This window comes from Halobacillus dabanensis (genome assembly GCF_900114165.1).
Classification (GTDB): Bacteria; Bacillota; Bacilli; order Bacillales; family Halobacillaceae; genus Halobacillus; species Halobacillus dabanensis.
The window spans coordinates 230,687-288,357 of the sequence record NZ_FOSB01000002.1; the positions used below are offsets into that span (position 1 = coordinate 230,687).

Here is a 57,671-nt window from a genome sequence, read left to right on the forward strand (position 1 = left end):
TAAGCATTGCCGCCCTGACCGTGCTGTGCTTTCCGAGCTTCAAGAATCACTTGCTTCCACGTATTACGAAACTCTTCCGCAAGTCCCTGTACCTCATCAAGAATCTCAACATCATTTTTCGTGTTCGCTTCTATCAAACGACGGTTCATATAATCATACAATGGCATAATCTGCTGAGTCACTGCATATTGCTGATTCATTGTGACCATAAGCTCCTGGATGATTTTCTGTGCTTTTTGGATGTTCGTATTTTTCTTTTCGATTTCCTTATTCTCGATTGATTTTCTAGCGATTTTAATGAATTTAATACACCCATTATAAAGCATTAAAGTCAGTTCCCCAGGGGAAGCTGTTTCTACTGAGTTATTTTGATAGGCTTGAATAGACATCTAGCCAGCACTCCTTTTATTGTTACATTCCACCGCCGAAGTTTTGCATCAGATAGGCAGATTGCGAATTCATTTTTTGTATAGCTTTCTCCATAGCACCAAACTCACGCCAGTAACGATTTTCAATAGCTGTCAAACGATCTTGAAATGAACTCATATCATCGTTAATACTTTCAATTTGCCGGCCCAACATGAAGTTGTTATCTAAACTGGTCGGCTTACCTGCTTTCCTCTCGATGGACTGAGTCGCATTTTCTATCGAAGATTCCAAACGCCGAGCGATACCAGGATTCGCATCTGTTCCTGAAAAAAGTTTGGCAACAGAATCAGGATTGTCCCTTAATGCTTGACGCAATTGATCTTCATCGACTTCTAACTTCCCGCCTTCTCGATAATTGGACGTCGTCGTAATTCCGATTTGCGAGGCCATGCTATATTCCCCGTCCGTCTCGACTGGTGAATACCAATTCTGACGCATGCTGCTCAAGGCCCCACTTACAACAGAATCACCTTTTAGCATTCCGCTTTTAGACTTTTCTTCCCAAAGCTCGATTTCTTCCTCTTCCATATCCTTTTTCTGTTCCGCAGTCAAAGGCTGGAAATCACGGTACCGTTTCTCTTCCGTTTTGCCATTCAAATCATCGATTACTTCATTGTATTTCTCAACAAAACTCATCACTTTTTCAAATGAATCATCAACGTTATTAAACACGTTCACTGTTGAAGTACCAACTTCGTTGAATGAGTAGTTGATTCCATTGAGAGAGTAGGAATTCGTATTGGAGGTCATTTCGAATGAATTGTTGTACTTAAACTTGGCTTTTGTACCACCTTGTTCTGCCTTTTCCCAGCTACCATCAGCTTTTTGTACTCCATTTTTTATCCCAAGTGTGTCTGCTAAAAAAGGAGAGGTTTGACCATTAAATCCAATTTCAGCACCAAGAAAGTCTCCATCTTCAGGGTTAAAATCCCCTGTCTCGGTCCGCTCCATCATCACTTTGTCTGATCCTTTGTCATAAAAGGCACGGACGCCAAGATCAGAGTCATTGATATCTTTTAACACATCATTTAGAGAGGAAGTTTCATCAACGGTAAACATTTTTTCATTAGCACCTTCCTCGTTGTATGTTGTAATTGAAAAAGAAAATTTATTATCTGCATCAAAGTTGATTCCATTTTCAAATTTGTCCTTTTGGTCGAACATACTTTTATCCGGATCAAATCCATCCTTACTTATCTCACCCTGGCTATAATTGTAAGCCGCCTCAGCAAGTTGAGTTACTTCCATCTTGTAACTGCCTTCGTCGGCACTCGACAAGGCTGTCGCAGATACAGCTGAACCGGAAGAGCTGACATCTTTTGAGTTATAAGAACGCTGCAGTTTCATATCGAAAGCCATCGTATCCAACTCTGAAAGCTGTTTATTTACATCACGGTAAGCATCTCTCTTGTATGTAAGCCATTCGCGATCCTGCTCCATTTTATTTAGCGGCTGCCTCTCCGCATTCATCAAATCTTTAATAATCTGATCTGTATTCATCCCAGAAGCGAGACCACCAATACGCATATCACTCATTCTATCACCCACTTATATTTTTTCATCAACAATAAACCCAAGTCGCTCCGCAATCGATGCATACATATCGAGCATCTTTTTCGGAGGAATTTCCTTAACTATTTCCTCTGTATCACTATCAACGATGGTTACATAGTATTCTTCTAATTTATCATGAAACTGAAATCGCAACGAGGTATGGACAGCTTTGAAAAATTCATTTATATCCTCTGACGCCTGTTTCAGCTTTTCTTTTTCATTACCTGTCGAGTATTCTTTGTAGTCTTCTTTTACTCTTTCATTTTTCACTGATTCATTCTTCTGAACAGTTGAACGGTCACCAAGTTGTAAATGATTTCTCTGCAGAAGTTGTGTTTGGGGAATAAGATTTCTTACATCCACTTTCAACAACTCCCTAATCGCTATGTAGTTTCCTTTTATATCGGTTAGAAGTGATAATTATTAAGTAGATGAATTCATAGGTCCCCAATTTGCCCTATAGTTTAAAAATGGTATAATAAATATACACAAACGTACGTTCCTGTTTATGTTTAGGGGAGTGAATTTTTATGGAGGATTTATGGAAACAATTAGACTTAAAATATAAATCAAGACTCACCGGAAAAATTCTAGGGGATGGAAGTATTACACGGGTTTAACTTATAGTGAATTAGCAGAAATATGTCTGGACATAGAAAAAGACCCCAAAAATGAGGGTCTTTTAAGCTTTATTAACGTAGAAGTTGAAGAACTCCTTGAGGTTGTTGATTCGCTTTTGCAAGCATAGCTTGAGAAGCTTGAGAAAGGATACTTTGTTTTGTTTGGTTCATCATTTCTTTCGCCATCGTGCGAACATTTACTTTCATAAATGACCAGACTATATCTTCACCCTCTAATTTTTCTAGTAGGGGTCGGGAACTTCGGATTCACAATGTTGAACCACCATAGTTTCACCTACGGATTTCATCACCTCAGACGGTGGTTTATCCTAGTCGTTGAACCTTCTCCAGAGTTTCCTCACAGGAGCTTGGCTGCTGATTGCCCAATCTCTTCTTTTTTCACACCATCACACTTGTCGTTTCCAACTACGTTGTGGTAAGAAAAGTTCTAAGGGGTTTCCAGCAATTCACCCGATTATAATCGCTAACTGTTACCAGCTAGGACGACTGTGACTATTCCTGCTTATGCAGCAGCTAAGTCATAATCTACGTCACGGATACGAGATTCCGCAGCAGTTAAGTTTTCAGATGATGTACCTAAGTTGTTGATTGTGTGATCTAAACGATTTTGGTACGCACCAAGGTCAGAACGTTGAGCTGATACCTGTTCAATTGCATCATTAATCTTTGTGATAGCTTCTGAAGCCTTCTCATGAGTAGAAACATCAAGCGCAGCTTCAACATTTGTATTATCTGTTCCATCTGTAACAGTATTAGATTCTGTGAAATTCCCTGTACCAGCAGTTCCAGTTAGGCCGAGTGCATTTGCTCTCATATCATTTACTTCAATAGACATGCTTTGTCCTTCATTAGCTCCAACCTGGAATCTTGCTTCAAACCCTTCCCCAGCCCCAGGAGTTGCAACTGAAACTGATGGAGCTTCATCACCAGAGGCAGTAGTTTCTGTGATTTGAATATTGGATCCACTTGTCACTGTGGCACTGTATGTTCCTTCGTTACCTAATGCTGTCGCAATGTTTGAAGCAGTTTCAGCATCATCTGCGCCTAAATCAAAGTCTGTGCCTTCTGTTAATGATACATCTCCCACTGTAACCACGTTACCAACTTCAATTGTATCGCCAGTATCAAAAGAATAAACACCTGCAGTTCCGGTATCACTACTTGCGTCTACATTAAACCCTCCGATAGTAGCACTAGAGTCGCTATCGGTAGACATGGTAAGGTCACCAGAAGTTAAATCCGACCCACTTGGAGTATCTTCAGTTAAAGTTATTGTTGTTCCTGAAACTGAAGCTGAGTAATTTCCACCAATTGCCGAGGCTAAGTTAGAAGCAGTTTCAGCATCATCTGCTCCAACTGCAAAGTCACCAGTTGCACCTGCAGTATATTCTGTTCCATCAATAGTGATTGCATCACCATCGTTAACCCCACTTAAATCAAAACTATATTGACCAGCAGTACTAGCTACACTAGCTGTATCCTGCGTTACATCAACAGAAGTTGTTTCTCCACCACCATTAAGTAGGTTCTGAGTATTGAATTCAGTAGTGTTACCAATACGGTTGATTTCAGAAGTTAACTGGTTAACTTCTTTTTGAATTTCGCCACGGTCTGTTTCTGTATTAGTATCGTTGGAAGCTTGAGTAGCAAGCTCACGCATACGTTGAAGGATATCATGTGTTTCATTCAAAGCACCTTCAGCAGTTTGAATCATTGAAATACCATCCTGAGCGTTCGTTTGTGCTTGCTCAAGCCCACGAATTTGTCCACGCATCTTCTCAGAAATAGCAAGACCTGCTGCATCATCAGAAGCATTGTTAATACGAAGACCTGAAGAAAGCTTCTCCATTGAATTCTGGTTCGCTTGGTTCGCCTGACCTAGTTGACGGTGCGTATTAAGCGCTGCGATATTGTGATTAATTCTCATATTAAAAATTCCTCCTTGAATAAGTGACCCCACATCCTTGTGTGATCCTCTTAGTACAAAACAAAGTCGGCCGACATTTGTAATGTTTTACATTACTTATATCGACCGACTCCCCGATGTTTTTAATCTTTTTTTGTGTTTTTTATTAGTTCCAATAGATTTTCTGTCACATTTGCCGCTTCGGCGTTCTCTTTTTCTATCGCTACATAAACTTCCTGTCGATGAATCCCCATACTTTTGGGGGCTTCAATCCCCAATTTCACTTGTCCACCTTCGACACCGACAACGGTAATAGTGATGTCGTCTCCTACTCTGACAGACTCTCCTTCTTTGCGGTTAAGAACGAGCATGGGATTCACCACCTTTCCCGTAAGGAATCAACGGATGCTTCGTTCTGTAGTCTGGATGATTTAAAATTATCTGCTTCGCTGTACCTTTAGCCGTGTTCATAACAATAGGAGCCTGTAGATTTAACGTAGACGTTTCAAAAGGATCCCGCAATGTCACTACATTATAAACGGCCACATCTTCAGGAGACTCTATTCCCATGTCTTCCTCGTCAATGTCAAACTCATAGTCTTTATAAAAAAGATATGGGTTTGTAACTATAAGCGATAAGCCTGCTTCTTCGACGGACTGTAATGCAAAATATGTATCTAACTCATCCACTGGCAACAAAACAAAATTATGATAGCTTTCAAATCCGGGCAGCCCGGACGAAAATTCAATAAAATTTTTCTTTTCTACTTCCATTGCACCAAAATATTTTGTTTCTATTTTCATAATTACACCTTCCAGTCAATCTTTAAGTCTGGCATTTGTTCCATGCTTACATGAACATTACCAGGACGATAATGATGTTCAGGATCGCGTTTCTTATTGTCTATAATCGGCTCACGACGCTGGATATAAATTTGCGCCTCCCCAGGCTGATAGTTCGTCTGAACAAGCTCATATGTCGGTCTGCTTCCTGGCTGAAGGGTAAACTCAAACCCTGCATTACGCTTCGCCTGGGCGGCTATCGGATTTCCGCCATTTTCTATGCGCATGAGCTCATCCCCTTCACGAGAGACACGAGAAAGTCCTTCCATCCAAAGATTATTCGCAATCCCGACAAGCTCTTCCGTTCTTACTAATACATTTTTCAAGTCAAGGTTATGCCAGGCATTTGTCTGATCAATCGTCAACTTCCCGGGCTTTTGTTCAATCTTCATATCCGCTTTCGGCTGTTGAATCGACTGCCCTGCCTTATGCTGCTTTATCGTTTGTTCCGGCTTATTAATCGCCAGCCCAATCCTTCCTGGAGTCGACTGCACCCGAAGCTGTGGAATATTCACCCTGATCCCCTCCTCTAAAATCCAAGTGTAATATAATAGTTTTGTAATTTTCATATGACTAGGATTTCTGCAATTCCTTCAGGTAAGTAGGTTAAGCTACGGTCTCAATGGGGGCAGACGGTACCTCCTACCCTAGTACTGATCCACTTATTTAATAAGGGGAGGTGGGGAACGGGGAGACTCCAGTGGGATGAACATGATAGGTGAGATCCCGGAAGACGAAGTCTGAGGAAGCTCACCACATGCCCACGGAAAGCGAGTCGTTCCCCACCGAGCCTTTCTCCAAACATGGTATCAAAAGGATGTAAAAAAACAAGACTGCCTCAAAGCGAGACAGCCTTATCTTAGAAAATCCATCAACGTCGGCTGGATAATCCGGGCTCCGACGCCCATCGCCGCTCTATGGACACTTTCCTGTGTTTTCAAATCTGTGATCACTTTCTCAATATCCGCATCTTCGTTATCGGACATCATCTTCGTCGCGCTCACTTTTTGAGATTCCAAACGATCCTCAATCAACTCTACACGGTTCATACGTGCCCCTAAGTCGGCACGTTCATTGACGATATTTCCGATATGTCCGTCGAATGTTTCAATGAAATCTCCAAGTTCCCCCTCGGTTGTATCACCCTCCAGGGCAGATGCGAAACTTTCAAGATCTTCAAAAAGCTCCTGGTTGAACACATTCCCAGGTGTAATATTCGTCTGCAACTTTACTCCAGAGGAAACTTCGATACTTACCGGATCGTTCCCTGGAGGGCCTGAACCTTCCAAATCATTCATATCAAAAGGGGCTTCAGTGGTATTCGATCCATTGAAAATGTATTTATCATTCACTTTCGTATTAGCGATCGTGCCGATATGTTCCTTCAGCTGGCGAATTTCTTTAGCGATATTCTCGCGCTGACCTTCATCGTATGTATCATTACTCGCCTGCACCGTCAGTTCACGAACCCGCTGCATCGCTTGTGTCGCTTTATCAAGAGCGGAATCGCTATTGTCCATCCAGTTATGGACTTCGCCGATATTGCGTTGGAATTGTTCTACTTCGGTTACTTGCTGGCGGTAATTGATACCTTTCATCGCAACGACAGGATCTTGCGAAGGGCGGCTGATTTTTTTACCTGTCGATAATTGCTCCTGATACTTGCCCATGTTTGCGTAACTATCACTCAAGTTACGCAGCATATTATTTGAAAGCATGTTTTGTGTTACGCGCATCCGTCATTCACCTACCTTCCTACTCGTCCCATTTGATTGATGATCCGATCAAGCATTTCATCGACGACCGTAATATTCCTTGCCGCTGCGTTATACGCGTGTTGGAATTTGATCATGTTCGACATTTCTTCATCCAATGAGACAGAACTGACCGATTGCCTTTGTTCATCGACAGATCCTTTGAGCGCTCCTGCGTTTCGTGACATCCGTTCCGCTTCCTGCGTCTCGACAGCCATTGTGCCAATCATCGATTCATAATAGCTGTTCATCGATGTTTCTTCACCAAAGACCTCATTCGGTTCATTTTGCACATCCGCTAAATTCGCAGCATTTTCACCGTCACCGGCTTGGTCCGAGACTGCTGCGGCAATATGATCCCCGTCTGCTTTGATTTCATCAGTCAAATCAAGAGTGCCTGCTACACCTTCGATAACTCCTTCTGCTTCCATATCAATGTTGAAAAAGTTGGGAACCTCATCCCCGTTTTCGATACTATTCAAGGATTCCCCTTGGGTATGGACATTGTTGAATTCCCGGGCAAAGCCTGTCGCCATCCTATCCAAATCGGAGAGCATTTGCGAATAGCTACCTTTTTTCTCATCGCCTTCCATATAGCCACCAGAATCAACCAAACCTTTCAATTTACCTTGGGAAGAAAAGTCGTTAATAGCATAAGAAGCACTATCTCCAACCTGGATGCTGCTAGCGTGAACTTCCCCATCGTCATAATTGACCTTCAGTGTGTTCACTTCATTTGCTGCTCCATCGACAAGCTTTGCTTCTGGGTCCAGGGCTTGTCCATCGTTACCGACGATCGAAATGCTCGCTTTCCCCATAGCCAGTGGATCAGCAGAGGAAGGGGTATCTTCGTATTTCACTTCGATATTTACATGCTGCGATAATTGATCCACCAACCGATCACGTTCATCATACAAATCGTTCGGTACCATTCCGTGCGGTTCCACTTCAGCGATTTGCTGGTTGACGTTATTGATCTGATTGGCCAATGAATTGATTTCTTTTTCCGTGACACCGACCTCTGTTTTGACGTCCTTCTGCATCGATTGGATTGTGTTCGATAGGTAGTTGAACGTTTCTGCTACGGCTTGGCCGCGTTGACGCACAACAGAGCGCGCACCAGAGTCTTCCGGATTGACAGACAAGTCCTGTAATGATTGCCAAAAGCGGTCCATCGTCTTCGCAAGACCATCATCAGAAGGTTCGTTCATGACACTTTCCAACCTTCCTAAAGCCTCAGAGCGAGCATCATAGTATCCGGATTTACTGCTTTCGCCACGATACTGCTGGTCCAGGAATCCGACTCTTACCCGTTCAATCGAGCCTGCTTCCACACCGCTCCCGACTTGACCTGGAATCTCCGGACGGTTTCTTGAGGCCGGTGGATAAGGACCTGTCTGTTCAAAATTGACACGCTGCCTCGTATAGCCCTCGGTATTGGCATTTGATATATTATGTCCTGTTGTATATAAAGCGGATTGTTGAGTGAAAAGACCACGCTTGGCCACTTCCAATCCGTGAAAAGTTGATGACATAGCTGTTGCTCCTCTGCATTATGCTTTTGAATCGAAAACGGACCGTTTGGACTGATTACCAGAAGGACCTTGCTGACCACCGTAATTCAACGACTGAAGCGATGGTTGAAGCAGATCAAGAGACATGTTTACGAACTGCAGCGACTGTTGAGTCAAATCAGCATTCAATTTCTCCTGCTGTTTCAAGTCGGCTAATACAAGAATGAGCCCTTCATAGGAATCCTGTAGCCTGGCCTTTCCTTCCCCTTGTAGCACTTCGAGGATCTCAGACACCGTCGGTTCCGCTGTAGGGTGTCCTTGGCCTTGAGACCATTGCGCTACTGTTTGTGCTCTTTGCTTTTCGATTTTTCCGATCGCCTGGACGTGCTTCCGTTCTTGCGTCAACAGCTGCTGGATGCCTTCTATATCATTGGTTTTCAAGGCTTCCGTTTTCTTTTTTGATAAGGAAAAAAGGCTGTCATGCAACTGTTTCAGCTGATTCATATGAGTGATGATCGTATCGATCGTCATGCTGATTCTCCTCTAGCTTTTATTCGACCAGAAGTCCAGCATCTTCTTTGCTGTCGCCTTCGAGTCCACTTGATAGTTTCCCGATTCAATATCTGTTTTCACTTGTTCGACAAGCTTTTGACGTACCGAATTGCTTTTACCTGATTCTTGCATCTGTTTCGCTGTTTCTGATATCTCAATTTTATCCTTCTGTTGTTTCTTCGTTCCCATTTCTGTTTGCTTGTTGATTTGTTTTTGATAGGGATTGAGATTCGTTTGATTCGGTCCATTGATTTTCATATGAATCACCTCATTTTCATACCGTACTATTATTAAATATTATATCGGCACAGGTGAGGAAGATATAAATGCTGCTTAAGATTCATTTCACCATGAATAATAAGTCCTGTTGCTCTTTTCTCTTTCCCGTTCCTCTTTCCTAGCCTCCAAAGCCTCATTACGTTCTTGCGCTTGCAATCCTTTATGAAGCGTTTCTCGACAATCAGCACACAAACGGTCCTCTCGAATCGGGCTGCCACACTTTTCACAACCATAGTCCAAATTGGGAAATTGCGCCGGGTGCAGTCTCTTCTGTTTTACAAATTGACGGATTTGCCTCTCTGAAACGCCTGTATCTTCCTCTATCTGGGTTACTGTCGCTGTCCGGTTCACCTTCTTGCGCAAATAGGCATAAACTGTTTGAAAATCTTTCTCCTCCGCCTTTTTACACGCCGGACACACAGAAGTCGTCCCTTTCACAAATAATCCTTTACAACGTGAGCAATTGGCTAAACTCCCCATCTCTTCTTCCCCCAATGTATCTCTTTTTCTATTATATCGGCAGGAATATACAGATTCAAAAGTCCTAGCGCACATTCAGCGAAAAATCGTGAAAGAGGACACGGAAGGACAGCCGTACTCCCGTAATCTAGACGCCATATGGCGCACCGTCCTTCCTGTTGTGTAAATGTCATCGACTATAACTACAGATTCATGAACAGGGCGTCTTAATATAAATGGATTTTCGGACTGCATCCGCTCTTTTTTTCCTCGTTTTGATTGTTTTTCGCTATGCAGCCGATCAAAAAGGCTTATTGGTTCTTTCGCTAAAGCTAAAATGATCGCTTCCGACTGGTTGAACCCTCTTTCCGCTTCTCTCTGTTTACTTAGGGGAACGGGAACAATGATATGTTTTTCAACCCCTGTCATTTCCCACTTCCTTTGTATTTCCTTTTTAATGGCTTGAAACAAAACATAGTCTCCCCGGTACTTCCAGCGCGCCACGAATTTTTTGCCGAATTCATTGTAACGAAAGACCGCCACATTTTTATCAAACGTTCCAAATTGAGTATCGCTCCATTGTTCACAATCCCTGCATACACCTTTGTGATCTGGCCGATGACAAACCGGACAACAGGGACCATCGATTTTTTCTAAGGCAGCCCGACAATCACCACACATTTTAATTTCAACAGGTGGCTTCCAAAACGTCACCCATGAGACCTCAGGAATGATTTCTTCATGACAGATAAGACATCTCATGTGTTTCGACCCAAACGGTTCATGTACTCTATGGATTCGATAGCATTGAGCAGTGCATCCGTTTTACCGATATGATAAAAATGAACATTTCCTGTTGGATCGTCATGACTCCTTCCTGCTCTGCCAGCGATTTGGACAAGTGCTGCTTCATCAAACACCCCGTGTCCGGCATCGATTACAAATACGTCAACAGATGGAAAGGTTACTCCGCGTTCTAGAATCGTTGTCGTTACAAGCACACGATACTTTTTCTTTCGGAACGCTGCTATTTTTTCGGCACGGTCTATATCTTCCGCATGGACCGCTTCTACTGTATACCCTTTTCCTTTAAGAAGGAGCGCCATTTCCTCCGCTTTTTTTATCGAAGGAAGAAAGAGCAGCAATTGGCGGGGAGAGGTTTGCTGTTCGGCAATCTGTTTCAAAAGTTTCGGTGGGAGTTCACCCTTTTTCAAGAAACGATGAAGGGTGGGAGTGAGTTTTAGTTGGGGGACAGGGAGAGGATGACCGTGAAACCGTTTCGGTACAAAAACGACCGGCAGCTCTTTTTTGCGCATCCTTTTCTTCTGAACTTTCCTCGGTGTTGCGGTGAGATAAATGATGGAGGCGTCCATTTTCGCCGCGCGCTTGCAGGCATAGTGAAGCGATTCGTCATTATGAAATGGAAAAGCATCCACTTCATCGACAATCATCACGTCGAATGCCCGGCCATAACGGAGAAGTTGGTGCGTCGTCGCTAATATCAATGGCGCATCACCAGTTTTGTCTGGACTATCCCCATATAGAGCCTGCATACGCACTTCTGGAAATGCTTTTTGAAAGCGCGGAAGCAACTCGCGCACGACATCGGTACGCGGTGTCGCAAGGCAGACCCGCTTCCCTGTCTCCAGTGCTTTTGTAATCGCAGGAAAAAGCATCTCCGTTTTTCCTGCACCACATACCGCCCACACCAGTTTCTCTCCCGCTCCTTTTTCTACAAGGTTTACGAGTTGATCGGCAGCATTTTGTTGGTACACAGTCAGTTTCCCTTGCCATGCGCACGGATTTTCATGGGCTGTCCAACTCACATAGGAACTCCCGACATAGAGAGGCTCACATTCGAGTACGCGGCCCATTTGAATACAGGACCGGCAATACCGGCATTCCTTTTTACAGGAGGTATGAGGCATGAGGCCGAAAAGATGGGAGGCCTTGTTCCCGCAACGACGGCAGCGGTGGCCCCACAAGTGAGGCTCGATACTATCTACTTTTGTAAAAACAGAAGAGGTGACAAGGTGATCGATCTGTTCATCACTTAACGGAATTTCTTGACGGAGAAGGAGTTTTCCGGCGAATTGAGGGTAACGATGGGGTGTATGATGTTGAGGAATCCAGGAGTAATCGGTCGTAGTGTTACTTCGTAATAGATTCATTAATTTATTCACCATCCTATCTAAGAATAGAGCCTGCTTGAGTCTCACAAACAGGCTCTATTTTTTCAGGAATGACGATACCAGCCAAGACCTATGGCGCCTTCCCCGAGGTGGGTTGCAATCACAGGGCCGAAGTAGCTGAGCACAACTTCAACATTATCATGTCTATCTTCCAGTTCTTTCTTAAGTTCTGCCGCTTCCTGCGGACGGTTCGCATGAATGAGGCATGCCTTGTAGGTTCCGCCCTCTTCTATCGTTTCTTCAAAAAGGGAAAGAATGCGCTTGATCGCTTTTTTCCTTGTGCGGATTTTTTCAAATGGGACGATTTTCGTATCAACAAAGTGAAGCACAGGTTTCACTTGAAGCAAGCTCCCGACAAACGCCTGTGCACCGTTCAGACGGCCACCGCGCTGCAGATGACTGAGATCATCGACCATAAAGTAAGCGTTCATCGATTTCTTCATTTCGTTCAGGCGGGAAATAATCTGATCTGGTGTCGAGCCATTGTTGGCAAGTTCCGCTGCTTCCAAAGCGTAAAATCCTTGCATGTAACAGCTGATTTCCGAATCAAAGACAAGCACATCGATTTCTTCCACCATTTCCCCTGCCGTCACCATCGCCTGATAGGTACCACTGATTCCGCTGGAAAGATGGATCGATATGACTGCATCATAGTCCTCGGCGAGCTCTTCCAATTTCTTGGTCATAATCCCGATTGACGGTTGAGATGTCTTTGGAAGAGTTCCTCCCTCTTTGACCATGTCGAAGAAATCGTCGGCATTGATATCAATTTCTTCTTGATAAGATTCCTCTCCGAAGATAACGTTCAACGGAACCATATGTATATGTTTTGCTTTTCTTATGTCTCTCGGAAGGTAAGCCGTGCTGTCGGTAATGACCGCTGTTTTCACCCGATCAACTCCTTAAGTTTGTAATCTTTTCTATGAATATTATGTAAGAGTATTTCTGGTATTCTCTGCCTTCTATTTTACATCAAGCCATCACACAATGCACCAACAAACTAGAAGAATAGTCGTCAGATGTCTTAAAGTGGTGTACCAAGTCATCCAAATATTGGATGACCTGGTACACCATTTTATTCCATTTCCGCTTCTGCACATAAAAAAGAGGCTGTTCTTTAAGGTATATCTTTCTATACCTTAAAGAACAGCCCTGGTTGAATTTATTTAGATAACTTCGACCCAGCCATTTTTAATTGCTGTTACAACGGCTTGTGTACGATCGTTAACATTCATTTTTTGGAGGATGTTACTCACATGGTTTTTGACTGTTTTCTCACTGATGTAAAGAGCTTCCGCTACGCCACGATTGCTGTTTCCGTCCGCCAACAGTTGCAGCACTTCGCATTCCCGACGCGTAAGCAAGTGCAATGGTTTGCGATATTCAATCGTACGATAAGCACTGCTTCCGTTACTCTCCGATAAGCGGCGATATTCAGCCACTAAGTTGTGGGTCACTTTCGGGTGCAGGTATGAACCACCTGCGCTCACAACTTTGATCGCCTCTATCAAAGCATCGGAATCCATCTCTTTCAACAGATATCCTTGAGCCCCTGTTTTCAGCGCATGCGTCACATAGTTTTCATCATCATGAATGGATAGAATGATGACTTTCATCTCCGGATAGCGTTTTGCGATTTCCGCAGTTGCCTCTACACCGTTCATGCTCGGCATATTGATGTCCATTAAAACGACATCCGGCATGTGCTGTTCAATAATATGAAGGGCTGTATCTCCATCGTCACCCTCTGCAACCACTTCGAAACTGGATTCGAAATCTAAAATCCTTTTTACACCTTCACGGAATAATTTATGATCATCAATCAAGACTATTCTGGTCGTCATGGTCATTTCCTCCTGTTTCTCTTACATAGAATGGTTTTTCAGTCCCCTAACCTATTCTTTTTCTCTCTATTGTTCACTCTTTTTTTATTTTTTTAGAAAAGTGAATCTACCCTAATCCTATATCCTATTATAAACGATTCACGTCCATTTACATAGATATTCGTTGAAATATCAATTTATCGGCAAGTGAATCGTGACAATTGTCCCTTCCCCGACACTTGAATCGATATGAAGTTCTCCGTCTAACATGTCGACGCGTTCCCTCATTCCGACAAGGCCAAAGGATTTCTCTTTCTTTTTAGTTGTGTCGAATCCTTTTCCATCATCTTTCACGATGATCGTTGTGGCTTCAGCCTTCATTTCTACTTTCACTTTGATTTCTGATGCCTCTGCGTGTTTGACAGCGTTTTGAACGGACTCTTGAACTAAACGAAATAGAGCAACTTCATATTTAGACTCCAATCTCCGTTCTTTTCCGAAGGATGTAAAAGCGATGTGTGTTTCTTTGTTGTAATCTTCAATCGTCGCTAGATACTTTTTCAACGTAGGAATCAGCCCGAGATCATCCAGGGCCATTGGACGCAGATCATAAATGATTCTCCGCACTTCATAGAGCGCAGACCGAACGAGTGACCGGACGCTTTTCACTTCCTGCATCGCCTCTTCAATCCCGCGTTCCCGGTAGGTCCTGTCCACTAAATCAGACCTTAGCATTACATTTGCCAGCATCTGTGCAGGACCATCATGGATTTCACGGGACAATCGTCTGCGTTCTTCTTCTTGAGCTTCGATAATCTGCAAACCGAATTCCTGTTTTTCTTTCGCATCTTCCAGCGCATCACTCACATGTCTGAAGTCTTCGGTCAAATAGTTGAGTACGATCGAGATTTTCCCACCTAAAGCTTCTGCCCGTCCGATGGTTTCCTCTAAGTTCTTTAACCGTAGCTCTAAATCATCTCTCCGCTCACGCAGCTGCTTTTCTTTTTCACGCTTCATGGATAAATCCATTTGTAATCCATGAGTTTGTTCGTACACTTTACGAATTTCTTCTTCTGAATACTTCTGGAATTGTTTGCTGACTTCTGATAAGCGCATTCGGGAGGACCGTACTTTTTGCTCAAGCTTGTCTCCCTCGTCAATGAGCGAGAGGACCTGCTTTTTGGTCTCCGTCAAATCTTTATTCAGTTTTTCGAATTCAGTGCGGGATTCTTCACCAATTTGAAAAATTTCATCTTTACTGTTGGTGACGGTATCAACCATTTCGCCAATAATATGGTCAAGGGCGATATCCCCATTCTTTTGTACACTCATCATTAGTCCCTCCATCAATATTCACATAATCATTCGTAAGTCCCATGTCCTTTTATGGGGGTTTTCTTATGAATTTCTATATATTTAAAAGTCCTCTAGTAAAATAAGCCTCGATTCCGAGACATTTGTGAGAGAAAGGCCTCCAGGAAATGGCGAGACTCCTGTGGGATTAGAGTACTAGGTGAGACCCCGCAAGACGAAGTCTAAAGAGGCTCACCGTACTCCCACGGAAAGTGAGTTATTTCCCCAACCACCTGCTCCATTCATCAGTCACGGAACTAAGGAATATTGCAGGGCGCTAGTGAATTAAGATCAATCCATTTGCCGTTTTTTTGGCCCGTCGATATAATGAAAACTTAGGAGGTTTTCAAAACATGTTAGAAAGCTATTATACCGTAAAACCGGAAGGATCAGAAGAAATCACCATACAGAAATCACGCTTCATCGGTTATGTGAAGCGCTGTGAAACCGAACAAGAAGCACAGGATTTCATTCAACAAATCAAAAAGAAACATCATGATGCTACACATAATTGCTCTGCCTATATGATCGGCGAGCATGATCTTATACAAAAAGCGAATGATGACGGTGAACCGAGCGGGACTGCCGGTGTACCAATGCTGGAAGTTTTGAAAAAAAGAGGGCTGAAAGACACAGCAGTCGTCGTGACCCGCTACTTCGGCGGTATAAAACTCGGAGCTGGCGGTCTTATTCGTGCCTATGGCTCTACTACCTCTGCAGCAATTGATACCACAGGGGTCGTCAAACGCCAATTGATGCAGGAAATGAAAGTGAAAATCGAATACCACCAGCTTGGAAAAGTTGAAAATGAGGTCAGAAACTCGAAGTACACATTGGAGACGGTTAATTACTTAGAAAATGTGGAATTAATAGTATACGTAGAAAGCGGTGAAGAAGAAGAATTCGAAAACTGGATGACCGACTTGACTAGTGGTCAAGCTGTCATAGAAAAAGGGGATTCTCCCTACGTAGAATTTGATGTCACAACTGAGTAAAGGAGACTGCTCATATGATACGCCGGAAGCGAACCGTTTTCATTTGGACAATAGTCTTTATTGTCCTTATTGGAATTGGTGCGGCCGCTGGTTATGCCGGCTACCTGACCGATCAAGTCAAAGAAACTGCCACAGAGTCACATCAGGAATTAGACCGTGGCGGGAAGTCTGACAAAAGAACAGAAGAGGTGAATCCTGCTCAAGATCATACCTCTGTGTTATTTATTGGGGTGGACGATAGTGAAAAAAGGTCAGAAACTACCTCTCGATCAGATGCACTAATCCTGGCGACATTCAACGAAGACGATAAATCGATAAAAATGCTCGATATCCCTCGTGATTCCTTGACGTATATCCCAGAGGTGGGGTATGAAGATAAAATCGCTCATGCTCATGCCTTCGGAGGGGTTGATGCATCCGTCGAAACCGTCGAGCGCATGCTGGATGTACCGGTCGACTATTACGTCCGTCTGAATTTCCAGTCCTTTGTAGAAATTGTCGATTCCATCGGTGGTATTACCTATGACGTCCCATATGAACTGACGGAACAAAACAGTTCGGACCAGGCAGGTGCAATCGAATTGGATGAAGGAACTCAAACACTGAATGGAGAGCAGGCCCTGGCCTTAGCCCGGACACGAAAACAAGATAGTGATTTAGCTCGTGGGGAAAGACAAATGGAAATCATACAGCAAATTTTCCGGGAGGCGATGTCATCCCGGGGGTTGAATAACTTTGACGACATACTCGCTTCAGTAAACGAGCATATGAGCACAAATCTAACCTTTGATGAAATGATTACATTCAAAGATTATTTTCTTCAAAAAGAAGGGTTTACTTTCGATGAAATGCAACTCCAGGGTGAGGGAGGCTTCACCGGAAATGGCTGGTACTATCAACTGGACGAAGAAAGCATCCAAGAGACCACAGACCAACTGAAAGCTCACTTGGGACTTGAAAAACCCCTCGCCTCAGAAGAAGCTCCAGAAGATGACTCCATGTAATCATCTTTTATCCGCGGGAGTGCGAGACTCCCGCTTTTTGGCATAGATGCTTTTTCCTTTTTGAATGGATCTCCTTCCCTTTAGCGTACTTGCTTACACAATGATGCCTCCCCGGTAAATTCCCACACCTCTATCACTTTTCAACTACCATAAAAAAAACGTTGCCCTTAAAGGACAACGTTTTTTGGTGATTACTTTTCACGATAACCACGAATCATATTGAGAATCGGTTTATAATCTTTTCCGACCAATCCTGTCATCTCGACAATCATTTCAATCATAAGCACGAGCATCGCAATAACAATCAAAGCCCCATACATCGTCGCCTGTGAAAAAATGACGGCAGCTAAGCTGAATAAAGCACTTACCGCATAAATCATCAAAACAGATTCCGGGTGACTATATCCTAAATTCAACAAACAGTGATGCAAATGTGACTTATCCGGAGCTGAAAGCGGCTTCCGGTGGACGACTCTTCTTACGATGGCAAACAACGTGTCCGAAATCGGTACACCAAGAATGATAACAGGAATGATTAGAGAAAATAATGTGACGTTTTTGAAACCAAGTAAAGAAAGAACACTGATCATGAATCCTAAAAAGAGCGCACCTGTATCCCCCATGAAGATTTTCGCAGGGTAAAAGTTATAAACAAGAAAACCTACAGTGCTTCCCAACATCATTAATCCAGCGAACACGACAAAAACATTCCCCATAGTAATCGCCATACCAGAAATAGTTAACAGCGCAATCGCTGATACTCCTGCGGCTAATCCATCCAACCCATCAATGAGGTTGATGGCATTTGTAATTCCGACAATCCACAAAATCGTGATTGGAATGCTCATATATCCAAAATCCAATTGACCACCGAATGGTAAGTTGATGAATTCTACTTGGACACCACCGATGACAACAACGGCTGCTGCTAATAATTGTCCACCAAGTTTAACTTTAGCTGACAGTTCTTTTAAATCATCAAGGACCCCTGTCACAATTATAATCGTCGAACCTAATAGTACTGGCCACGTGTATTTGCTTTCCGGGAAAAAGAATAACGTCCCTGCAGCAAAACTAAGGTATATGGCTAAACCGCCTAACCGCGGCATGACATTTTTGTGTACCTTACGATAGTTCGGTTGATCTGTCGCACCGATTTTAACTGCTATTTTCTTGACGATCGGTGTGACCAGAATGGAAGCGATCAAGCAAAATAGCAAGGCCTTATACTCCATAAAGACCCTCCCTCAGGTTTATTATGTCCTCTCCTACAAGTCATAAGCTGATATATAATTTCCATATTTGTCTGTATAAACGTCATCGTCTCGTTGCATATTAACCGTAAAAAATTATATCACAAGAAAACCTTTTTGATTATAACGATTTGGTTACTTTTTCATTAACCCCTCCCTCTACCTTTGAAACATTTTTATGTAAAATATCGCATTCCCTTACAAAAATCGCTAAACAGAATCATTTGAATAAATGACAAAGGCCATGATAAAATGTCTTCTTTCGTCATAAATTTACATCTTCTGTGATTATAACAGAAGATTTGGAATTATTTATACACGAAGGAAAATTTTAATAATTACTTTTTCACACAACCTGGGAGGATACAATTCATGTCCATGAGAGAGAGAAAAAAATTAGAAAAATCACTGAAGCCACATTGGGTGTGGGCAATCGCCTTCGGGTCCGCCATCGGCTGGGGTGCTTTTGTATTACCAACAGACTGGATCGGACAAGCTGGACCTCTTGGAGTAGTCATCGGCATTTTGTTAGGGGCTGCGTTAATGATGGTCATCGGGGTCAGTTATGGTTTCCTCATCGAAAAATTCCCCGTCACTGGTGGAGAGTTCGCCTATGCTTACATAGGATTCGGTCGAAAATTTGCGTTTATGGCCGGTTGGTTTTTAACCCTTGGTTATATTTGCATCGTCGCATTAAATGCTTCAGCCCTGGCATTGCTTGCTAAATTCCTTTTTCCTGACCTTGTCCGTACAGGAAACATGTACACCGTTGCAGGATATGAAGTGTCCATCATCCAAATCGCAATCGCAAGCCTTGCTTTAATTTTGTTTGCGTGGTTGAACATTCGTGGAGCGAGCTTTTCAGGACAAACACAATTCGTCTTCAGTCTCATTCTCATTTTAGGTATAACACTGCTTGCAGTGGGAGCGATTTTCACAGAGGGGCCAAGTATCACTCACATTACACCTGCCTTCAATCCAGAGCAGACAGCCTTGGCTTCCATTTTGACCATTCTTGCTATTGCACCATTCGCCTATGTAGGTTTTGATAATATTCCGCAAGCGGCAGAGGAGTTCAAATTTGAACCGAAAAAAGCTTTCGGACTTATTATTTGGTCCCTTCTCGCAGCAGGTTTAGCGTATAGTGCGATGATTTTGATTACAGCAAGCACCATGCCCTGGCAACAGTTGCTCACGCAAATCAATCAGACACAGTCCGTTTGGGGCACAGGAGATGCGATCGAAAGCTACCTCGGACGCGCAGGAGTATTCATCATTGCAATCGCTGTTTGCATGGGTATTTTCACAGGACTGAATGGATTTTACATTTCATCAAGCCGTCTCACTTTTGCCATGGGAAGAGCAAGAATTCTCCCTGATATTTTCCGACAGCTGCATCCCAAATATAAAACACCATATGTCGGCATTCTGTTTACGATGGCGATTTGCTTAATTGCACCATGGTTCGGCAGGCAGGCGTTATTATGGGTTGTCGATATGTCATCCACTGGTGTCGCCATTGCTTATTTCTTCTGTACAGCGACAGCCTACAAGTTTTTCCGTTGGTCAGATGGAGAAAAGGCCAATGATTCAGATAAGACGATAGCTCCAGGAAAGAAACTGTTATCCTTGATCGGAATGATCAGCTCGCTTGGGTTCTTAGTGCTATTGTTACTTCCATGGTCGCCGGCATCCCTCGGACGGGAATCTTACATCGCCCTTCTCATCTGGATACTCATTGGCGTCGTTTTTTACCTACTCAACTCTAAACGTTATAACAGCATTGAACGTAAAGAAATGAACTATTTGATTCTAGAAAAGGAAGAAATATAAAAGCTAAGGTTTCCTTACCTACCCAAAGCTCTTGCGAGTATGGACTTCTTGGCTCCATACAAAAAATCCCCGCTGATGGCGGGGATTTTTTATGGGTTGAGCCATTATATTACTTGACCCAAGCTGGCGGTCCTTGTTTGGACTTCTTCTTCACCCATGCGGGAGGTCCTTGTTTCGACTTTTTCAGATGGATTTGTGCGAGAACAGGATCATGGTCACTCGCACGACCATCCGCTTCCGAAAAGTCGGCATTGATATTTACGGTCTCCACTTTCGTCCGTTTAGCCAAGTGATCGCTGACAAGAATGTGGTCAAGTACTTGGGAGTTTCCTTGATAAATGTACGTATATCGCTCTTCCTCCGGCAGTTCTTCCATCATGTTCGTCAGTACGTCACCTTTAAGCGTCTCCACCGGTGCGGAAAATTCAAAGTCATTCAAGTCACCGAGCACGACTACATTCGGATTGTCCATACGATTTTCCACTTTGTCTACAAAGTCATTCAACACTTTCGCTTGTTCCAAACGTTGTTCTTCACTACCAAGTACGACAGGTTGATTCGCACCGAACAACGCATCATCTCCACCTTTTGAATTAAAGTGGTTGGCGACAACAACAACCTTTTCACCGTTGAATTCAAATTCTGCCGCCAATGATTTTCGGGAATCATCAAACGCTTCATTTGCAGGATCGATACGGCCCGGGTTTTTCGTCAGTCCATTTTCGTCTACGTCGACAGCTGTGGTGGCATCACCACTCGGTTTGTCCGTTAATGAGACACGTTCCGGGTTGTAGATGAAGCCGACACGGATATTACCACCTGGCTGTCCACCATCCTCTTTATCTTCTGGTGCAATGTCTGTAAACTCATATTCTGGTCCACCTGCTTCAACGATCGCATCTATTAATGTTTGATAACTTTCATTCGCTGCGACAGTTCCGTCATCTGTCGGTCCATTATTGTCTTGCACTTCCACCAGCCCTACGACATCGGGAGTATTCAAATTCTCTACGATAGATTCTGCAATTTTATCTACCTTTTCAGGATCTGTCCCTGCATGGAAATTCTCCACGTTATACGTAGCGACAGTCATTTTCGGTTTCAAGCTTTTCAGTTTCGCCGACTGCCTTTCTGTGCCCCCATCTTGAAGCTCAGGCAAATCATCAGCCACACGGATCTTGTAGTTACTAAAGTCATAACTGACAACACCGGTGATGGATTCGTTGAAATAATCACCTGTCTTAGCGTTCACATCTAACCCATCGACATCAATAAGCATGCGTTCTGGATTGTAATCTTCTGGAGAAATTAACAATCCTCCCGCTCTTGTAAACTCCTGGTCATCACTTGTTTCTACATAAACAGGAAGCTCTTCATATTTGACTGGCCCCGTTACCTGTGGATCCGGAAGCTCAATGAGCATACCTTCAAGGCTTTCATAAAAATCAATTCCATCTGCAGTTGGATCAAACGAATCGAATTGATCATCCTCGATTACTTCTGTCGGTTGCTCACGATCTACTCCAATGACCACTGGTTCAGGCAAGGATTGGTCGGATGACTCAACCGTTACTTCGTTTGCACTAATTTGAGTTGTCAACAGATCTGCAGCATCGTAATAACCTTCTTCGCGATATTCGGTAACTTCACCTGTTGTCGTAACAACATCCCCCACCTCTACTTCGGAGGATCTCTTGTATACATAAATCCCTTCCGATGTTTTGATGTCATCATCTGGATTCAGAGATTGCATATAAAACCCATTGTTGCCATCAAGCTTCGTGACAATCCCTTCGACATCTTCAACGGTTGCTCCTTCATACGGGGATGTATGAGCAGCTCCCTGGATATCGTGAATTTCAAGGTCATCTAAAGGCTTCAGAGCTTTATAATCGAACGTTGCAACTTCACTCATTTCACCATTCTCACGGACAGCCACAGCATTTACTGTTGTATCCTCCGTTATTTCAATTGGTGTATCGTATTCTTTGCTTTCTGCGTTCGGTTGTGTTCCATCCAATGTATAATGAATAGAAGCGTTAGGCTCTGCAGTATTTAAAACGATTTCTGTTCCCTGTAGGACAGAACCGCTCTCCGGGTAAGCCGTTACCGCAAAAACTTTTTCAATCAAGTCTGATTTCGACCTTGGAATCAGTTCATACTTTCCAAAACTGTAATTGACAACACCTTTTACTTGTTCAAAAGTGTCTCCCACTTCTATTAATTCTTCCTCTTGCGGGCTGACAATAAAAGTTCCACTATTATCTTGAACCGTAAATTCCCCATATTGGTTTTTATCCATAACCTCTACGTTCTCAACTTGGACAAATTCCCCTTCCAGATCTTCTCCATCGGAAGAGAATTGGCTTGCTTCAACGACTTCCGGTGAGGGGGTGCCCACTCCACTTTCCACTACTTCCACATTAGCAGAAGCTGTCATGATTTGAGCCATCCCATTATAATCGTCCATTTCTCCTTGAGCTTGAACACGATCGCCAGGTTGAATATCCAGGCCAGGCGCACGAACAATGATACCTGCTGTTTCATCTTGTATGTAAAGGTTCGTTTGTCCTCCTGCCTCAAAAGAAGCTGTCACGACTCCTTCTACGCGCACAGTGGCTCCTTCATCTGCATTACGTGCATCTGCAATGGTTTGTAATTCTGCTTCCTCTTCTTCTGGCATTTCATAGCTGCCAAGGTACTCGAACGTATCTTTAGAATAACTATTCCATTCATCATTGACGGAAAAAGAATCATTCGGGTCTGTATCCCCCGTCGTTACTTCCGCATTTCTTACAAGTGTTACATCCGTACCAAATTCGTCCTCACTGCCGATTTGTCCGATACTGTCTATGACACCGCTTTCGTCTTTCATAACTACCACATCATCGCCATTGAAGTTGGCGACACCACTTGTTACATCAGTAACAGCCAGAATATCTTCTCCAGCTCGACTGTTCGAGACGACAAACACTTCTCCATCCGCTAGTTCACCTGATAGATCCAAGCTAGCCGAAGGGGTTTGATCACCATTGGAATATAGCTCAAGCGTGTAATCCGCTAGATCGACACTTTCTCCCGTCCCGTTATAAATTTCTAACGCTTTGTTATAACTCGATCCTTCCACATATTCCGAGAAAATTAACTCATTCGTCTCTTCTGCATCGACAGAAGATGTCGGAATGAATACATAACTGAAAATCAGGGTAACAATTAGAGATAAATGAAATAGCTTCTTCATCAATTTTCCTCCCTTTCGTAATAGATCAAATTCACCCTCAGTATATAGAATTCAGAAAAGAGTGTATATTCATTTGATGTGAAATTTCCCAAATATTCCTTATGGCACATGTAAATATGACTAATATTTACAATTTGTTTACGGAAACTATGACGAAAGAAGGGTATCTTCTGTCTGTTTTCATTTATGGTAGAATATAAAGTCGAGAGGTTAAAAATATGAGGTGGTCCATTTGACTAAAAGAATCGTAAGGGTGCGAAGAAGGAAAAAGAAAAAGAAACTCCGGTTGATCGCGGCCCTATTATTTTTACTGACATTAATAATTGGCGGTGGGTTCTATTACGTTTCCCAAGTATATACTGCTGCCTTTGAAGATTTAAATAGAGGGGACAAATCCAATTTGCGTGAAGAAGCTGTCGATGCACAGAGCGATCCGATATCCATCCTGCTTATGGGGGTCGAAGATTATTCGACAGACGGGTCAGCAGGAAGGGCGGATACGCAAATTGTTTTAACTTTAAACCCTGATACACACAAAATGACCATGACGAGTGTTCCTCGGGATACAAGGGTCGATATCCCAGCTTCAAAAGTGGGGAGAAATTACGCAGGCTCCCATAAAATCAATGCTGCCTATTCGCTAGGTGAGGTAAGTGGATATGGAGCAGAGAAGCTGACTGTTGAAACCGTAGAGGAACTCCTCGATATTCCGATTGATAAATACGCAACCGTCAACTTTGAAGGCTTTATCGAAATTGTTGATGTATTGGGTGGCATAACCATAGATGTAAAAGAAGGATTCTGGGAAAGAAGCAGTGTTGATTATTATAAACAAATTGAGTTTGAAGAAGGACCCATGCATATGAGCGGGGAAGAAGCGCTGGCGTTCGTTCGTATGAGGAAAAGGGAAGTTGCCGTAACTTACACACGTGATGAACGACAGAGACAATTCATTAAAGCAAGTATTGATGAAGCACTTTCTGCTGGCACGCTTTTCAAAATAGGAGAACTATCCGATGTAGTCGGGGAGAATGTCAGCACAAACCTTAACCCGAGAGAAATGCTCGGCTTACAAAAGGCATTTTCATCTCAAGAATCAAATACAGAAACCATCGAAATAGAAGGGGAAAATACTCGGCTGAATGATGGACTTTACTACTTTTTACCTGATGAGGAAAGCTTGAAAGAGGTCCAAATTGATTTGAGAAACGCATTGGAATTACCGATTCCTGATGAACTAACAGAACCTTCTATAGGAAATAAAGAAGAAACTAATTATTATAATTAACGACAAAAAGGACTTCCAGCTGTGGAAGTCCTTTTTTCTTAAGTATACAATTGTTAAGAGACCGGTTTGAAAATCAATATACCATTAACTCTTTGGAAACTAAAAGGTCCATCATACTTTTCAATGGAAGGAACCTCGCTGTTCTTAATCCCAATAGAATGGATGGTTGCATGAACATTCAACATCTGTTTGAACGTATCTTCTGTTAGCTGTCTTAAAGGTTCGATCACAATCGTCCTGTCTATTCGGACACTATAACGACCAGGTAAAGACCATTCATTTTGTTCTAATAAAAGCTTAGTTAAGTGTGGCACTAGTCTAACACCCTTTCGTAAAACGTGTAAGGCTATAAAAAACAAAATTCCCCTTTTTATAATATATTAAAAGTTCCTCTATTAAAAACAGCAGAAATGACTAGTAAATATTTCCTCGCACAGGAAATATTTACCCCATTATGATTAGTAATATTCAATTATTTAGGTTGCTGGTATGCTAGTAACAATGGGGAGACGTAATGTTGTAATTTTTTTGAAACAAAGTTCATGCAGGAGAAGTTTTTTTGTGAAATGCTGCAGTGGTAGTGGTGGGGAATTTTTTATTATAGAGAGTCAAGAAGTAAAAAGGTTATCCCTATATGAATGGAAATGCCTTGCCTCTATAATTAAAGGAAGGCAATAAAAATTAAGTGCCCTTACCTTGGAACAGGAAAGGGCACCGGCCATCATTCTTCTATAATACGATAGTTAGTATGAGCAACAACCGTCCTATCGTATTCGAAATCGATTTCATCTAAGTTTTCCATAATCGTCAAGTCGACTATAACCGACTGCTGGCACTGGCTTGGGATGACTCTGCCTTTAAAAGTAATATCGTTTCTCTCAAAGGTTACGATTTGTCCTGGTGTTGCTATACGATCATCCGGTTGTATCATATCTCTCTACCCTTTCTCATTCCCTTATTTTCAACTAGGTTGAATTGAATAAACATTACAATAAATTAACAAACAATTCAAACAAAACTTTTACAATATATGTTACTAAATTCGACAAGATTATACAAGCAAAATACTTTGGGGTTTAAAAAAATTCTGTGGAGATATATAAGATTAATAGAAAAATTTTGAAGAAAGAGGATGTGATGTTATCGCTTTACCTGTTCGAAAAATAAAAAAAACGTTACTTATTCTATTTATTATTTTCATCCTTTCTTTCCTAATAGGGATCGTTATAGTCATGAAGTTGGGCCCTGAATTTTTGATTGTAAAAGACGCTCCCCAACCTTCCTCTGAAGTGGATGCGATCATTGTGCTGAGCGGAAATGCGGACCGATTACAACATGCAGCTGATTTATATAATGAGGGGCTTGCAGATACAATGATTCTTACCAATTCCACAGAAAGCGAGACGACAAAAGAAAGAGCGGTTTCTCTTGGTGTGCCGGGAGAAGCGGCCATCGAAGAACCCCATGCGGAGAGTACATATGAAAATGCGACGTTTTCGAAAAATATTATGGAAGAAAATGAATGGGACTCCGCGCTGGTTGTAACGAGTGACTATCACTCACGCAGAACAAAGATGACGTTCGAGTCAATCTATGGTAATGAAATAGAATTGACCTACTCCTTTAGTTCATCCTTTTTCGACCCTTCCGATGGACTGAATGAACATGAGGAGAAAATGACATTCAATGAATATGTGAAAATGATCGGCTATTCCATCCGTTTACTATTCGAGTGAGTACCTCTCTCCCATATATGTAGAACTTCCTTCCTTTTGCCGGGGAGGAAGTTTTTTCCAGAACTACTAGTAACCTTGCTAATATTAGTCTGGATTTATCTGGAACTGCCACTATTTTATCTAACATAATAGTGGATCGTTCCATTGTTATCATTTATCTTGCTAAAAATGCCGCAAATCTGTCCACCACTTATCCATTCACTTATTATAATCCCACAAAATTCGCCATTCCTCTTTTTCTTTGACAACATAAAGATCCTGATGTAAACGAAACTGGCCGTATTTTCCTTTAAATGTTTGGATGACAACCGTATGATAAACATTTGTCAGTGGCTTCGCACCTTTTTCCATTTTCCACTGATCGATTTTCTTTATATCCCCAATGGTAAACTCGAACGTCTCCACACCGAAGTGATTCATGAACACATGCGCACGATCTTGTATGTAATGTCCTTTTGAAAATTTTTCTCTCATTTGAGGATGAAAAAGCTCCCAGGAATCAGAGAACTTTCCTTGTTGTTCGTACCCATAAAATTGTTCCACCGTATTGGAGGCTTGATGACTGGGTCGCGTCAAAATGAAAAAAGTGATGGCAATGGCAGCCACAAGCGCGAGAAATAAAAACAATAGGAAGATTTTCGGTGTGTTGCTTTTCTTCATCTTCACCCCTCCCCTTGTATTAAGTTATGCAAGAGGGGATAAAAAAAGTAAAACCTCCCCAAAGCAGGTAAGCAGGGTATCATTCTATCAGGAGCTCTGGAATGACTCTTCCGCACGCGGTTCCTACAAAACTACCCTTTAAGACCCATTTTCCAGAAATAAAAAAAGCTCAGAATCTAGGCTCTGAGCTTTTTATGACTAACTTTCAATATATTCTTCTATTTGACTGATCCTCTTACTCATGCTGCTCGGGCTTACATCATACTTTGTAGCCACTGCCTTTTTCGTCACTTTTTCAGGTTCAGAGCGGAAACGGCCAGAGGTACGATAAATGTGTTCTAGTGCTGCAGACACCACTTCCGGCTTACGGAGGGTTGGGTTTTGATCCTGTTTATAGGACTTCCAAGCTTCACGTAATTGGTCGAAAGATGCTTCTGTTTTCAACTCTTCATCCACCAGGTCAAGAACCTCATCCTTCTGTTCCGATCCAGACTCCATTTCTACATTTTCCTCAGCATCATCAGGGGTGGTCATATACATCCAGCTCCGCAATTGCTCGATGAGCGTCTCTTGTATATATTCATGAATCAAGGAGTGGTTTGTCCTTTCATATTCCGTTTCAACCTTTTGTTTGAAGGACTGGTAGGATTCCTCATAGTTCGGAATCGCTAATGGAACGAAATTGAATACAGGCCCCCACTTCAAAAGAACACCGATACAATAAGGCATATGCTGATAATTTTCTTCCTTAAGTGGAATGCCGTCACTCTTCACTTCATAACGCTCTCCACTCCACACATCCTCGACCATTACTGTTTGATCAGACTGGGCCTTTTGAATTTGGAAAACACTTGCAAGTGGAGATTTCCATGCTTCCAAGGAAGCTAAAGTAGCAGGACGCACAATTTTATTTTCCTTCTTTGCAAAGAATTCATCATAAAGGGTTGCGCCATTTTCCTGGTGTTCGATAAAGACCCCCTGCACCATACGGAAAGCCGCTTCTACTTCCTCCTCCTGTGTTTCCCTCTCTTCGTTCGGGGTCACATTCGGGTAATTACGGTTCACATAGGCCATGAAGTGGCTATAATGTCCTTGTAGCTCCTCATGTAGACTAGTGGAGCCTATACCCTGGTCCGCTTTATTCATACAACATTTCTTATATTTCTTCCCACTTCCACAAAGACATGGGTCGTTTCTTTTCACATTACTCATATAAAATCCCTCTCTTAACTTCTAAACGTTCAACTCTACTAGAGTACCGAAGATTGAACCAAGATGCAAAAAATCAAGGAAAAAAGAATCAGGAAATAAGAAACGCAAGGCTCTGGGAGACACGGAACACATAAGTAAAACGGTTTGCTTATAACAAGAATAGCCCACATCTCTGAGCACTGAAGAATAAATTAAAGAAACAGACCAGTCATCCATATTTTGGATGACCTGGTCTGTAAATAAATGTAAAAATCACACGTCACGTCTTAGGGCGCTGAGCACGTCGATTTTTGTTGCTTTCTTCGCTGGTTTTAATCCTGACAACATCGCAACCCCGATACTCAATACAACACAAATTAGCGCTAAATAAGGCGGGATATAAGACAATTGAATAACTTCATCTAATGTTTGGTCAAATACTTGTTGAATCACGAATGGCAAGACCATATTGATTCCTATACTGACAAGATAAGCAACGGCTACGCCGACGAATGCCCCCATCAAGCCGATGTAGCCACTTTCCATCAGGAAAATACTTCGGATCATCCGTGGATGGCCACCAATTGCTTTCATTATTCCGATGTCTTGCGTTCGTTCGGTAACGGCCATCGACATCGTATTATAAATTCCGATAGAAGCAATCAATAAAGCGATCGTACCGACGATAATCAAACCAGTTTTTACAACAGCAAAAACGATATTAATTTGGTCGAGTTCCTCTGTTACAGAATAAATATGGTAGCCTTCATCTTTCAATTGTTGAGATATACTTTCCACCTGTTCCATATTATCGGCTATGACCTGAACCTCATTGTAAGTACGTTGTTGACTTTCACTTTGCAGGCTTTCCCGATCTTCCTCTCTCATCGCCGGATCAATCAGTGCTCCATATTCCGTTCCGGTAAATGCTTCAATATTGGAAAGAACTCCTTCAGATATATAGAGATCTCTGCTTTTCCGCCAATCTCTTGCCGGTTCTTCCATAATTCCCACTACCTCAAGAGGGAATGTTTCTGTTACCCACTCATCTTCTTTATACTGCTCCACTTCCAACTGTATTGTTTCATTCAATAGACTCTTGTCTATCCGATATTCTTCTTTCACTACTCCCTCTTCATTATATATATCTTCCTCTGGATCACTATCTTCCGTTAAATATTGATCTAAGTGATATCCGATAAGAACCTCATTTTCCGCTTCCGGCATACGACCTTCAGATAGATTCAACCCCGCTTTTTTCTCAGAAGAAAAATCGACCGCACTGACCGAAGCAGGACCCGAGTAGTCATCAACAAGAACTGCCGGCTCATTTTGTAGTGCTATTTTATGGGAGACAGCTTTGACATCCTCCATTTCTTGAAAAGCTTCAATATCATCTTCGGTAATTTCCGGATTTTCGCCTTCTTTCCCGTAAATCGATACTTCCGTCACCGCCCGATCCGCCATAATATCATTGACGATAAACCGCTGTGCTCCAAAGCCGACTGAAGCAAGGACAATTAAGAAAGCACAACCAATCGAAGTTGCTAGTATAGTCATGAATACACGGGACTTGTTCTTCTTCATATTTTGCCTTATGAAGTTAAAACGATCTTTCCATCTCATTTCCCCACCACCTCTCGATCAGCTAAAAGTTTGCCATCTTCCAACCTTATCGTCCGGTTCGCTATCTCTGCTACCTCTTCATCATGTGTAATGATTACGAAGGTGATGTTTTCCTCTTTGTTCAACTTTTGAATGAAATCAAGCAGCTCTTTTTCTGTTTCCTGATCCAAACTGCCTGTAGGCTCATCCGCCAATATAATCGGCGGATTGACAATCAGGGCACGTGCCACAGAAACACGCTGTTGTTGTCCTCCCGACAGTTCTGATGGATAATGATCGCTATAATCACTCAAGCCTACTCTTTCCAGCATGATATCGACCATTTGTTTTCTCTCTTTTTCCGCTACCCCTTTCATTACTAGTGGTAATTCAATATTCTGGTAGGCGGACATACTAGGAATCAATTGAAAGCTTTGAAAAATGAACCCCAAATGCTCGGCTCGAAAATCAGCCCACTGGGATTCTTTGTAATCTGTCACCCGCTCTCCCTTAATATAAAGATCACCCTCTGTAGGTTTGATGTAGCCACTCATTAAATTAAGCAAAGTAGACTTCCCGGAACCACTTCGCCCAACGACCGAGACAATCTCTCCTTCATTGATTTCCAGATTAATATCTCTTAAAACAGGAACCTCCTGCCGATTATTCTTTTTCCCCACATAAAAGGAATGGGATAAATTATCCACTTTAATCACTTTTTTCTCCTCCTTATTTCTTTCTCTACCTACTAGACGAAACAAAGCCCCCAAACATTTCATTTTTTCTTCCCAAAATAAACATGGAATAATATGTAAGACCTGGTTACCCAATTTTTGGGTGACCAGGTCTTACATATTATTCCATTTCACGTATAAAAAAAGAAGCACAGCTAGAGTTTACATCTAGCTGTGCTTCCACTAACACTCTTTACTTAACATAGATTAATTGACTGGACGCTTTTCTATTCTTCGGTATAAAGTTGATCGACTACATGCTGCTTACCTGTCAGTACATCATATTGAAAATGATGATAATCTTGTAAAATATCCTGTGTGGATTGTGGTAAGTCTTCTGTAGATTCTACGACTTCATTCTCAGCAGGCATATAAATCCTGTTACGGAAAGCCGGAATTTCTTCTTTCATTTCCAACATGAAATCGTATAAACGATGCGTTTCCAATCCAACCTCTTCAGAAATAAAGGGAGCCAAATAAATAGGGCTCATCGTACCTAAGTCCTTTTCTATTCCTGAATCGTAATTAGATAATAATAAGAGTGGCGTTTCATAAAATTTCGGATTCGTCTGTTGGTCCTCTTCATCCCCGTAGCCGGTTTCTTTGAAAGCTTTCAAATTTGCACCAATCGACGGTAAATGATCACCAAAGAACACTAAGATTGTCGGCTCATCAAGCTTTAGTATTTCTTCATATAACCACTGTAACGTTTGATCCGATCTTTTTATACCTTCTGCGTATGTCTCGATTCTGGTCTTTGAATCTTGGGAAAGCCCTTCACCCTCCACAGAAATGGTACTTCCGCCTTCATACTTGTCTGCGTCATACGGAAGATGGTTAGCAATGGTTACAGCATGGACGAAAGAAGGGTCTTTTTCTTCTTTCAAAGTATCTAATAGCTCACGAGCTACCGATTCATCAGACACAAACTGCTTGTTATCTTTTTCGGTGTATGTCATATCATCAATGAATTTGTATGTGTCGAATCCTAAATTAGGATAAACGTTTTGGCGGCGATACAAATTTCCACCATTCGGGTGCATAGCTTCCGTATAATAGCCCCTGTCATTCAAATAAGAGACAAAAGAGGGATATGGTTTATTAGATAATAAGTTATTAAAAGGGTTACCGCCTGGATTGATATAATTCATGGAAAAGCTCGTCAAGGCTTCAAATTCAACGTTCGCTGTCTCGCCCCCGAACGTAGGACTGAAAAATGTGCCTGCAGGATTCTCATCCATCAATGCTCGGATGTTTGGCATAGGATCTTCAGAAAACTTCACATCAAGATTGGTTGGATCCCAAAACGTCTCATTCATATATAAGACAATATTCGGTTTAACCGTCTCTTTGTTTTCACTTACACCTTCTCCATCGGTTTCCTCTGCATGGACCATAGACTCCTCCATCGCAGGCTCACTATAGGAATCAGGTTTCTGGACAACATCAATCTTCAAATTTGAAATCATCCCGATCACAGGACCGTTGTAATAGTAGTTGTTTTGTTGGTTCCAGGGCATGATAGAGGCATACTCTTCGTAATAAGCAGCCGTAAACCGATCTTCATAAAGGAAAAATGAATAAACAAGATAGACAACTGGGACAAGTAAAACTAATCTAGTAATCCAACCTAATGTAATTTTAGGCAGTTTCCACCATAAGAAAGCCGCTACCACGATACATAGTGAAATTGCAAATACTATTGGCAGGGAAAAAGCTCCTGAAATCATAGGAATCACTTCCCCCAATTGACCAATTTGGACAAAATCATAAGGAAATAAAGGTTCATTCCTGAATTCTTTCTTAAAATAGTTAGCTACTGAGATGAGGAAGAAGATAATCAATGCTAAACCTGAGGCCATATAAGCCTCTCCGATGATTAGTATTAACCCAAATGTGACCAGTGCCAATAGGAAAACAGTAAAACTAAATCTTTCAGGATATTGTTGGATCCACTCCGTAGTCTCACCTAATTCTTCAATACCTAAGTGGTAAGCAATAATGAGGAAAGCACTGATGGCAGCGATGTACAAGCAGAGTAAAAGAGAAGAAAAAATTCGATAGATTTTAGACTTATATACAGGTTCTACCCATCCTTTTTTATAGAAGGTATAAAGAAGTGCTCCCCAAGAAAGTATAGATAATAGAAATATCACTGTTCCTAATGAAGCAGTATGGATCTGCGCCCAATCTATTACACCGCGCAAATCACCAAAAGTAATAAGCCCTCCTACCAAATATATATTAATAAAGAATAGAAGGATAAATAATAAAAACGGAATTCCTTTAGCAAAATTCCTAATCATTCCTAAGACCTCCATAGCAATTTTTAATACTAAATAAATAGATTATTAATTCAGTGTAAATTATTGTAATGTTTTTGTAAATCACTATCTCTGTTCCTATAACCAGTAAGGAACAACTACAAACCTCCTACCAAAAAAAGGTGTACCAGGTCATCCAAATATTGGATGACCTGGTACACCTCTCTCTATATGTTTATATCTCCTTTAAGTCCTACATCCTTCCAAACTAGTAATATTCCTATAAATTTCTCTCCCTATTAATCCATTCAAATTATTAGACCAGAGCTCATGACTCTGGTCTTAGGTGTTCAAGAGGATGTTGATAAAATTGTATTTTTCATATAATCAGCAAAACCTTTCAATTTGGTCATATCTGATACATCTTCTTCAAACAAAGGAATTTTAATTAATTGCTGCTCGGAAAATGTCTGATCGATTTCATCCAAATAGACTTCTTCTTGTTTACGTCGCTTTTCGAGGAAAACACCATCGGCATGATCCGGCAATACTTTATTGACGATCAATGTTTTCACCTTCAAATCATGTTTCTCCAATTTTTCCATCGCATGTTCTGTCTCTATGATCGGAAGACGTTCTGGGATGAGAACAAAAATAAAGCTCGTCTGCCCTGGATCTAAGATAATATCACGCACTGCTGAAAACTTTTCTTTCCTTTTTTGCAAAACTTCATAAATAGGATCATCCACTGGGTCCCCATCATTCAGAAGTTGGGTATAGTCATCATTGATCTTTTTGCGGCGTTCCAGCATTCCATCAATCCAAACACTCATCAACTCAGGTAATGTTAGCAGGCGGATGGTGTGGCCTGTGGGTGCCGTATCAAAAACAATCTTATCAAAATGAGCGGATTCATCTAATATGATAGAAATCAGTCGATCGAACAACGCTGATTCGTCAGCCCCCGGAGAGGCACTGGCCATATCAATTTGTCTGTGCACCTCTTCTACCATTTTCGATTTCACGAGCCCTTCCAAGTTGTCTTTCACTCCTGCGATATACCGCTTCGACTCATGAGCGGGATCGATTTCAATCCCCCAAAGGTTATCCATCAGCACTGTTTTCTCATGGGTTACCTTTTTATGAAAAATGTCCCCTAAATTATGAGCAGGATCCGTAGAGATGACTAATGTACGATAGCCCTCACTAGCAAAAGCGACAGCTAATGCGGCAGATGAAGTGGATTTTCCCACACCACCTTTTCCGCCTACAAATATGATTTTACTATTCTGTAAGTCTTTCATTGTTTCCTCCCTCTAGCAGCACCGAATTCCATCCAGCGGCGATTTTTCCATCCCCATGCGCAAATGCCAATCATGGAATTTCTCTATGATGTACGGATACAGCTCAAGTGTATAATAAAAAGCCGGATTCGGAATACCTAACATATCAGAATAGACCATCAATAAGAAAAGGTCATCCTCATCACGCAGCTCCCTCGCAATTTCCTGTTTATGCGGTAGGCTGAGAACTTCATCATACAGTTCAAACAAACGCTTTAAAGAGAACTTCGTTTCCATACCTTCCCTCCTTAACAACTCTCCTTGTTTCCATTCCCCATTGATGAATAATGTATTATACTTCATCCGAAATATTATCGATCGTAAAGCACTGAAGGCAGTTATATTTCCAGCCTTCCTATGTTTAGCAAAACACACTACAATGGCTGATAAGTTTCTAGAATCAACATAATCCACTTTCCATTCAGACTCTTGTCCAATCACCATTCTTCTATCCCATTCGCCCAATTTATCACGATCTTTATCATGGTGGGCAAATTCCTCTTCCATAGGAACGAAACTATCAGGTTCGCTACAAATTCCCCCGCAACACCCCAATCCGATTTCTTTTCCCGGTCGAATGATCATGACATCCTTCAAGGTAAAACGCTCCTTTTCAAAGGCTGCTTTAGTCAGCCACACCTAAAGAAAGGACTAGCGTTCATGGATGGAAAAAAGAAAGCCGAAATATCGGCTTTCTTTTTATCCTTACGCACTTTTTTCAATCGAATCATTATTCTTACCCGTAAGCGCCGAAGCAGCGGTAAGTAAAATCCAGAACGTAAAGACAAGGATGATCGCTCCGAAACTGAACAGCATCCAATCGCTTCCATCATTCCATGGAGCCCACTCTGTCCATACTTGAACAATCATCGCCCATAGTGTCATGAACATAAGGAACACCATTGGTATAATCGTTGGCATATAGTTTCGTCCTTGACGTTTCAACCAAATCGATACAAGCAGCAAGCTGATTCCTGCAAGTAACTGGTTGGATGTCCCGAACAATGGCCAAAGCAGGTAACCACCGGAACCGAAACCTTTTGGACCTTGTGGAATCAACGTAAGAGCAGCACTGGAAACAACAGCGACCGTTGTTGCCACATGTGTTTTTGTTAAAGGGGTTACTTTATACTCCATCCCTAGTTCGGCAATGATATAGCGCATCAATCGAACCGAAGAATCCAAAGTAGTTGCAGCGAAACTGACAACAATTACAGAGACGATCGTCGCTGCAACAGAAGCGGGGATACCAAGTCCGGAAGCTAGCTGACCAGCACCCTGGATGAAAACACCCAGCCCTGCATTACTCGCTTCAGCAAAACCACTATACGTCGCTGTGAATTCTCCTGCCGTCGGGAAGAACGTGACAACAGCAATAATTGCCACAAGTGCTAAAGCACCTTCCCCGACAGAGCCGAGATAGCCGACGAAACGTGCTTCTGTTTCATTGTTCAATTGTTTCGATGTAGTACCCGAAGAGACAAGACCATGGAAACCTGAAATCGCACCACAGGCAATCGTAATGAATAACAGTGGGAACCAGGACGTATCTGCGGACGCATTCGTTACAGGAGCCGTAATTTCCGGGTTTGTAAATAATAAACCTAGATACAGAAGCCCAAGACCTACGATCAGCTGATGGGAGTTAATGTAATCACGAGGCTGTAACAACTTCCAAACTGGAAGCGTAGAAGCGATATAAACATACACCATCAAAACAACAATCCAAACGAAAAAGGCCATGGAGGTCGCATTAAGACCGAATAGTGTCGTTGCTCCTTCCCCACCAAAGTAACGGACAAGGTCGATTTGCAAGGCTGGGACATAACTTGCAACAATGGCAGCCAAATACATGACAGCAAGCGCAACAATGGATGGTAAAAGCATGTTCCCCTGTTTCTTATAAACACTATACCCAATCCAAACCGCTAATGGAATCTGGATAAAGACAGACAAAACACTTGCCGGGAAAGAAATAAATAGATTAGCAATAACCCAGGCAAATACAGCGTTGACCATCAAGACAAGGAGTAAAATGATGAATAAGAACAACACTTTCGCTTTTTGTCCAATCAACTTACTTGCAAGGGTACCAATGGATTGTCCTTTATTTCTCACCGATAAAACGAGTGTACCGAAATCATGAACACCGGCAGCGAACACCGTTCCAAGCAATACCCAAAGTACCGCAGGCAGCCATCCCCAATAAACAGCAATCGCCGGCCCGACGATTGGTGCTGCTCCCGCTACCGAAGTAAAATGGTGTCCCCATAATACAAATTTGTTCGTCGGGACAAAATCGACGCCATCTTTATATTTGTGGGCTGGTGTGACATAGTTCGGATCAAGACGATAAATCTTTTCCGCAATAAATTTGGAATAATACCGATAACCTAGAAAAAAGACAAGACCTCCAACAACAGCTAACCAAATACCACTCACAAAATCCCTCCTCATTCCTCCATTAATGTATGCGTTTACATACTAATGGTATTATATATTACTTTTTGCGATAAATTCAATCTTATATACAGATTTTTCTGAAAATAATAATAAATACAAAAAAAGAGAGAAGTTTTTTCTTCTCTCTTACTGAGCCGATGCTTTTATTTCATTTTGTTTTTTTTCAGAGCGTGTTAGTCCTAAAAAGGCAGGTTTTCCATTCGGCAACTTCCCGAAGAACAAGCTGGCAAAAGGCAGGTAACGATGTGTTAGCCAAATGATGACGTAACACAAAAATAGGGTCAGTAAAAATCGTAGTGAAATCCCAATGTGGAACCAGTAATTACTTGGTGTTGGAATGACCTGGGCTACTACTTTCAAAACAATAGGGTGAAGTAAATAAAACCCGAAAGAATAAACTGCTATGTTTTTTACGTATGGCATGAGGAATTGCCATTTGCGTGCAGTCATTTCCATTAAACGGAACATCACATAGCTTCCAACCACCATATAAGCCAGATTTACTAATAAGTAAGCCCAACCTGGCAAATAAAAGGAAGATACGGTATAAAGATGGTAATATAACTGAGCAGTTGCCACTCCGGCTATAACAGCAATAATCGTCCATACAATGGTAGACCAATTATAAATCTTCTGTTTTTGTTCTTTGAAGTTTATTCCAATCCAGGCCCCTAACAAATAAGGCCCCATACTACCAAAAAAGAAAGTAAAAGGAATCAACTGAAATTCACGGTTCAGAAAGTAGTAGGATACTTGTATTCCAATTCCGAAAAGCCATAAATACTTTCGGAAGAACGTTATTTTTTTTACCGCAAATAAAATAGCAGGAAAAAAGAGATAAAATTGCACAATTAAGAAAATAAAATGAAGCTGGTAGTAGGATTCCCCTTTTAAGATTCGCATACCTATCTCGCTGACATTGAAACTAACAGCTCCTATATAAACGGAAAAAGCTTCATAGAATATTGCCCACAAAAGATACGGTACAACAATATACAATGCCCTTTTTTTATAAAAAGACTTTAACTCATTCCAATCCATTTTTTGACTAATATATTTATAAAAGAATACCATTGCCGTAATCATAATGAATATTCCTGCCTCTATTCTTATGATTCTATTTAGGAAATGATATTTAGCGAATGCATCACCGTCGGCCGGTAAGATGGAAGCATACGTACCCGTGACATGCACAAGAACCACCAGGACCATGGCGAAGAGTCGCAATAAAAAGATAGACTCAATTTTTTCTCTAGCCATTAAAAACATCCTTTTTATTATGATAAACTCTCCTTATCTTACCATGGTCTAGCTCGATTTTAATAATTTTTTTGATTTTGTTATCTATTATTATATTACTGTAATATCAGAGTGAAAAATTTCCTCCATAGGATGAAGGAACACTTCTTACGTGTTATCAATTTTACCTAAGAAAAAACCATCCACTTCGTCCAATTTCCCACGCCAGTAAAACGTTCCTTCCGAAGGAGTAGGTTGAGCATCCCCATTGTAAACTTGTGCATTTTCCAAATGGATATACTGAACCTCTTCTTGAGAAAAATTCGCTTCACTCGCTTGAGAAAGTTTCCGACTTAACTCTTGGGCTATTTCATCCCCACCCTCAAATGTCCCGCTCAATGACTGCAAATATTTCTGGGCGGAAACGGTTGTACCGGTAATTAGAGCACCATGGAGATTCAGGGTAATGTCTAAAGAAAAATCTCCCTTGTTCGCTGCTTTTACAAAGTTTCTTAAAATGTTATCCATCTAATCCCACGCTCCTTTTTGGATTGTTTTTATTTGGTCGTATCATCGTTGACAGTCAATTTCGTTTTTCCCTGGCTTGCTTCTGCTTGTTGTTTCTCCTGATTTTCTTCCTCAACATCATTGGATTCATTTTGGTTGTCCGGATTAGAGTTATCTGCTGAGGATTGTGCTTCTTCCTTTGGTTGAGCTTCTCCCTTAGACTGTTCCTCTTCCTCTGTTGGAACTTCTCCCTTAGGCTGACCCTCTTCCTCTGTTGGAACTTCTCCCTTAGGCTGACCCTCTTCCTCTGTTTGAACTTCTCCCTTAGGCTGACCCTCTTCCTCTGTTTGAACTTCTCCCTTAGGTTGCTCCTCTTCCTCTGATTGAACTTCTCCCTTAGGTTGCTCCTTTTCCTTTAATTGTACTTCTTCTTCCGTTGCGGATGTTTCTCCCACAGAAGATTCCTGTTGTTTCTGAGAAAGATCTGTACCTTCTAGCGTCGATGTCTTCTCATTGGACTCTTCTTTTTCACTAGAGTTCGAACCCTTCTTAACTTTGTCTTTTACGTTTTGAGTGAGTTCCCCTGTCTTATCTTTCGTTTGATTCTTCCAATCTTTCAACTTATCCTCAGCTTTGCCCGCTTTTTCTTTTACAGCCTCACCAGCTTCACCGGCTTTACTCGGTTTCATAAATAAGCCCGCTGCCGCTCCAACGACTCCTCCTACGATTGCCCTCGTCACCTTGCTATTCTTTTTATTTTCACTCTTGTTCTGCTCGTTTTCCTTGCTTTGCTGTGTGTTCAGCTCTGTTTTCGCTTCACTCATCCTTATCTCTCCTTATTCATTTTATAAGTTTCTTAGATTCGTCTAAGAGATTTCTCCCTCACCGTTCATAAGTCTGGTTCATTTTCTTCTCCAATTGTTCGATGCGCTTTTGCAGTTGTTCGTTCTCTTTTTCAAGAGCTTCGGTATTGGACTCGGCCGCTTTTGAATTCAAATATGGATCCGTTTCCCACCAGTCCATTCCAATTTCCTTGGCTTTATCGACTGAAGCTACGATTAAACGGATTTTAATTGTCAGTAATTCCACATCCGCTAACCCGACTCTAATATCGCCTGCAATGACGACACCTTTATCTAATACCGTTTCTAAAACATCGACAATACTGTTCGATTGGGTAGGATGTTCGATGGACATTGGTGACGCCTCCTTCTTATAACAAGTTACCTAAAGGTCCTAAATCGATATTCAGGTCTTCATCCTCCAGGTCAAAAATTTCTTTAAGCTCGTCCATCTTTCCCTCGAGGTTCATAAGAGCGACCCCCAACTGTTCGATTTGGTCTTCCGTCAATGTTCCACCATCGACACGTCGGATCGCTTGTTTTTCCACTAACTGTCTCAACAGTTCGATCACAGTCATCACAAGTTGAGCGAGACCTTGTTCCGCTCCATCCGGATCTAAATTTATTCTTCCACTTTTAAGAGGCTGATGTTCAAGATCTTTCTGTGGCACGTGCTAACGCCTCCTTTTCCCTATCCATATTTTCTGAACTTAACGAACTGACCAGATCATCCTGTGCGGATTGCACAAGTGTTTCCACAGACGAGATCAAAACCTTCAAATCTAAATACACGAGGTCGATGCCTGCAATGGAAATAACAATATCTCCTTTGATGGCTACCCCTTTATCAAGGACGGTATCTAAAATATCTATTAGTGCAATTTCTCTATTTACAAAATTTTCCCGATGGGACACTTATTCCACCTCACTTTTGGAGAGGGTTGAAAAGTGATAAACCGGCCATGGGCCTGTAACCTCAATGTGCCACCCGGTGGATTCTCCTTCTTCATTAGCCTTTGTCACACTGCTTAGAAATTTTTCCACTTGTTCCTTATCAATCAGGTAAGCGCAGTTCCAGCACATGTCTTCCTCTTTGCCTGTCACACTTTTATTCCAAACCTTTTTCTCTGCAGTTTCTTCACATAGGTCACTCCAGTCCCTATGTATTTGGTTGACATAGGATTGTTGTTCTTGAACTACTTGTTCATCAATGAACTGATCCAGTTTCTTTTTTTGTAAATATTGCATCCCCTTAGACATTTGAGAGATTTCCTCCCGCTTTTTTTGAATATCTGGATGATGCTCTGCGACCTGTTCTTTTAATTGACCTGGATGATTATATATTTTCACATTCCATTCTTCTTTACCTGATAGTTTTTGCAGAAGTATGGCCCATTCCGTTTCGTGAGCATCCATTTTTTTCTCTAAACTCGTTTCACTTTCTAAAATGGTACAAAATTTCATCGGAATGAGTGTCGCCATTTCTTTCAGTTCCATTAATATTTCGTGGTGAAGATAGGCTTTCTCCTGGACCCAATCCATCTGGTTCGTCTTGACTTCCAACACTTCTTCACCGAATTCTTCCACTTCGACAGGACTTACAATTGCGGCGCACTCTCCATATGCGATTACTTCCACATTATTCTTTCCGTCGATGGTTTTCATTTGGGAAAACTCTTTGTCTTCCACTTCGTCTTTCAAGGCGATTCCATATAAATAAAGTAATCTTGCCATGATAAAAAACTCCCTATCCCCTTTTCGTCAAATGCTCCCATTGCTCCATCTCAAGCTTTTTGGCCACCTCGTATCGAACGAGCAATTCCTCTTCTTGCTGCTCATAAAACTCCTCAGAGATTTCCTCCAATTCATACATCATCTGCAACTGGATCAGCTTTTTCTGAATATGTTCCAGATCATACATTTCCTTATCCACTTCTTCTTTGACATGCTCGCCAACCTTTTTTATTAGATTGATCGGGGAAGTGAATAACTTATGAATCATGAAGCTTCCACTTTCAATTTAATATTAATGAAGTTATAGGCAGGCCATGGTCCGGTGTACTTGAAATCCACATAATCCTTCCACTTCTCATGAAGCTCATTCACCCGCTCATCAAACGCTTCCTCCCGATCCCGATCGATCAAATAAGCTCCATTTAGAAGCATTTTTTCTCCTATCGTTTCATTCACTTTGGCAGCTTCAGATAATTCTACAAGAGGGGTATGAATATTCTCTTCGACATCTTGTTGGATTTTGGTAAAGAAATCACGCGCCATTTCACCAAGTTGGATACGATCAAAATATCCAGCCGCTTCAGACTTATTCGCAACCGTCTCTTTTTGTTTAAGGATCTTGTCATTTTGTTGGACTTGATCTTCCAGCCATTCTTTTTTGCCAACAACCTTCAAGCCGATTTCTATTTTATTTCTTACTTCCCCAAACAACTTCGCCAATTGTGGATAAAGGTTTTCGATCAGTACTTTCGTGTCTTCCTTTGTGTTGAATACATTTCCGAAACTGATGGGAACAACAGAACTTTCACTTTCCATCACTCGTGAAATGACTTGCTGATGGGTAAATAACGCATTTTTCTTCGGGTGATAGATTTTAATGGGGGCTTCCACTGCTACCATTGCTGCGTCTTTATAATGAACAGTGAAAATCTCTCTTTCTTCTCCTTCAAAATCAATCGTTCCAAAATGTTTTTCTTGCTCAGTTTGAATACAACAGAATACATAAATACCTATATCCTCAGCCATAAATAATTTCCTCCTATATCTTCTTACACTGAGTCAGAATCGTTTCTTTCACTTTCTTTTCATCCATTTCACTTGTAACAAATGAAAAATACGTCAAATCTAAACATAGATTCTGAAACTCTTCATTGTTTCCGTCGATAGAAATCCCTGTTTGTCTAGCGATATCTGCAATCATGATCGACGCACGTAAACTTAGTGGTACTTCATTTCTCTGTACCATTTGGTTCAATCCCCTTATAAACTGGACGATCGCTTCCGCTTTTTCCTGGCGGATTCCTGTCCGTTCCATGACGACTGCGATCTCTGCCTCTTCGGTCATATGGTCAAGAGGGATGGATATCATCCGGTCCATCAACGCATCCTGAGTGTCATATACCCCGACATACTCGGCAGGATTACTCGTAAACACCACTCGGAAATCAGGGTGTACACGAATATGTGACTGCTTGCTTTTTGATCCATATAAAGGGAGGACTTTCTCCTCAAGCACGGAAAGAAACAAGTTATTCGTATCCGGGGAGGACCTCGTAAACTCATCGTAGATCAACGTGTGACCATTTTTGACTGCCTCATAAAGATGACCACTCACCCAATCTTCTGTGACATTTTCTTCGATTTTTCTAACTGTTTTAACGAAGTTATCATTCAGCTTCTTACGGTTGTAACCCTTATAAGCTCCGATAAGATCATCATTCGTTAAATCTTTATTCCCTGTAAGTAATGTCACAGGTCTGTTCCTTTGTTTCGCCACATGAATGGCTAAAGTGGTTTTACCGATGCCTGAAGGTCCCGTATAGTGAACGGGATAGCCTGCAGATAAATAATTTAACGAACGCCGGATCAAGCTTTTGTAAAAGGGTTGGTCATAAACATTTGTACTCGGAGAGGTGTTTTGTTTTATTTGTTTTAATGTCGTCAACTGTCCCCCTCCCTTACTGCTCGACTTGTTCTTCAATGTCGCTGCGATATCTCAAGCTTAAACGTGAGAATCCCGTTACCTCGATATTTTCATCAAGGAAAACTTCATATAAACCAACCATCTGATCTCTTGCATACTTTTTCATATATTCCTTCTCTTCGATAACTTCTACCAACACGCGCCACTCCTGATCTTTCTTTCTAGCTGAAATGATTTTATGAGGAGGGGCAATGTTTTCATTAAAAAATTCTGAGACTTCATTCAAAACCTTCATGCTGCTGCATCCCTCTCTTTTTCTATGGACTCATATCTTATAGAAGAAGCAAGGGGACCTCGCTGAGTAAGTGGATCCCCTTCTTCTTTCCAATGATTAAATACTGAATTCACCACGATCACCAGAAGACTGGGAAGAAGCAGACTCCTGTTCCGCAAGACGACCTCCAAGACCTTCATCTTCCACTTCATCACGCAGCAATCCGACAGCCTCTGCATATCTGAGCCATGTGTCCACACTGGCGATGACGACTCTCGCTTCTACTGTAATCAGTTCAATACCCACAACAGAAACACGGGCGAAAGCATCAATGACAATCCCTTTATCTAAAATACGGTCAACAACTTCAGCTAAACTAGAACTATCGGTTGATTTTTGAATAGCCATTTTTCATTCTCCTTCCTTTTGTCACGAATGGTATGTTTTGATACTGGAAAGACCTTTGATATCTTTTGAGCTTTTAATGGAAGAGGCACTTTTAATATGGGAGACTCCTTTAATATCCTGAACTCCCTTCACTCTTCCATCTGAAGAATTTTTCGTTTGCAGGGAATCTTGAATCTGGTTTCCTGTTTCCTTTACAGAACTCAGTTTTTCTCTGAACGATAACAGACGATCTTGCACTTTCTGTTTCGCTTCCTCTGCTTTATCATGGACGTGATCAGCATTAGCAGAAGTCTTCTCCTGAAGTTCTTCTTTCATGTTTCCGATTTTCGATTGCATCTGCTTCTGGAATTGGTCCCGGAAAAAATCTCCCGCTTCCTTACTGATTTCATCCTTCGCCTGCTCTTTCGCTTCTATGGGATCATCCGATTTTTGAATGACCTTAGAAACAGAACTCGGCATTTTGTCCTTCACTTTATCTGCTGACTTCTTCAACCCTCCTTCCACCTGATCAAGGATCGACTTGCTTTCTTCTTGATCTTTTTCTGAATTAGACATCAGCACCACCCCATTACTTGGCAAAATGATATTTGGCTGGTTTCTACCCTTACTTCCCACACACACCGTCATAAAACCCTTTGCTTGCTAAAAAGTATGAAAAATGGTAAGAAATACATTCATTATTACAAGCCTCTGAATCTATAAGACTATAGAAATGGTCGTCAAAACTTCTTCATTACAAAAATAACAATTTAATTAAAATCAAACCTTCCCTTCAATAAAAGCTCCCTATTCTTGAAGATTCATTTTTGAGATAATCCGGGGATTCGTTTGCCATATTAGGAGTCAGGGGTGGTTGGGAAGCTACTCGCTTTCCTGTGGGGGAACTGGCGAGCTTCCTCGGGCTATCGCCCTGTGGGATCTCGCCTACCTCCTTCTCCCACGGGAGTCTCCCAGCTTCCCCACCACCCCATACGATGGAGGTGAGAAACGAATCCTTCTACTAAGATGGAGTCTTCCTCTCACTCATAAGTAGATATAAAGCGCTCTATTTCAAACTGTGACGCTTGTAATGACTATTGGGGCGATTTATATTATCCCCTTCGCTTGAGCATACAAGCAGAGTTCCCCCAGAAGTGGTTTCGAGACACTGATATGGCAAAGGGGCGGAGGATAATGGCGAGACTCCTATGGGGCGTGTGGGACAGGTGAGACCCCGGAAGGCGAAGCCTGAGGAGGCTCAGCGCCCACCCCATGGAAAGCGACCCATTCCCCGCAGCCCCATCCACTTAAACAAAAGTCTCGAAACTGAGTCTTCTAAAATACTGCCATTTTGTAGAAGCTTCATTTAAAACTTTCTATTATCTGTCATTTATATGAATAAAAAGACCCTTTTCTTTCGTTTCAACTTGGGAATATCCAATCGAAAAACCCACTTTAAAGGGGGGCAAATTTCCCTCTCTATCCCAACCCCGATTTAGCAGGGAATCGACATAAATCTCCGAATTCATAGAATATATCTTTTTAAAGGAGGAATAGTTTTGAAGTTTAAAAAACTAGCAACATTGTCACTCGCAGCGTCACTTGCCATCTTGCCAACCACAGGTCAGGTATTCGCGGATTCAGAGCCGGAGTCTTTAAACGAAGTGAAGGTACAAGAAGAAAAAGGAGCGTACGCCAAAGGTGAAGTTGTCGTTAAGTTCAAAAATGGAAAATCTCTGAATGATAAACAGCTTGAAAAATTCGGAGCCGAAGATCTGGAAGAAAGTAAAGTGGTAGATTCAAAGGTTAAAGTACTTAAAGTCGGAAATGTAGATGCGGTGGTTAAAGCGTTGAACAAAAACCCGAATGTTGAATACGCGGAACCGAACTACCTTTTCGAAGCAACATGGTCACCAAATGATACTTACTATAGTGGATACCAATATGGTCCACAAAATACAGATACGGAAGCAGCCTGGGATCTAACTCGTGGCACTAGCAGCCAGGAGATTGCGATCATCGACTCTGGGGTTGACTACAACCATCCAGATCTAGATGACAAAACGATTAAAGGCTATGACTTCGTTGATAATGACTATGACCCTATGGATTTAAATAATCACGGGACACACGTTGCCGGTACCGCTGCTGCTGAAACAAACAATGGAGCAGGTGTAGCCGGAATGGCACCGGAGACGAAGATTTTAGCCGTCCGGGCACTAAATGCTGATGGTAATGGTTCTCTGAATGATATTGCTGATGCCATCCGTTACTCTGCGGACGCCGGTGCGGAAGTCATCAACCTTTCTTTAGGATGTGATTGCGATACGCAAACACTTGAGGATGCTGTTGATTATGCTTGGAATCAAGGATCTGTCATCATAGCAGCGGCAGGTAACGATGGAGTTTCTACAACTTTTGAGCCAGCTTCCTATAATAATGTCATCGCCGTTGGTGCAGTAGATCGATATAATAACAAAGCATCGTTCTCCAACTATGGTACATGGGTAGACGTAACTGCGCCTGGTGTCGATATTGCTTCCACCGTTCCTAATGGTGGATATGCTTACATGTCCGGAACCTCAATGGCTTCCCCACACGTCGCTGGACTTGCTGGGTTGCTGGCATCGCAAGGTCGTTCCAATGCAAACATACGTGCAGCAATCGAACAGACAGCTGACTCTATCTATGGTACGGGCTACTACACAGAACATGGCTTGATCAACTCTTATGATGCTGTGAACTATTAATCACATATAAAACCGCGAGTGCCTTGTCCACCAAGACATGACTCGCCGTATGTTCTTTATCCATGGAAAAATGATTTAAGTTATCAAAGGGGGAGGGGCTGAAGTTGAAAAAAATTCAAAGCTCGAGCGTCTTCCACACCTGAAAAAAGCGGCCTCAGTGCCGCTTTTTCCCATTGAAATTCATAGTTTATACCGACCGTGATCAGGATCTGGGTTATTTCATATACTACGCCAGTGGAATTCTATTCAGTTGACGTTTCTTAATAAATTCGCTATATTTAAAGTAACAAGGGGAGTAGCGACCGTATAACACGGTTGATGAATCGTCACTTCAGTGTTCCGACACTCGGTTCATCAAACTATGACCATAGTACGCAAGACCTTGGCCAATCCACGGGCCAAGGTCTTTTTTTATTGGCTCATTACTAAGAGGAGGAAATTTATGTCGTTCCTTATATTCAGCATCTCAGCGATCATTGTCGTCCTTGCAGCTATCCAGCTGAATCGTTTCGGAGATGTAATCAGTCATAAATCCAGTTTAAGTGGAGCCGTGGTCGGTACTTTTCTAATCGCCGGTGCCACCTCACTTCCTGAGCTTACGACCAGTCTCACTGCCGTATATATTGACAACCCGGACATCGCCGTTGGTAATATGCTGGGAAGTAATGTATTCAACATTTTGATATTAGCGGTCGTCGATATGATTTACCGAAAAAACAAAATGTTCCACGGAATCAATCCAAAGCAGCACCTGCCTTCAGCGATAGCTGGAATCATTTTCACTACAGTTGTCGGCTTATCTTTAATCATCAATTCCAGCTTTTCTATATTCAATATTGGCTGGGAAATGTTCATCTTAGTAGGATTGTATATCGGGACAGTAAAATTGTTTGAAACAGAAGAAGATGCGGAAATGAATGAGGCAGCGGCTACGGGGAAAGATTATTCTCTCAAAACTTCGAGTATCGGGTTTGCTATCAGTGCAATCATCGTATTCATCGCCGGAAGTGCTCTCTCTATATCAGGGGACCAGCTGGCACAGCAAACGGGGATGAGTTCAAGCTTTGTAGGAAGTTTTCTCATTGCAGCCTCTACTTCACTCCCCGAGCTTGTGACGGTTCTTGTAGCGGTAAAACTAGCGAACTATGATATGGCGGTTGGGTCGATTTTAGGCAGCAACCTTTTCAACCTGCAATTGCTTGCAATTACAGACATGTTCTATCAAAAAGGCCCTATCTTGAACGCGGCATCATCCTCCCATCTTCTTTTAGCCGTCCTTTTCATAGGGATGACCGCGTTAACGATTTTCATGATTATAAGAAAGCAATCAAGCAATACGATGCGGTACGTGCTTCCGTCCGCGATCATCGTGTTAACGTACTTTGCATCTTCCTACTTTATTTTTTAAGAGTCAACTCAACAAAAGCCGTAGACCAGCGTCTACGGCTTTTCTTATTATAGAACTTTACTCAGGAATTCTTGTGTTCGAGGGTTTTGAGGGTCTCCAAAGAGTTTTTCTGGCAGGTCTTCCTCCATAATAACCCCTTCATCCATAAATAACACCCGGTCCCCGACCTCACGAGCAAAACCCATTTCGTGAGTGACGACGACCATCGTCATCCCTTCCTTAGCAAGATCCTTCATTACTTCAAGGACATCACCAACCAACTCTGGGTCAAGTGCTGAAGTGGGCTCATCAAAAAGCATGATACTCGGCTCCATCGCCAATGAGCGGGCAATAGCTACACGCTGCTTTTGTCCACCTGAAAGGCTTTCAGGATAAGCATCTGCTTTATCACTCAACCCGACTTTTTCCAAGAGTGGCCGTGCTACCTTTTCCGCCTCTGCTTTTTTCATGCCTTTTACTTTAATCGGTCCAATCGTGATATTCTCCAATACCGTTTTGTGGGGGAAAAGGTTGAAATGCTGAAAAACCATCCCCACTCGTGAACGGATTTTGTTGATGTTGATCTTCGGATCTGTGAGATTATCCCCTTGAATGATGACATCTCCAGAAGTCACTTCTTCCAGAAGGTTTAAACATCGTAAAAAGGTACTTTTCCCCGACCCCGATGGACCAATAACACAGACAACCTCTTTCTCTTTGATTTCTGCATTGATTCCTTTTAAAACTTCATTGGAACCGAATGATTTATGCAAGTCTTTGACGGTGATCATTAGACATCCAGTCTCCTTTCAACTCTTCTCAAATAAATAGCTGTCGGCACCGTGATGATCAAGTACATGACACAGACCATCGTCAAGGCCTGGAAAGCTTGGAACGTCATGCCGTAGTATTGCTGCCCCATATATAAGAGTTCTCCAACCGCAATAACGGAGAAAAGAGACGTATCTTTCAAACTGATGACGAACTGGTTTCCAAGTGGTGGAATCATTCGTCTGAATGCTTGTGGCCATATGATATATCGCATCGTCTGATTACGTGTTAACCCGATGGAACGCCCTGCTTCTTCCTGCCCTTTATCAATGGAGTAAACAGCACCCCTTACAATCTCTGCAATATAGGCACCAGCATTGATAGCAATGGCAATAATAGAAGCTGTAATCTTATCAATATTAACTCCCATCAGATCAGACAGCCCAAAATAGATGAATAAGATTTGTGCCAAAATCGGTGTACCCCTTACCGCTTCTACATAGACGGTGGCAATACCGTAAATTAACTTATTTTTCGACAATCGGGCAAAACCGAAGATCGCTCCCAATACAAAACCGATAATTAAACCGACAAACGTGATAAGAAGTGTCCATACTAAACCTTCCAGCAAAAAAGGCATGACACGATAATAGTGCGATTCCGTTATAAACTCCATATATGTATACGCTCCTTGTGTTTTGAAGTGTAGGTCAGTTCATGCCATCACTCTATAACATTGGAAAAGCGTAACAAGCTAATCACTTGCTACGCTTTCCTGATCAGCTTTTCTTATGGATAATTACTCGGAAGATTCCGTGCCGTATTTACGCTCACCGAACCATTCTTCATAAATGTCATCATATGTGCCATTATCGATCAATGTCTGCAAAGCTTCGTTGACATCTTCTACTAGCTCAGAATCTTTAGGAAAGGCGATTCCATATTGTTCCCCTTGCAAGATATCCCCAGCAGTTTTCAAACCTTCTGCGTCGTTAGCTACATAATATTGTACGTTCGGTACATCATACATCACTGCATCCAAACGCCCGGATTCAAGATCCATATAAGCCTCCACGATTCCTGGGAATGTAACCAACTCAGCATCTGGATGGTTTTCTGTAATATATGTTTCACTGGTGGTGCCTGAACGAGTACCTACCTTCTTACCGGCTAAATCGTCTTCCGATTGAATCTCATCATTGTCCGCACTAACAGCCAACATTAAACCAGCATCGTAGTATGGATCAGAAAAATCAATCGTTTCCTTACGCTCTTCTGTAATGGTCATACCAGCAATTCCGATGTCATAACGACCGGATTGCATCCCTGCTACCACTCCATCAAACTTCATCGATTCAATTTCGATGTTAAACCCTGCTTCATCAGCAATCGCTTTGATTAAATCGATATCGAAACCTTCCATTTCACCAGTTTCTTCGTTCATGAATTCAAACGGAACAAAGTTGTTATCTGTCGCGACCGTGTAAGTTTCTCCTTCTGAATCACCGGAATCTCCCGATGCTCCAGTTTCACTATCACTACCACAAGCAGCAAGAAGTGAACCGAGAACCAAAATCATAATGAATAAGTACCATTTCGCTTTCATCCAATTTCCCCCTTTTGGTCTATGACTTCTATTATCTCAAACTTTGCTACTAATGCAAATTTTCTGAATAATAATTTTAAAGCTCTTTTCAAGCGAAAAATACTATTCTAATGAAATTATAATAAAAATACTCATATTTCCTCTTATTTAATCTATTTATCTAAAAATATCTAATAAAATGGGTAAATTTTCATAGAATAATCTCAGTTTCAAAGGGTATTAGGGTATAATAGGGTAAAATTCCTAATTTAAGTTAGAAGGATGGTTTTGCATGTCGGATGAATATCAGTTGGACACAAAGGAATACGATTCCCTGAAGACGGCCTCCTCTAAAATCTTTGATGTAATCGCCAAGCGTTTGAACGTCCAAACAGCATATATCACGAAAAAAGGTGAAAATGAGATGACAGTTCTCAGTTCCCTTAATAAATACGAAGAAATTGTACCAGAAGATTTCACCATTGATTACAAGGAGAGCCATTGTCGCTTAATAATAAACAAAGAAGACAATACGCTGAATACGAACAACTTAATGAGTGACGAGCTGACCCGGGAAATGAAGGCTTCCGCTCAATTGCAAGTGAAAGGATACCTTGGTGTCACATTGAAAGATTTAAATGGAGAAGTGTTCGGTACTCTTTGTGTGATGGATAGAGATGAAAAAGAATTTGACGAGGAGGATGTAGAGTTCTTACATTCGATTGCCGCTATTCTTTCCCATATGATCGAATTAGATCAGACAAACTATAATATAGGGTTCATGAACGTGCCCATCATTCCTACTACCCAAGGTGTAGCAGTCACTCCTGTCCAGGGGATTATTGATGAAAAACGTGCAGACAAATTATTGAATGACGTATTACACCACGGAATGGCTCAAGAGATCGATCACTTCATCATTGATTTATCTGGTTTAGTGATACACGGCCAGGAATTTCCGCGAGTAATAGAACAACTCGTCAACTCTTTGCAAGTAATGGGCATTCACCCCATACTTACTGGAATCACTCCAGATATAGCATATCGCGAAATGGACAGTATGAATCTTAGTGGTTTCCAATTGAAAACTGTCCCGAATTTAGAAGCAGCGCTCTCATATATCGGTTTTCAATTAAAGGAAGAACAAAACTCGCCATGATGGGCGAGTTTTGATTATCACTCTTTTTCAAATTCAATAACTTCTCCACTTTGTCCGTGAACGGTGACCTCATACTCGTTGTCCCCGTCGTTCAATTCGAACTCGTAAACCCCATCATCCACTTCCATTTCAACGACCTTACCATTTGGTGCTTTTTCTTTAGCTACCTTTTCCGCTTCTTCTTCCGTCACTTTCAAATCCTTACTCGCTTCCTTATTGGAAACATCTTCGTCCGACTCACGATCGACTTTCACTACTTCTCCAGTATTCGCGTCGATATCAATATCGACCTCTTCCCCATTATCTAATTGACCATCAAATTCATAAAGCAGACGCCCATCGTCTTCCTCTTTTTCTACATGATTGATCGCTAAACCGTCTACTTCCTGTTCAGCTACAGATTTAGCTTCTTCTTGAGAAACCTTAACCTCTTCCTTTGACCAATTGTCATCTCCTGAAACAGCATGAACGCCGTAAGCACCTCCAAGGACAACTACAACCAATCCGACAATACTACCGATAAGCCACTTTTTCTTCATATTTATTCCTCCTTTTGTTGTTCTACTTCCACTATATCCAGTGTTCATGAGAACAAATGGAGAAGAAAATGAGAATTCGGTGAGAAATTAATCTTCCCAATTAATCGATAGTATTTCTCCTGTAATCGCATGGACTTGCACGCTGGCTTCCAACTCATCCGTTCGTTCAATTTCCACAAGAAAAAAAGGAATCTCGTTTTCCGTTTCAAACTCTATGTCATCGACTTTTCCATCCACTTCCTTTAATGCAATTTCCATGGCCTTTTCTTCTGACATAGGTTGAGCAGGACTTTCCGGAAGGTTTTCCGTTTCTTTAGAAGTTTCCCCATTGGAAAAGTCATCCACCTGGCGCATATCTGCTACACTACCATCCTCCTTCCTTACGATGATTTCATAAAGGCCTTCCTCCAGCTCCATAGTTGCTGAATAATAACCCTCCTTAGCCACCCATTCCGTTAGTTGAGCGTTGTATTGCGATTGGACTTTTTCCCGTACCTCTTCTTCGGACAAAGGTTTCGCACTTAGCTTTTCATTGACGAGCTGCCAGCCAATGACTAACAAAAGAACAAGCACTAAAATGGTTAGGATTAATTTCATCGATTTTGACACGCGATCACTCCTCTATCATCATCCTAAAGCATGAAAATGAGAAATCACTGAGAAAGTGGCACAAGAATTGTCGCTGTTGTCCCTTTGCCTTCTTGACTAACCAAGGACACTTCAGCTCCGATCGCCCTTGCCAATGCTTTGGCTAATGAAAGACCAAGACCGTATCCTTCCGTTCTCGATTGATCCACCTGATAAAAACGCTCAAACACTCTTTCCAGTTGATCTTCGTTCATGCCGATTCCTTCATCCGAGATTTCAATCTTACTTTGATTGCCCTTTCTATCAACAGAAATAACTAAAGGATCCGTGCTATACTTTCGTGCATTATCCATGAAAATATAGAGCAACTGTTTTAATTTTTGTTCATCTGTTTGTACACGGACTTCTTCTTCCACTTGAATATAGACTTTTCGTTGATAGGCATTTTCAAATGAAGTGCTGATCGATTGAATGAAGGGCAGTAACGGAACTTCTCTTATATCCAGGTCCCAGTGCTCCTCCTGTTTGGCAAGCAACAAAAGCTGTTGCGTCAAATTCCGCATTTGTTTCGCTTCCCCATGAATAGCCTCAACAGATTCATCAAATAGTTCCTTCTCTACCATTCCTCTACGTTTCAACATGCTGGCATAGGATTCAATGATTGTAAGAGGCGTCTTCAATTCATGAGAAGCATTAGAAACAAATTGTTCTTGAGCCTCATAATTTGCCTGCAATTGGATTATCATCTTGTTGAACGTATCGGCCATCTGATCCAGTTCATCCTTCGATTTTCCCTGAGTAGGAATTTGCTTGAACTGTCCACTTTCTCTTATTTGCTGCATCGTCTGAATCAACGAGCGGATAGGATTCGTAATTAGTTGGCTCAAAAGACGAGTGGACAAAAACAGCGGGACGACCGCTAAAATGGAAACAAGAACAAGAACGATACGCAAAATATCCATGTTTGTTTTTGTCGTCCGTAAACTTTGTGTCAATTGAAAAGAAGCCACTTGTCCATCCCCCCATACAACGGGAAGGGAAACAAAGCTATGCGGAATTCCTTCAATGGTGTGGATATCGGCGTTCTCGCTTCTTGTAAACTGATAATCTTGCTGTATTAAATAGGATTGACCTCCCCCAGTCAAGCTCACGTCAGAAGAGCCATCCTCCAGCACAATCCGGATCATGCCATTTGCAGGTACATAAGCTCTCAACAGATCAGCAGATGGTACTTCTGAGGACTGTTCATTGATGCCAGTGACAATGCGTTCTGCTTCTTGCCGAGTTTGATCAAGATCGCTATTATAAACGATTTTACTAAACGAAAAATAAATTCCACCCGCGATCAGTAGGAGAAGGATTATGAATAAGCCTGTCGTGTAAAGCTGAATCTTGTTCCCTAACTTCATTGTGGATCCTTCAATACATAACCAACGCCTCTAACCGTATGGATCAGCTTCGGTTCGTAATTTTTGTCCATTTTATTTCGTAAATAGCGAATATACACATCGACTATATTTGTATCTCCATAATAATCATAGCCCCACACACCCTCTAAAAGCTGTTCCCGGTTCAGCACCTGGCGTTTATTTTTCAATAAGTAAACAAGAAGCGAAAATTCCTTCGCTGTAAGCTCAATCAAATCATCGCCCCGCCATGCTTCATGCTTCTTTTCATTAACAATGAGGTCAGCGATTTGCATCCCATCCTCTTTTGGTGAAGTATGGTGAGAACGGAGAGCTACACGAACCCTCGCCAATAACTCCTCAATATCAAACGGCTTTGTAACGTAATCATTTGCCCCTAAATCTAAACTAGTCACCTTATCATCAACAGCATCTTTAGCCGTCAACATAATCACGGGAGTGTTTCCGCCCCCAGTACGAATTCTTTTCAGAAGATCTGTTCCACTCAAACCCGGAAGCATGATATCCAGTAACAACAAATCCCATTCCCTTTCACGAAAAAGACGCAAGCCTTCCATGCCGTCATGAGCTTTGGTCACTTCATATCCTTCATATTCGAGTTCAAGCTCTAATACGCGTGCGATTTTCTTCTCGTCTTCAATGATCAAAATCGTCGGTTTACTCAATGCGCATCCCTCTTTTAATAGATTGGATTCATTTTAACACAAGATAAGATAGGGCTAAGGAGGATTAAGTTGATATAATATATCGCATATAGAAAGGTTGGATTATCATGATTGTAAAAGAAAGAACATTTCCTAAAGACATCGAATTGCTCCAAACCATTGAACGAAGACTCTCTGACCGTCACCCGCAAATGGGGGTGGTAAAAGATCAACTCAAATACAGCCTCTCCGGCTACAAAGGCGAACTTGCGCTAAACTTTCCGCTCTCTTTTCTCCCCAATCACTACTGAATCTTTCACCATTTACGTCTGTATGACGGCACCCATCACTTTCAAATAGACAGTTTGATTCTTACCGACCAATGGATCATGATTGTTGAGGTGAAAAATATAGGTGGAGAGTTATTTTACAATCAAAGATTCAACTACATGACAAGAAAATGGACGGATGGGGAGCATACCTTTTCTGACCCGGTTCTCCAAGTCCGCCGACACCGTCGCCAACTGCAACACTGGCTATCTATTAAAAATTTGCCAGACCTCCCTATTTACTGCCTCGTTTCTAACAGCCCCGAAACCTCCATCGATACAGATGACCCAGATTTAAATATTGTTATTCGCACAGATGCTCTTCCTGAAAAAATAGAACAGGTGGAAGCTTCCCATGCTGGTCCTAGCATTGATCCTACCTCTCTCGACAGGCTTACAAAAAATCTACTGGATGATCACACAGAAAATCACTACGACTACTTAGACAAGTTCTCTCTAAATAGCAAGGATTTTAATAAAGAAGTAATCTGTCCGACTTGTCAGCATGTGCCAATGAGAAGGATTTACGGAACATGGCAATGCCAAAATTGTGGATATAAAAATGCTGAAGCTCATCTTGCTGCTTTGAGAGACTACTATTTTCTATATGGATCAAGTATTACGAATAAGAAAATGCGCGATTTTTTAATGCTTGACTCTCCGGACATTGCGAACAGGATTTTGAGCAATATGAACTTAAGCTCTAGCGGTAAAAATAAAGGAAGAGTCTATTTTCTAAATTTTTAGAGGTGATATATCGAAATACGGATAAAAGTATCAAAGTTACGGATATATTTACAAAAGTCACGGATATATGCCCCGAAGTTACGGATATTTTGGCAAAAGTCGCGGATATCTCTCCACCCACACACTACACGCACACCAAAAAAAGACGCCCTCATCACAAGGTCGCCTCCTTACTTTGGTTGAGGGTCTGCTTCCAACAGCAAATCCACTAGGTGTACGGAATCTATTTTTCCGCTAACCCCTTCACGTTCAATCCCAAGCTTCATCTGCAACAAACAGCCTGGGTTGGAAGTTACCACACTATCTGGATCCACTCCACAAACATCCTGCATCTTCACATCTAAAATATCCATTGCATCTTCATAGTTCACGATATTGTATACTCCGGCAGATCCGCAGCAAAAGTCCGGGCGATCAAGTTCCCGCAGCTCCAGGCCAGGTATCTTCTGGAGCAATGCCAGTGGCTCACTCGTCACTTTTTGCACATTTTGCAAATGGCATGATGGCTGGTAGGTTACGGTCCGATCCATCGTCTTTTCAAATACAAGGCCATCCAACTGTACGAGCACTTCGGAAATGTCCTTCACGCACTCAACAAAGCGCACCGCCCGGTTGTGCCACTCTGTTCCTTCTTCAAAAAGATGATGATATTCAATCAGCCGTGCCCCGCAACCACCTGCATTATTGACAATATAGTCGAATCCCTCTTGTTCGAAAGCCTCGATGTTCTGTTTTGCTAGCTCGATCGATGCATCAACTTTCCCGGTATGTGCATGAAGAGCTCCACAACACGTCTGCCCTTCTGGAAAAACTACTTCCGCTCCGCTTCTCAATAAAAGCTCTACCGTGTTCTGGTTCGTTTCAAAAAAGACGCTATCCATGACGCACCCTTGGAAAAAGCCAACTTTAGCGACAGAAGGACGTTTGCGAATATATCGATCCGCGCGTCCTCGCCTTTTTTTCGGTGCTGGCATAGGAGGCAGCGCAGCTTCAAACTCATGAATGGGAAGCGGAGCCTTTTTGGTAAGACCGAACCTTTGCGAAATCTTTTGCAGGCCACTCTTTTGATAGGCCCAAGTCGCATTTCCTAAAGCATCCATCCATTTAGAAGAGGGGAAAAACGTTTGAAAAAAGAAATCTTCCACAAGTCGGCGTGGTTTTTCTTCATCAAGCACCTGCTTTGCTCCTTCTAAAATTGCACCATATTGCACGTTCGTCGGGCAAACGGTCGTACAGGCCATACATCCGAGACACTTCTCGATCGGTTCTCTCATATCCTCAACGGAAGCTTTTCCTTCTGCCACCATTTTGACGAGGTTGATCCTCCCTCTTGGGGAATGGGTTTCTTTTTCCATCGTTTCATAAGTAGGGCATGCAGGCAGACAATATCCGCATTGCACACAATCAAAGGTCTTATCATAACCTAGCTTTTCTTTAAGTAAATTACTCATGATGAAGCACCAACTTCTGCCCTTTTTCCGGGAAAACTTTGCCCGGATTCAAAATGCCGTTCGGGTCCCAACTATCTTTAATCCGCTTCATCATGTCCAGCCCAACTTCTCCAAGTTCCAACTCCATAAACGGGGCTTTCATCGTTCCGATCCCATGCTCTCCAGACAGCGTCCCACCAAGCTCAAGAGCCGCCTCGAACATTTCCTCGACCGCTTTTTCTACCCGCTTCATTTCTTCTACATCTCTTTTGTCACACAAAATATTCGGGTGTAAATTGCCATCCCCCGCGTGACCGAAAGCCACAATTTCCAAATCATATTTTTCTTTTATAAGTTCTAATTGATCCATAAAATCGGGAATTTTACTGCGTGGCACGGTCGCATCCTCTGACACTTTCGTCGGCTTGATCTTGGCGATTGCAGGAGATACTTGCTTGCGTGCGTGCCACAGCTTCGTCGCTTCATCGTCACTTTTCGG

At 42.0% G+C, this 57,671-nt stretch carries 63 protein-coding genes (2 of these 63 running past the window's edge); 10 read left to right on the plus strand and 53 right to left on the minus strand.

Annotated features, from left to right (window positions below):
* The 19 genes from fliS to BMZ58_RS04410 form a co-directional block, all read right to left on the minus strand.
* Nucleotides 1-389, minus strand: partial view of a flagellar export chaperone FliS gene (gene fliS, locus BMZ58_RS04325; protein ID WP_075035332.1) — the 5' portion only. 1 nt of this gene lie to the left of the window's left edge; only the first 389 of its 390 coding nucleotides appear in the window; its start codon is at nucleotides 387-389; its stop codon straddles the left edge of the window (only 2 of its three bases are visible, at nucleotides 1-2).
* A gap of 22 nt (nucleotides 390-411) precedes the next feature.
* Nucleotides 412-1,965: a flagellar hook-associated protein 2 gene (locus BMZ58_RS04330; RefSeq protein ID WP_075035333.1), complete on the minus strand. Its 1,554-nt coding sequence runs from the start codon at nucleotides 1,963-1,965 to the stop codon at nucleotides 412-414.
* 12 nt (nucleotides 1,966-1,977) lie between these two features.
* Nucleotides 1,978-2,346, minus strand: a complete 369-nt coding sequence (gene flaG / locus BMZ58_RS04335; RefSeq protein ID WP_075035334.1) for a flagellar protein FlaG — start codon at nucleotides 2,344-2,346, stop codon at nucleotides 1,978-1,980.
* Nucleotides 2,347-2,675: 329 nt separating this feature from the next.
* Nucleotides 2,676-2,810, minus strand: a complete 135-nt coding sequence (locus BMZ58_RS04340) for a flagellin (RefSeq protein ID WP_075035335.1) — start codon at nucleotides 2,808-2,810, stop codon at nucleotides 2,676-2,678.
* 316 nt (nucleotides 2,811-3,126) lie between these two features.
* Complete coding sequence (locus BMZ58_RS21570; protein ID WP_075035336.1) at nucleotides 3,127-4,551, minus strand: flagellin N-terminal helical domain-containing protein; 1,425 nt, start codon at nucleotides 4,549-4,551, stop codon at nucleotides 3,127-3,129.
* A 122-nt stretch (nucleotides 4,552-4,673) separates the two neighbouring features.
* Nucleotides 4,674-4,901, minus strand: coding sequence for a carbon storage regulator CsrA (gene csrA, locus BMZ58_RS04350; RefSeq protein ID WP_075035337.1), 228 nt, complete (start codon nucleotides 4,899-4,901; stop codon nucleotides 4,674-4,676).
* Nucleotides 4,888-5,334 (minus strand): flagellar assembly protein FliW, encoded by a 447-nt coding sequence (gene fliW, locus BMZ58_RS04355; protein WP_083412517.1) that lies wholly within the window; start codon nucleotides 5,332-5,334, stop codon nucleotides 4,888-4,890. The genes csrA and fliW overlap by 14 nt, the downstream gene beginning before the upstream one ends.
* Nucleotides 5,335-5,336: 2 nt before the next feature.
* Nucleotides 5,337-5,888 (minus strand): DUF6470 family protein, encoded by a 552-nt coding sequence (locus BMZ58_RS04360; protein ID WP_075035339.1) that lies wholly within the window; start codon nucleotides 5,886-5,888, stop codon nucleotides 5,337-5,339.
* A 339-nt stretch (nucleotides 5,889-6,227) separates the two neighbouring features.
* On the minus strand, nucleotides 6,228-7,109 hold the full coding sequence (gene flgL / locus BMZ58_RS04365; protein WP_075035340.1) for a flagellar hook-associated protein FlgL: 882 nt from the start codon (nucleotides 7,107-7,109) through the stop codon (nucleotides 6,228-6,230).
* Nucleotides 7,110-7,120: 11 nt separating this feature from the next.
* Nucleotides 7,121-8,662, minus strand: a complete 1,542-nt coding sequence (gene flgK, locus BMZ58_RS04370; RefSeq protein WP_075035341.1) for a flagellar hook-associated protein FlgK — start codon at nucleotides 8,660-8,662, stop codon at nucleotides 7,121-7,123.
* Between the two features lie 18 nt (nucleotides 8,663-8,680).
* A complete protein-coding gene (locus BMZ58_RS04375; RefSeq protein WP_075035342.1) occupies nucleotides 8,681-9,172 on the minus strand; it encodes a flagellar protein FlgN in 492 nt (163 codons plus the stop codon).
* 12 nt (nucleotides 9,173-9,184) lie between these two features.
* A complete protein-coding gene (gene flgM, locus BMZ58_RS04380) occupies nucleotides 9,185-9,451 on the minus strand; it encodes a flagellar biosynthesis anti-sigma factor FlgM (protein ID WP_075035343.1) in 267 nt (88 codons plus the stop codon).
* Nucleotides 9,452-9,538: 87 nt separating this feature from the next.
* A complete protein-coding gene (locus tag BMZ58_RS04385) occupies nucleotides 9,539-9,952 on the minus strand; it encodes a TIGR03826 family flagellar region protein (protein ID WP_075035344.1) in 414 nt (137 codons plus the stop codon).
* A gap of 75 nt (nucleotides 9,953-10,027) precedes the next feature.
* Nucleotides 10,028-10,693 carry a ComF family protein gene (locus tag BMZ58_RS04390; RefSeq protein ID WP_075035345.1) on the minus strand — a complete coding sequence of 222 codons (666 nt, stop codon included), beginning with the start codon at nucleotides 10,691-10,693 and terminating at the stop codon, nucleotides 10,028-10,030.
* Nucleotides 10,690-12,102: an ATP-dependent helicase ComFA gene (locus BMZ58_RS04395; RefSeq protein ID WP_244151492.1), complete on the minus strand. Its 1,413-nt coding sequence runs from the start codon at nucleotides 12,100-12,102 to the stop codon at nucleotides 10,690-10,692. The genes BMZ58_RS04390 and BMZ58_RS04395 overlap by 4 nt, the downstream gene beginning before the upstream one ends.
* Before the next feature lie 65 nt (nucleotides 12,103-12,167).
* Entirely contained in the window at nucleotides 12,168-13,013 is an 846-nt protein-coding gene (locus BMZ58_RS04400; RefSeq protein ID WP_075035346.1) for a DegV family protein, read from the minus strand.
* An 82-nt stretch (nucleotides 13,014-13,095) separates the two neighbouring features.
* Nucleotides 13,096-13,221 carry a hypothetical protein gene (locus BMZ58_RS21575; RefSeq protein ID WP_279626115.1) on the minus strand — a complete coding sequence of 42 codons (126 nt, stop codon included), beginning with the start codon at nucleotides 13,219-13,221 and terminating at the stop codon, nucleotides 13,096-13,098.
* 68 nt (nucleotides 13,222-13,289) lie between these two features.
* Nucleotides 13,290-13,967 carry a response regulator gene (locus tag BMZ58_RS04405; protein WP_075035347.1) on the minus strand — a complete coding sequence of 226 codons (678 nt, stop codon included), beginning with the start codon at nucleotides 13,965-13,967 and terminating at the stop codon, nucleotides 13,290-13,292.
* A gap of 171 nt (nucleotides 13,968-14,138) precedes the next feature.
* On the minus strand, nucleotides 14,139-15,278 hold the full coding sequence (locus BMZ58_RS04410; protein WP_075035348.1) for a sensor histidine kinase: 1,140 nt from the start codon (nucleotides 15,276-15,278) through the stop codon (nucleotides 14,139-14,141).
* 374 nt (nucleotides 15,279-15,652) lie between these two features.
* On the opposite strand from BMZ58_RS04410, the gene BMZ58_RS04415 reads away from it, so the two are divergent.
* Both BMZ58_RS04415 and BMZ58_RS04420 read left to right on the plus strand, forming a co-directional pair.
* Nucleotides 15,653-16,294 carry a YigZ family protein gene (locus BMZ58_RS04415; RefSeq protein ID WP_075035349.1) on the plus strand — a complete coding sequence of 214 codons (642 nt, stop codon included), beginning with the start codon at nucleotides 15,653-15,655 and terminating at the stop codon, nucleotides 16,292-16,294.
* A gap of 14 nt (nucleotides 16,295-16,308) precedes the next feature.
* A complete protein-coding gene (locus tag BMZ58_RS04420) occupies nucleotides 16,309-17,298 on the plus strand; it encodes an LCP family protein (protein WP_075035350.1) in 990 nt (329 codons plus the stop codon).
* Between the two features lie 191 nt (nucleotides 17,299-17,489).
* Here BMZ58_RS04420 and BMZ58_RS04425 read toward each other — a convergent pair whose 3' ends face one another.
* Nucleotides 17,490-18,533 carry a glycosyltransferase family 4 protein gene (locus tag BMZ58_RS04425; protein WP_075035351.1) on the minus strand — a complete coding sequence of 348 codons (1,044 nt, stop codon included), beginning with the start codon at nucleotides 18,531-18,533 and terminating at the stop codon, nucleotides 17,490-17,492.
* Nucleotides 18,534-18,923: 390 nt separating this feature from the next.
* Between BMZ58_RS04425 and BMZ58_RS04430 the strand changes: the two genes are divergently transcribed.
* The gene (locus tag BMZ58_RS04430) at nucleotides 18,924-20,384 is read left to right on the plus strand and encodes an APC family permease (protein ID WP_075035352.1); all 1,461 of its coding nucleotides are present in this window, start codon (nucleotides 18,924-18,926) and stop codon (nucleotides 20,382-20,384) included.
* Nucleotides 20,385-20,493: 109 nt separating this feature from the next.
* Here BMZ58_RS04430 and BMZ58_RS04435 read toward each other — a convergent pair whose 3' ends face one another.
* Nucleotides 20,494-23,625 (minus strand): chitobiase/beta-hexosaminidase C-terminal domain-containing protein, encoded by a 3,132-nt coding sequence (locus BMZ58_RS04435; protein WP_075035353.1) that lies wholly within the window; start codon nucleotides 23,623-23,625, stop codon nucleotides 20,494-20,496.
* 232 nt (nucleotides 23,626-23,857) lie between these two features.
* Between BMZ58_RS04435 and BMZ58_RS04440 the strand changes: the two genes are divergently transcribed.
* Entirely contained in the window at nucleotides 23,858-24,913 is a 1,056-nt protein-coding gene (locus tag BMZ58_RS04440; RefSeq protein ID WP_075035354.1) for an LCP family protein, read from the plus strand.
* A gap of 53 nt (nucleotides 24,914-24,966) precedes the next feature.
* On the opposite strand, the gene BMZ58_RS04445 is transcribed toward BMZ58_RS04440, so the two are convergent.
* Together BMZ58_RS04445 and BMZ58_RS04450 are read right to left on the minus strand one after the other, a co-directional pair.
* Complete coding sequence (locus BMZ58_RS04445) at nucleotides 24,967-25,227, minus strand: hypothetical protein (RefSeq protein ID WP_075035355.1); 261 nt, start codon at nucleotides 25,225-25,227, stop codon at nucleotides 24,967-24,969.
* Between the two features lie 407 nt (nucleotides 25,228-25,634).
* Nucleotides 25,635-25,844, minus strand: coding sequence for a YkvS family protein (locus BMZ58_RS04450; protein WP_075035356.1), 210 nt, complete (start codon nucleotides 25,842-25,844; stop codon nucleotides 25,635-25,637).
* Nucleotides 25,845-26,145: 301 nt separating this feature from the next.
* Here BMZ58_RS04450 and BMZ58_RS04455 point away from each other — a divergent pair, with 301 nt between their 5' ends.
* A complete protein-coding gene (locus BMZ58_RS04455; RefSeq protein WP_075035357.1) occupies nucleotides 26,146-26,649 on the plus strand; it encodes a YdcF family protein in 504 nt (167 codons plus the stop codon).
* Nucleotides 26,650-26,847: 198 nt separating this feature from the next.
* Here BMZ58_RS04455 and BMZ58_RS04460 read toward each other — a convergent pair whose 3' ends face one another.
* The 21 genes from BMZ58_RS04460 to gvpQ form a co-directional block, all read right to left on the minus strand.
* Nucleotides 26,848-27,309, minus strand: coding sequence for a hypothetical protein (locus BMZ58_RS04460; protein WP_075035358.1), 462 nt, complete (start codon nucleotides 27,307-27,309; stop codon nucleotides 26,848-26,850).
* A gap of 198 nt (nucleotides 27,310-27,507) precedes the next feature.
* Nucleotides 27,508-28,521 (minus strand): SEC-C domain-containing protein, encoded by a 1,014-nt coding sequence (locus BMZ58_RS04465; RefSeq protein ID WP_075035359.1) that lies wholly within the window; start codon nucleotides 28,519-28,521, stop codon nucleotides 27,508-27,510.
* 252 nt (nucleotides 28,522-28,773) lie between these two features.
* Entirely contained in the window at nucleotides 28,774-30,126 is a 1,353-nt protein-coding gene (locus BMZ58_RS04470) for an ABC transporter permease (protein WP_075035360.1), read from the minus strand.
* The gene (locus BMZ58_RS04475; protein WP_075035361.1) at nucleotides 30,123-30,821 is read right to left on the minus strand and encodes an ABC transporter ATP-binding protein; all 699 of its coding nucleotides are present in this window, start codon (nucleotides 30,819-30,821) and stop codon (nucleotides 30,123-30,125) included. Before BMZ58_RS04475 ends, BMZ58_RS04470 begins: the two co-directional genes overlap by 4 nt.
* Before the next feature lie 245 nt (nucleotides 30,822-31,066).
* Nucleotides 31,067-33,145, minus strand: a complete 2,079-nt coding sequence (locus BMZ58_RS04480; RefSeq protein ID WP_075035362.1) for an LTA synthase family protein — start codon at nucleotides 33,143-33,145, stop codon at nucleotides 31,067-31,069.
* Nucleotides 33,146-33,453: 308 nt separating this feature from the next.
* A complete protein-coding gene (locus BMZ58_RS04485) occupies nucleotides 33,454-34,407 on the minus strand; it encodes an ArsA family ATPase (RefSeq protein ID WP_075035363.1) in 954 nt (317 codons plus the stop codon).
* 12 nt (nucleotides 34,408-34,419) lie between these two features.
* A complete protein-coding gene (locus BMZ58_RS04490; RefSeq protein ID WP_075035625.1) occupies nucleotides 34,420-34,683 on the minus strand; it encodes a cory-CC-star protein in 264 nt (87 codons plus the stop codon).
* A 468-nt stretch (nucleotides 34,684-35,151) separates the two neighbouring features.
* Nucleotides 35,152-36,888, minus strand: coding sequence for a carbon starvation CstA family protein (locus BMZ58_RS04495; protein WP_075035364.1), 1,737 nt, complete (start codon nucleotides 36,886-36,888; stop codon nucleotides 35,152-35,154).
* A gap of 147 nt (nucleotides 36,889-37,035) precedes the next feature.
* Complete coding sequence (locus tag BMZ58_RS04500; protein ID WP_075035365.1) at nucleotides 37,036-38,169, minus strand: acyltransferase; 1,134 nt, start codon at nucleotides 38,167-38,169, stop codon at nucleotides 37,036-37,038.
* A gap of 147 nt (nucleotides 38,170-38,316) precedes the next feature.
* Nucleotides 38,317-38,676, minus strand: a complete 360-nt coding sequence (gene gvpU, locus BMZ58_RS04505) for a gas vesicle accessory protein GvpU (RefSeq protein WP_075035366.1) — start codon at nucleotides 38,674-38,676, stop codon at nucleotides 38,317-38,319.
* Nucleotides 38,677-38,705: 29 nt separating this feature from the next.
* Nucleotides 38,706-39,479: a YtxH domain-containing protein gene (locus BMZ58_RS04510; RefSeq protein ID WP_075035367.1), complete on the minus strand. Its 774-nt coding sequence runs from the start codon at nucleotides 39,477-39,479 to the stop codon at nucleotides 38,706-38,708.
* 58 nt (nucleotides 39,480-39,537) lie between these two features.
* Nucleotides 39,538-39,852, minus strand: coding sequence for a gas vesicle protein (locus BMZ58_RS04515; RefSeq protein WP_075035368.1), 315 nt, complete (start codon nucleotides 39,850-39,852; stop codon nucleotides 39,538-39,540).
* Nucleotides 39,853-39,868: 16 nt separating this feature from the next.
* The gene (locus tag BMZ58_RS04520; RefSeq protein ID WP_075035369.1) at nucleotides 39,869-40,168 is read right to left on the minus strand and encodes a gas vesicle protein K; all 300 of its coding nucleotides are present in this window, start codon (nucleotides 40,166-40,168) and stop codon (nucleotides 39,869-39,871) included.
* Nucleotides 40,149-40,412 carry a gas vesicle protein gene (locus tag BMZ58_RS04525; protein ID WP_075035370.1) on the minus strand — a complete coding sequence of 88 codons (264 nt, stop codon included), beginning with the start codon at nucleotides 40,410-40,412 and terminating at the stop codon, nucleotides 40,149-40,151. Before BMZ58_RS04525 ends, BMZ58_RS04520 begins: the two co-directional genes overlap by 20 nt.
* Nucleotides 40,413-41,231, minus strand: a complete 819-nt coding sequence (locus tag BMZ58_RS04530; RefSeq protein WP_075035371.1) for a GvpL/GvpF family gas vesicle protein — start codon at nucleotides 41,229-41,231, stop codon at nucleotides 40,413-40,415.
* Nucleotides 41,232-41,244: 13 nt separating this feature from the next.
* Nucleotides 41,245-41,499 (minus strand): gas vesicle protein GvpG, encoded by a 255-nt coding sequence (locus BMZ58_RS04535; RefSeq protein ID WP_075035372.1) that lies wholly within the window; start codon nucleotides 41,497-41,499, stop codon nucleotides 41,245-41,247.
* On the minus strand, nucleotides 41,496-42,257 hold the full coding sequence (locus BMZ58_RS04540) for a GvpL/GvpF family gas vesicle protein (protein ID WP_075035373.1): 762 nt from the start codon (nucleotides 42,255-42,257) through the stop codon (nucleotides 41,496-41,498). The genes BMZ58_RS04535 and BMZ58_RS04540 overlap by 4 nt, the downstream gene beginning before the upstream one ends.
* A 13-nt stretch (nucleotides 42,258-42,270) precedes the next feature.
* Nucleotides 42,271-43,176, minus strand: a complete 906-nt coding sequence (gvpN, locus tag BMZ58_RS04545) for a gas vesicle protein GvpN (RefSeq protein WP_075035374.1) — start codon at nucleotides 43,174-43,176, stop codon at nucleotides 42,271-42,273.
* Between the two features lie 13 nt (nucleotides 43,177-43,189).
* Nucleotides 43,190-43,450: a gas vesicle protein GvpO gene (gene gvpO / locus BMZ58_RS04550; protein ID WP_075035375.1), complete on the minus strand. Its 261-nt coding sequence runs from the start codon at nucleotides 43,448-43,450 to the stop codon at nucleotides 43,190-43,192.
* A 96-nt stretch (nucleotides 43,451-43,546) separates the two neighbouring features.
* Nucleotides 43,547-43,837, minus strand: coding sequence for a gas vesicle structural protein GvpA (gvpA, locus tag BMZ58_RS04555; RefSeq protein ID WP_075035376.1), 291 nt, complete (start codon nucleotides 43,835-43,837; stop codon nucleotides 43,547-43,549).
* 21 nt (nucleotides 43,838-43,858) lie between these two features.
* Nucleotides 43,859-44,392: a gas vesicle protein GvpQ gene (gvpQ, locus tag BMZ58_RS04560; RefSeq protein WP_075035377.1), complete on the minus strand. Its 534-nt coding sequence runs from the start codon at nucleotides 44,390-44,392 to the stop codon at nucleotides 43,859-43,861.
* A gap of 983 nt (nucleotides 44,393-45,375) precedes the next feature.
* Between gvpQ and BMZ58_RS04565 the strand changes: the two genes are divergently transcribed.
* Nucleotides 45,376-46,566 (plus strand): S8 family peptidase, encoded by a 1,191-nt coding sequence (locus BMZ58_RS04565; RefSeq protein ID WP_075035378.1) that lies wholly within the window; start codon nucleotides 45,376-45,378, stop codon nucleotides 46,564-46,566.
* A gap of 442 nt (nucleotides 46,567-47,008) precedes the next feature.
* A complete protein-coding gene (locus tag BMZ58_RS04570; RefSeq protein ID WP_075035379.1) occupies nucleotides 47,009-47,974 on the plus strand; it encodes a sodium:calcium antiporter in 966 nt (321 codons plus the stop codon).
* Nucleotides 47,975-48,021: 47 nt separating this feature from the next.
* Here BMZ58_RS04570 and BMZ58_RS04575 read toward each other — a convergent pair whose 3' ends face one another.
* The 3 genes from BMZ58_RS04575 to BMZ58_RS04585 form a co-directional block, all read right to left on the minus strand.
* A complete protein-coding gene (locus BMZ58_RS04575) occupies nucleotides 48,022-48,744 on the minus strand; it encodes an amino acid ABC transporter ATP-binding protein (protein WP_075035380.1) in 723 nt (240 codons plus the stop codon).
* Nucleotides 48,744-49,400, minus strand: a complete 657-nt coding sequence (locus tag BMZ58_RS04580) for an amino acid ABC transporter permease (protein ID WP_075035381.1) — start codon at nucleotides 49,398-49,400, stop codon at nucleotides 48,744-48,746. Before BMZ58_RS04580 ends, BMZ58_RS04575 begins: the two co-directional genes overlap by 1 nt.
* Before the next feature lie 123 nt (nucleotides 49,401-49,523).
* Nucleotides 49,524-50,330: a glutamine ABC transporter substrate-binding protein gene (locus BMZ58_RS04585; protein WP_075035382.1), complete on the minus strand. Its 807-nt coding sequence runs from the start codon at nucleotides 50,328-50,330 to the stop codon at nucleotides 49,524-49,526.
* 271 nt (nucleotides 50,331-50,601) lie between these two features.
* Here BMZ58_RS04585 and BMZ58_RS04590 point away from each other — a divergent pair, with 271 nt between their 5' ends.
* Nucleotides 50,602-51,468 (plus strand): GAF domain-containing protein, encoded by an 867-nt coding sequence (locus BMZ58_RS04590; RefSeq protein ID WP_075035383.1) that lies wholly within the window; start codon nucleotides 50,602-50,604, stop codon nucleotides 51,466-51,468.
* Nucleotides 51,469-51,485: 17 nt separating this feature from the next.
* On the opposite strand, the gene BMZ58_RS04595 is transcribed toward BMZ58_RS04590, so the two are convergent.
* From BMZ58_RS04595 to BMZ58_RS04610, 4 genes are all read right to left on the minus strand, one after another.
* Entirely contained in the window at nucleotides 51,486-52,007 is a 522-nt protein-coding gene (locus BMZ58_RS04595) for a PepSY domain-containing protein (RefSeq protein WP_075035384.1), read from the minus strand.
* 87 nt (nucleotides 52,008-52,094) lie between these two features.
* Nucleotides 52,095-52,616: a PepSY domain-containing protein gene (locus tag BMZ58_RS04600; RefSeq protein ID WP_075035385.1), complete on the minus strand. Its 522-nt coding sequence runs from the start codon at nucleotides 52,614-52,616 to the stop codon at nucleotides 52,095-52,097.
* Nucleotides 52,617-52,660: 44 nt separating this feature from the next.
* Nucleotides 52,661-54,004, minus strand: a complete 1,344-nt coding sequence (locus tag BMZ58_RS04605) for a sensor histidine kinase (protein ID WP_075035386.1) — start codon at nucleotides 54,002-54,004, stop codon at nucleotides 52,661-52,663.
* The gene (locus BMZ58_RS04610; protein ID WP_075035387.1) at nucleotides 54,001-54,687 is read right to left on the minus strand and encodes a response regulator transcription factor; all 687 of its coding nucleotides are present in this window, start codon (nucleotides 54,685-54,687) and stop codon (nucleotides 54,001-54,003) included. The genes BMZ58_RS04605 and BMZ58_RS04610 overlap by 4 nt, the downstream gene beginning before the upstream one ends.
* Nucleotides 54,688-54,794: 107 nt before the next feature.
* Here BMZ58_RS04610 and BMZ58_RS04615 point away from each other — a divergent pair, with 107 nt between their 5' ends.
* Nucleotides 54,795-54,977 (plus strand): hypothetical protein, encoded by a 183-nt coding sequence (locus tag BMZ58_RS04615; protein ID WP_075035388.1) that lies wholly within the window; start codon nucleotides 54,795-54,797, stop codon nucleotides 54,975-54,977.
* The gene (locus BMZ58_RS04620) at nucleotides 54,978-55,742 is read left to right on the plus strand and encodes an NERD domain-containing protein (RefSeq protein WP_083412524.1); all 765 of its coding nucleotides are present in this window, start codon (nucleotides 54,978-54,980) and stop codon (nucleotides 55,740-55,742) included. It abuts the gene before it with no gap.
* A 170-nt stretch (nucleotides 55,743-55,912) separates the two neighbouring features.
* On the opposite strand, the gene BMZ58_RS04625 is transcribed toward BMZ58_RS04620, so the two are convergent.
* Both BMZ58_RS04625 and BMZ58_RS04630 read right to left on the minus strand, forming a co-directional pair.
* Complete coding sequence (locus BMZ58_RS04625; protein ID WP_075035390.1) at nucleotides 55,913-57,193, minus strand: (Fe-S)-binding protein; 1,281 nt, start codon at nucleotides 57,191-57,193, stop codon at nucleotides 55,913-55,915.
* A protein-coding gene (locus BMZ58_RS04630) for an FAD-binding oxidoreductase (protein ID WP_075035391.1) crosses the window boundary here: on the minus strand, nucleotides 57,186-57,671 show its 3' end. It continues 918 nt past the right edge of the window; 486 of the gene's 1,404 nt are visible here — the last part of the coding sequence; its start codon lies off the right edge, out of view — the gene reads right to left on this strand; its stop codon occupies nucleotides 57,186-57,188. Before BMZ58_RS04630 ends, BMZ58_RS04625 begins: the two co-directional genes overlap by 8 nt.

Excerpts from the sequence above, each read along its gene's own strand:
- BMZ58_RS04330 (WP_075035333.1), bottom strand. The coding sequence starts at position 1,965 with ATGAGTGATATGCGTATTGGTGGTCTCGCTTCTGGGATGAATACAGAT.
- BMZ58_RS04340 (WP_075035335.1), bottom strand. The coding sequence starts at position 2,810 with ATGAAAGTAAATGTTCGCACGATGGCGAAAGAAATGATGAACCAAACA.
- BMZ58_RS21570 (WP_075035336.1), bottom strand. The coding sequence starts at position 4,551 with ATGAGAATTAATCACAATATCGCAGCGCTTAATACGCACCGTCAACTA.
- csrA (WP_075035337.1), bottom strand. The coding sequence starts at position 4,901 with ATGCTCGTTCTTAACCGCAAAGAAGGAGAGTCTGTCAGAGTAGGAGAC.
- fliW (WP_083412517.1), bottom strand. The coding sequence starts at position 5,334 with ATGAAAATAGAAACAAAATATTTTGGTGCAATGGAAGTAGAAAAGAAA.
- flgL (WP_075035340.1), bottom strand. The coding sequence starts at position 7,109 with ATGCGCGTAACACAAAACATGCTTTCAAATAATATGCTGCGTAACTTG.
- flgK (WP_075035341.1), bottom strand. The coding sequence starts at position 8,662 with ATGTCATCAACTTTTCACGGATTGGAAGTGGCCAAGCGTGGTCTTTTC.
- BMZ58_RS04375 (WP_075035342.1), bottom strand. The coding sequence starts at position 9,172 with ATGACGATCGATACGATCATCACTCATATGAATCAGCTGAAACAGTTG.
- flgM (WP_075035343.1), bottom strand. The coding sequence starts at position 9,451 with ATGAAAATCAATGGACCGAATCAAACGAATCTCAATCCCTATCAAAAA.
- BMZ58_RS04385 (WP_075035344.1), bottom strand. The coding sequence starts at position 9,952 with ATGGGGAGTTTAGCCAATTGCTCACGTTGTAAAGGATTATTTGTGAAA.
- BMZ58_RS04390 (WP_075035345.1), bottom strand. The coding sequence starts at position 10,693 with ATGAGATGTCTTATCTGTCATGAAGAAATCATTCCTGAGGTCTCATGG.
- BMZ58_RS04395 (WP_244151492.1), bottom strand. The coding sequence starts at position 12,102 with ATGAATCTATTACGAAGTAACACTACGACCGATTACTCCTGGATTCCT.
- BMZ58_RS04405 (WP_075035347.1), bottom strand. The coding sequence starts at position 13,967 with ATGACGACCAGAATAGTCTTGATTGATGATCATAAATTATTCCGTGAA.
- BMZ58_RS04410 (WP_075035348.1), bottom strand. The coding sequence starts at position 15,278 with ATGAGTGTACAAAAGAATGGGGATATCGCCCTTGACCATATTATTGGC.
- BMZ58_RS04415 (WP_075035349.1), top strand. The coding sequence starts at position 15,653 with ATGTTAGAAAGCTATTATACCGTAAAACCGGAAGGATCAGAAGAAATC.
- BMZ58_RS04420 (WP_075035350.1), top strand. The coding sequence starts at position 16,309 with ATGATACGCCGGAAGCGAACCGTTTTCATTTGGACAATAGTCTTTATT.
- BMZ58_RS04425 (WP_075035351.1), bottom strand. The coding sequence starts at position 18,533 with ATGGAGTATAAGGCCTTGCTATTTTGCTTGATCGCTTCCATTCTGGTC.
- BMZ58_RS04430 (WP_075035352.1), top strand. The coding sequence starts at position 18,924 with ATGTCCATGAGAGAGAGAAAAAAATTAGAAAAATCACTGAAGCCACAT.
- BMZ58_RS04435 (WP_075035353.1), bottom strand. The coding sequence starts at position 23,625 with ATGAAGAAGCTATTTCATTTATCTCTAATTGTTACCCTGATTTTCAGT.
- BMZ58_RS04450 (WP_075035356.1), bottom strand. The coding sequence starts at position 25,844 with ATGATACAACCGGATGATCGTATAGCAACACCAGGACAAATCGTAACC.
- BMZ58_RS04455 (WP_075035357.1), top strand. The coding sequence starts at position 26,146 with ATGAAGTTGGGCCCTGAATTTTTGATTGTAAAAGACGCTCCCCAACCT.
- BMZ58_RS04460 (WP_075035358.1), bottom strand. The coding sequence starts at position 27,309 with ATGAAGAAAAGCAACACACCGAAAATCTTCCTATTGTTTTTATTTCTC.
- BMZ58_RS04465 (WP_075035359.1), bottom strand. The coding sequence starts at position 28,521 with ATGAGTAATGTGAAAAGAAACGACCCATGTCTTTGTGGAAGTGGGAAG.
- BMZ58_RS04470 (WP_075035360.1), bottom strand. The coding sequence starts at position 30,126 with ATGAGATGGAAAGATCGTTTTAACTTCATAAGGCAAAATATGAAGAAG.
- BMZ58_RS04480 (WP_075035362.1), bottom strand. The coding sequence starts at position 33,145 with ATGATTAGGAATTTTGCTAAAGGAATTCCGTTTTTATTATTTATCCTT.
- BMZ58_RS04485 (WP_075035363.1), bottom strand. The coding sequence starts at position 34,407 with ATGAAAGACTTACAGAATAGTAAAATCATATTTGTAGGCGGAAAAGGT.
- BMZ58_RS04490 (WP_075035625.1), bottom strand. The coding sequence starts at position 34,683 with ATGGAAACGAAGTTCTCTTTAAAGCGTTTGTTTGAACTGTATGATGAA.
- BMZ58_RS04500 (WP_075035365.1), bottom strand. The coding sequence starts at position 38,169 with ATGGCTAGAGAAAAAATTGAGTCTATCTTTTTATTGCGACTCTTCGCC.
- gvpU (WP_075035366.1), bottom strand. The coding sequence starts at position 38,676 with ATGGATAACATTTTAAGAAACTTTGTAAAAGCAGCGAACAAGGGAGAT.
- BMZ58_RS04510 (WP_075035367.1), bottom strand. The coding sequence starts at position 39,479 with ATGAGTGAAGCGAAAACAGAGCTGAACACACAGCAAAGCAAGGAAAAC.
- BMZ58_RS04515 (WP_075035368.1), bottom strand. The coding sequence starts at position 39,852 with ATGTCCATCGAACATCCTACCCAATCGAACAGTATTGTCGATGTTTTA.
- BMZ58_RS04530 (WP_075035371.1), bottom strand. The coding sequence starts at position 41,231 with ATGGCAAGATTACTTTATTTATATGGAATCGCCTTGAAAGACGAAGTG.
- BMZ58_RS04535 (WP_075035372.1), bottom strand. The coding sequence starts at position 41,499 with ATGATTCATAAGTTATTCACTTCCCCGATCAATCTAATAAAAAAGGTT.
- BMZ58_RS04540 (WP_075035373.1), bottom strand. The coding sequence starts at position 42,257 with ATGGCTGAGGATATAGGTATTTATGTATTCTGTTGTATTCAAACTGAG.
- gvpO (WP_075035375.1), bottom strand. The coding sequence starts at position 43,450 with ATGAAGGTTTTGAATGAAGTCTCAGAATTTTTTAATGAAAACATTGCC.
- gvpA (WP_075035376.1), bottom strand. The coding sequence starts at position 43,837 with ATGGCTATTCAAAAATCAACCGATAGTTCTAGTTTAGCTGAAGTTGTT.
- gvpQ (WP_075035377.1), bottom strand. The coding sequence starts at position 44,392 with ATGTCTAATTCAGAAAAAGATCAAGAAGAAAGCAAGTCGATCCTTGAT.
- BMZ58_RS04570 (WP_075035379.1), top strand. The coding sequence starts at position 47,009 with ATGTCGTTCCTTATATTCAGCATCTCAGCGATCATTGTCGTCCTTGCA.
- BMZ58_RS04575 (WP_075035380.1), bottom strand. The coding sequence starts at position 48,744 with ATGATCACCGTCAAAGACTTGCATAAATCATTCGGTTCCAATGAAGTT.
- BMZ58_RS04580 (WP_075035381.1), bottom strand. The coding sequence starts at position 49,400 with ATGGAGTTTATAACGGAATCGCACTATTATCGTGTCATGCCTTTTTTG.
- BMZ58_RS04585 (WP_075035382.1), bottom strand. The coding sequence starts at position 50,330 with ATGAAAGCGAAATGGTACTTATTCATTATGATTTTGGTTCTCGGTTCA.
- BMZ58_RS04590 (WP_075035383.1), top strand. The coding sequence starts at position 50,602 with ATGTCGGATGAATATCAGTTGGACACAAAGGAATACGATTCCCTGAAG.
- BMZ58_RS04595 (WP_075035384.1), bottom strand. The coding sequence starts at position 52,007 with ATGAAGAAAAAGTGGCTTATCGGTAGTATTGTCGGATTGGTTGTAGTT.
- BMZ58_RS04605 (WP_075035386.1), bottom strand. The coding sequence starts at position 54,004 with ATGAAGTTAGGGAACAAGATTCAGCTTTACACGACAGGCTTATTCATA.
- BMZ58_RS04615 (WP_075035388.1), top strand. The coding sequence starts at position 54,795 with ATGATTGTAAAAGAAAGAACATTTCCTAAAGACATCGAATTGCTCCAA.
- BMZ58_RS04625 (WP_075035390.1), bottom strand. The coding sequence starts at position 57,193 with ATGAGTAATTTACTTAAAGAAAAGCTAGGTTATGATAAGACCTTTGAT.